Raw genomic sequence first — 56,671 nt, 5'->3', positions numbered from 1 at the left:
TGGCCGGCAATCCAGGGTGCACAAAAGACAAAGGCCGCGTTAGCGGCCTTGATCCTTGAAATGGCGCACCCGACTGGATTCGAACCAGTGACCCCTGCCTTCGGAGGGCAGTACTCTATCCAGCTGAGCTACGGGTGCAAATTTTTTCAGCTTCGTCAGCAAGCTGGATACTCGCCGACGACTCTAGCAGCGCTTCCGCGCTGCGCAGTACTCCCCTCGGCGTTGCCGAGGGCCCTGCCCTGTGCGTTGCATCGCACAGGGCGTTCCGGCGGCGGACGCGTCGCGTCCTTATTTCCGCCTGCACCCAGCTGAGCTACGGGTGCGGGGAGGGCAATGATAATGGCTCTGCCGCCGTGCGTCCATGGGCGGTGTGGGTGCGCTGGGTTGAAAACGCAGGGAAAGTGCCCATATCCCCCGCGGCAGCGTCTCTTTGCGGGTTTCCGGCGCGGCCCGTGTTTAACGAGCCCGATTTCACTGGTTTGGAGAGAGACAGAGTGTCGATTTACTGGGTCGTCCTTTTTATCGCCGTGTTCTTCGAGGTGTGCTGGGCACTGAGTCTCAAGTGGATACAGGTTTCGCCGGGTGCCTTGTCGTTCAGTGTTGTCGGCGTGCTCACCGTGGCCAATATTGTAATGCTGTCTTTTGCCATGCGGGGTATCCCGGTGGGCACAGCCTATGCGGTATGGACTGGGTTGGGCGCTGTGGGCATCACGGTGGCGAGTGTCTGGGTGTTCAATGATCCGGTGACGTTGCAGCGCTTTCTTTTTATCGCTCTCATTATTGGCGGCGTCGTGGGGCTCAAGGCAACCGCAACCGCCTGAAGTGTTCTTTCCTGGCAGTCAAAGGGCCAGATTGGGCGATGCATCTCTCGTCGAGTGGGAAATGCCGTTTCCTTTTACAAGCTTTGACGCACTTGCGCTGGTGCCTCCGTTATTTTAGCGGGTGGGGAGAACGGCGCGAGGCCATCGCGCTATGATGATGGTGGCGGGCTGTGCTATGGGTGGAAGGATAAAGAGGAGCGGGATCTTGCGTATTGCCTATCTTGAGGATGACGCCGCGCAGGCGGAAATGGTGCGTCATTGGCTGGCGGAAGCGGGCCACACTTGCATGCATTGCACCAACGGGCGCGAGTTCATGGTGCTGATGCGCCGTGAAACCTTCGATTTGCTGTTGCTGGATTGGGAAGTGCCGGACATGAGTGGCCGGGCTGTGCTGGATGAGCTGCGCGCTGCCGGCAACCCGGTACCGGTGCTGTTTGCTACTCAGCGTGACGATGAAGCATCCATTGTGGGGGCGCTCAGCAGCGGCGCCGATGATTATATGGTGAAGCCCATCCGGCAGGCGGAGCTGCTGGCGCGGATCACGGCCTTGGGCCGCCGTGCCGGGGTTGGCGAAGTGGTACCGCAGACGGTGCAGGAGCTGGGCCCTTGGGTGATTGACCGCGGCCGGCGCACCATCACGCTGGATGGCGAAGCCGTAAAGCTGACCGATAAAGATTTTGAGCTCGCCAGCTACCTGTTCCAGAATGTGGGCAAGCTGATGTCCCGCTCGCATTTGCTGGAGAAGGTCTGGGGAATCATGTCAGCGATCGAATCACGCACCGTGGATGTGCATATCAGCCGGATCCGCCGGAGCTTGCAGATACGTCCGGAGCGCGGCTATCGAATAAAGACCATCTACCAGCACGGCTATCGTCTGGAGCCGGTCGAGGAGCAGGGAGCTGCCTGATGGCCCACGCAGTCACGTACGCGCAACGAGCCACTTCGGTGGGGTTCGTGCACTACTCTTGCCAGGAGACGACGTTACCGCCATGCTGCGGCAGCTATCATGATGGCTGCTGAGTCTGGCGATGCGTGAGACGTCTCGGCGTTATTACATCGAACATCTGGCGGTGCTGCTGGCAGTCGCGGGCTTGTGTATTGTGCTGTTGCACACTGGCGCCTGGATGTCGCTCAGCCGGCACGCCTATGACCGTATGCTGGCGTTCCTGCCACCACCGGACGTTAGCGACATCACCATCGTCGCCATCGACGAAGCCAGCCTGCGCAAGATTGGCCGCTGGCCCTGGGATCGCAGCGTGCATGCCCGGCTCGTCGAACAGCTGGATCGCTACGGCGCCAGCGCCATCGTGCTTGATCTGATCTTTGCCGAGCCGGATCGCGTGCGCCCGGAATCCGACGCGGCGCTCGTGGATGCCATGGCGGCCCATGGCCATGTGTTTCTGCCGGTGCACGTCAGCGACGGTGGGCCGGACGGCGTATTGCTGGAAGTTATGCCGCACGCCTCGTTCGCCCGAGCGGCGGCAGGTATGGGGCACGTGGATGTGGAGCTGGATAACGATGGTGTCGTGCGCGGGCTGTATATGCGCAACGGCATTGGCCAGCCCTGGTGGCCACACCTGTCCCTTACTCTTCTGGAACATCTTGCCCCGCGAGGCATCCCCCGTTTCCCTGCCCAGCAGACACCCCGCGAGCCTGCGTTTGGCGCGGTGCGCCAGTATTACCGGCTGGTGCCTTTTACCGATCTCGCCGGCAACTTGCCACGGTTGTCTGCGGTGGATGTGCTCAACGGCGAGGTGGATGAGGCGCTATTGCGAGAACGCATTGTGTTTCTTGGTGCTACGGCACAGGGGCTGGGTGATCTGCTGCCCACGCCGCTGGCGGGCAGCAACGGGCTGCTGCCCGGCGTTGAAATGAATGCCACGGTATTTGGTGCGCTGCGTGAGGATCGGTTGCTTACGCCGATGTCCACCGGCTGGATCTGGGGCCTGACGCTGGCGCTGGCGTTGATCTCTCCCACTATCTTGCCGTTTGTCGGGCCGCGCTGGTCGATTCCGGTGCTGTTGGGTGTGTTGCTGGGCATCCTGCTGTTCAGTTACGCGCTGCTGTACTGGTATCAGCTCTGGTTCCCGGTGGGCCCGGCAATGCTCGGCGCCATGCTGGCGTATCCGTTATGGACCTGGCGGCGCCTGGAATACTCCTTGCGCTACATGCGGGCAGCGCTGCGCCGGCTCTCGGCGCACGACGATCTCAACCGACGTCTGCTACAGCCAGCGCCGCTCAAACGTGTGATCGAGCTGATCGAAGCGGCGCTGCCCGTGGCGGCGTGGCGGCTGGAAAAGCGCAGCGCTGGTGGCAAAGCGCTGGCGCAGCGTGAGTCTGGCGGTGCAGAAATTTCCGAGCGCACATGGCAGGGTAATCGCGCTCGCTATTACAATATTCTGGCCGGCAACCAGCGTTACGAGCTGGGGCTGGTGTGGGAAGAGGGCGGACCGGCGCCAGCGCACGAGCAGTGGGTGCGTGCAATGGTGGCTCGCTGTGAGGAAACACTGGCCACTGATGAGGGCCATTATGATGTGGTGGAAGACCATATCGAGCGGGTGCGGGCGCAGGAGCTGCGCCAGCAGGCGCTGACGCGCTTCTTCGAGGCTATTCTGGCGCAGCTGCGTGACGGGGTGGTGATTGCTGACGCTTGCGGCTGCCTGCTTTTCGTCAACGCTCAGGCCTCCGAGTGGTTGGCCTTGCCGAGCCGGGAGATGGATGACACCAGCCTGTTGCAGCTCGGCCGAGAGTTGCTGGTGGGCGAGGATGGCAGTGGCTGGGCGGCCGTGGTACGAGAGGCGCTGTCCACCGGCCGCAGCCAGCTGGAGTGTCGCAGCCGCCGCGGGCAGGATATGTATCTCGACATGCTGCGCATTCGTGCCGGCCGCCAGCCGGGTGAAGTGCTGATCCTGATGCTCAAGGATATCTCTGACGTGAAGCAGGCCATGCGAGCGCGCAGCGAGATGCTGGATTTCCTGTCTCATGATCTGCGCAGCCCGATGATCTCGCTGCTGGCGCTGGGCGAGCGCTACCGGCAGCAGCCTGGCACCATGTCCGATTTGCTGGAGCAGATGGAGCATTATGCACAGCGCAGCCTGGGCATCGCCGAGCAGTTCCTGCAACTGGCACGGGCGGAAGCCACGCAAGAGGCCGATATGACGCCGCTGGACATGTTGCCGGTGGTGGAGAGTGCCGTCGAGCAGGTCATGTTGCAGGCTCAGCAGCGTCGTGTACGGCTGCGGTTCGAGTATCTGCCGGAAGATGATGTCTGGGTCAGTGGCAACCATGAGTTGCTGGAGCGCGCCGTGGTGAACCTGCTGACCAACGCCATCAAGTACAGCCACCCGGACAGCCAGGTCGACGTGCGACTGCACTGTGAGGAAGGCTCGGTGCGTTGCGAAGTGGTGGATGCCGGGGTGGGGATCGAGCCGGAGTTTCTGGAGCATCTGTTCAAGCGCTTCCGGCGTGCCCAGAGCTCAGGCGGCGCCCGTACGCGTGGTGCCGGGCTGGGGCTGCGTTTCGTCAAGGTGGTGGCCGAGCGGCATAATGGCGATATTCTGGCCAGCAGCCGGCTTGACCACGGTAGCCGTTTCACCTTGTGCTTGCCCCGCATCGAGATCGAGTAAGTTATTTTGCCTGTCTCACCATAGCCTGGCGGGGAACATTTAACCTGAGCGGGCTAAGGGGTATAATCCCGCCGCCGGGTCAGTGGGGCATGTCCGCGCCGGCCTGAATCAGGCTAACCGCCACTTCACGCCGAGATGAGGTATTCACCGTGAACAAGTTTGTCGTCGCTGCACTGGCTGTCACTGCCACCCTGCTTGCAGGTGTGAGCCACGGAGCCCGCACTACCCAGGAAATCTCCCCCCATGGCCTGGGCGATCGCTCGGTTCTCAGTACGCGGGCCATCAGCGAGCGGCTGGCGCCCGTCGGCACCGTGTGCGTCGAAGGTGAGGCATGCGGCGACGAGATCGCGGATGCCGGCGGCGCGTCTGCGGCGGGTGGTGCTGCCGCGCCCAGCGGCCCGCGTGACGGGCAGACCGTCTACAACACCGCCTGCACCGCCTGCCACAGTACAGGTGCTGCGGGTGCGCCCGTGACCGGCGATAGCGCAGCCTGGGCGCCGCGTCTGGCAAAAGGTGTAGATGTGTTGTTCCAGCATACCTGGGATGGTTTTGGTGCCATGCCGCCGCGTGGCATGTGCATGGACTGCTCGGAAGAAGAAGTGCGTGCTGCGGTTGATTATCTGATCGAGCAGGCGCAGTAATCCATGCGGACATGGCCGGCGCTTTGTCTGCTGACCCTGCTCGTTGCGTGTACTGATGATGCTCCACCGGCTCCACCCGAGCCGGTGCTTGAAGGCGGCGCACGTCAGGAGGCGCCGCCAATGGTGGCTCCCGCCGATGCGCCACCGCCGCTGGAAGAGCCCGTAGAAGAAGAGCCTGTAGAAGAGTAAAGAAAATAAAGAGGCGTGAAGAGAGCAGGCCGCCAGCACACGCAGTCGGGGACCATGCCCCGGTCGGAGCGCTCTCTCTATCGCTCGGTGCTCTCTATCTTCTGGTGCTCTCTGTTACGCGGCTTCTCTGCCTCTCCGCGCGCTCTCTACTACCCGGCGCGTTTTATCCCCGATGATTTGCATCACTCCAGTAACGCACGCAGCCCGGCAATGCTGGCCTCGGCCATTTCATCGGCCCGCTCCGGATCGATTTTCACCCCTTCTCCGATGAATTCCAGATCTTCCTGTGGCAGCTCTTCGATGAAGCGGCTGGGCACGGTATCGACTTTTTCACCAAACTGCCTGCGTGTCATGGCATAACTCATGGTCAGATTACGCTTGGCGCGGGTGATGCCCACGTACATCAGGCGGCGCTCCTCGACGATGGTATCTTCCTCGATGCTGGTGCGGTGCGGTAACAGCTCTTCTTCCACGCCCATCATGTAAACATGCGGGTACTCCAGTCCCTTGGCGGCGTGCAGTGTCATCAGTTGCACGCGATCGGTATCGTCTTCGTCGTCCTGTTGTTCCAGCATGTCGATCAGCACCAGCTTGGCGATCACGGTTTCCAGATCGGCGTCGCCATCTTCGTCCTTGTCCAGCATGCGCTGGATGCTGGCGACCAGCGTCCAGATATTTTCGACGCGCTTTTCGCCAATGCGCGGGCTGGAGGATTGTTGATGGAGCCAACCTTCATAGTCCATATCGCTGATCAGCTCGCGAATGGCGCGGGTGCTGTTGTCGCGGAAACACAGCTCGCGCTTGGCATCCAGCCATTGTTTGAATTCGCGCAGTTTTTCCGCCGATTTGGCCGGCATGATTTCCGATAGCGCGAAATCGTCACAGACGTGGTACATGCCCTGATCGCGGCGCGCCGCCCAGCCGGCCAGTTTTTCCAGCGTGGCCGGGCCTATTTCCCGGCGCGGTGTATTGATGATGCGCAGGAAGGCGTTATCGTCATCAGGATTGACCAGCAGCCGGAAATAGCACATCAGATCCTTGATTTCCGCCCGCGAGAAAAAGCTTTTGCCACCGGAAACCTTGTATGGAATCTGCAATGATTGCAGCTTCGTTTCCATCAAGCGCGACTGGAAATTACCCCGATACAAAATGGCAAAATCTTTCCACTTCAGCCCGCGCTGCAGGCGCTGATGAAACAGGTCGCCGGCGATCCAGTCGGTTTCGGCATCTTCGTCGCGCATGGCCACAACCCTGATCGGATCGCCGTAGCCATAATCCGACCACAAGGTTTTCTCGAAGACATGCGGGTTGTTGCTGATGACAGCGTTGGCCGCCTTCAGAATACGGCCTGTGGAGCGGTAGTTCTGTTCCAGCTTCACCACGTTCAGATTCGGCCAATCGGTTTGTAGCTGGGCCAGATTTTCCGGCCGTGCGCCGCGCCAGGCGTAGATCGACTGGTCATCATCTCCCACCACCGTGAAGCGGCCCAGCGGTTCCACCAATTGCCGCACCAGCTCGTATTGCGCGCTGTTGGTGTCCTGATATTCGTCCACCAGCAGATAGCGAATCCGGTTGCGCCACTTTTCCATAATGCGCGGCTGTTCCCGAAACAGCGTCACCGGCAGCATGATCAGATCATCAAAATCCACCGCGTTACAGGCGCGCAGCATGCGGTTGTACTGGCCGTAGGCGACGGCGGCGCGCAACTCGTCATCATTGGCTGCGGTGGAAAGGGCCTGTTCCGGCAGCACCAGCTCGTTTTTCCATTTGGAAATGCGTGCATGGATAAAGTCGGTGGCCTCGATATCGCGCTCGCTGTCACCGCGATGCAACAGCTCCTTGAGCAGCTCTCGGCTGTCGGTCTGGTCGAGGATCGAAAAGCCACGGCGCAGCCCGCTGGCGGCTTGTTCCTGCTTGAGAATGCGCAAGCCCAGATTATGAAACGTGGAGACGATCAGGCCGCGGGTTTCGCTGCGGGGCACCAGCGCCGAGACACGCTCTTTCATCTCCCGCGCCGCTTTATTGGTGAACGTCACGGCGGCGATGTGGCGTGCGCTGATCTGTTGATGCTGGATCAGCCAGGCAATCTTGCGGGTGATCACACTGGTCTTGCCGGAGCCGGCGCCAGCAAGCACCAGCAGCGGGCCTTGGGTGTAACTGACGGCTTCTTGCTGACGGGAATTGAGCTGGCTCACTGTGCCTCCGGGTCGGGGAGCGCACATCATACCAGCCGATCGGGCGGACTCCAGCACCCCGCGCAGGTGCCGCGGCAGGCCGCAGTTGACCGGGCTGTGAGTGTTTTGGTCCTTGAGCAGCCTGACGGGACTCTCTAGTCTGCCTATGCTGCAAGGCTGTCAGTCAGGCTGCCAATGTGTTCCATATAAAGGGGGTGGCAATGAGTAATCTGTTTTCCATGGCCGGCAAGCGCGTATTGGTGACCGGCGCCTCCAGCGGGTTTGGCGCACATTTTGCCTCCGTGCTGGCCGATGCCGGTGCCGATCTGGTGCTGGCTGCCCGGCGGCTGGATCGTCTGGAGCAGACCGCCGCCAGCGTGCGTGAAAAAGGGCGCGAAGCAGTGGTGGTGGCAATGGACGTGGCCGACCCGGCCAGCGTCAAAGCCGCGTTTGCCGAGCTGCCAGAGCTGGATGTGGTAATCAACAATGCCGGCATCAGCCGCGTCGGGCGCACCGACAATTACACAGAAGATGACTGGGATGCGGTGCTTGATACCAATCTCAAGGGCGTCTGGGCCGTGACACAACAGGCGCTTGCTCGCTGGATGGAAGGCGGGCGGGGCGGCAATATCATCAATGTCGCCTCAATCCTGGGGCTGCGTGTCGGCCAGCAGTTGTCCGCCTATGCGGCATCCAAGGCGGCGGTGGTGCAGCTGACACGTTCGGTGGCACTGGATTACGCACGGTATGGGATTCGCTGTAATGCGTTATGCCCGGGATATTTCGAGACAGACATCAACCGCGACTGGTTACACAGCGAGCACGGTGAGCGCCAGATCAAGCGCATTCCGTTTCGTCGCGTCGGCAACATGCCGGAAATTTCCGGCCCGTTGCTGCTGCTTGCGTCGGATGCTTCAGCTTATATGAGCGGTGTCGCGCTGCCCGTCGATGGTGCGCACCTGTGCTCGGCTTTATAACGATAAGGACTGACCAACATGGATTTTTCTTTGCCGCCGCATATTGACGCGCTGCGTCTTGAAGTACGGGACTTCATCAATAGTGAAGTCATCCCGCTGGAGAGTGATCGCAGCAATTTCGATGCGCACGAAAACCTGCAGGAAGACGTGCTGGCTGCTGTGCGTGACAAGGCCCGAGCGAAAGGGTTGTGGTGTTTCCAGATGCCGCAAGCACGCGGTGGCCGCGATGTCGGTGTGATGGGCATGGCCGCATTATATGAAGAAGCAGGCCGCTCGCCGTTCGGGCCGGTGGTGTTCAATGCCGCCGCACCGGATGACGGCACTATGATCCTGCTGGAGAAGATACTGACCGAGCCGCAAAAGGAGCGCTGGTTGCAGCCTCTGGTAGATGGCCGGGTGCGCTCTGCATTTGCCATGACCGAACCGGATGGCGGCTGCGGCTCCGACCCGTCGCTGACGTATACCCGTGCCGAAAAGCAGGGTGACAAATGGGTCATCAATGGCCGCAAGTGGTTTATCACCGGCGCCGAAGGTGCGCAGCATTTCGTGCTTGTGGCACGCACCAGCGACGATGATCGCAAAGGGCTGACGGCATTCCTGTTCGATGCCGATCAGCCGGGCTGGGAGATAGTGCGGCGGATCGGCATTATGGGGCCGGAAGAACATGGCGGCCACTGCGAGTTGCGTTTCGACGGGCTCGAGATTCCCGATGAAAACCGGTTGCTGAATGTGGGCGACGGCCTGAAGGTGACACAGATTCGCCTGGGCACGGCGCGGCTCACGCATTGCATGCGCTGGCTCGGGCTGGCCCGGCGTTCAATGGAAATCGCCGCCGAGTATGTGGAGCGGAGGATGAGCTTCGGCAGCACCCTGGCCGAGCACGAAGGGGTACAGTGGATGCTGGGTGATGTGGCCAAGGATATCCAGATCGGTCGTTTGCTGGTCATGCACGCCGCCTGGAAACTGGATCAGGGCGATTTTGCCCGCAGCGACATCTCCATGGCGAAGATCCACGTGGCGGACACCCTGCACAAGGCGGTGGATACCGCAATCCAGCTCTGCGGTGCCCGAGGCTACTCCAAAGACACCATGCTGGAGTGGATCTACCGTTACGCCCGCCAGGCACGGCTGGTCGATGGCGCCAGCGAAGTGCACAAGATGGTGCTCTCAAGAAGTTATCTGGCAGAAAAGAACAGCTTTTTCCGGTGGGGGTTGTAAGCGCTCAGCGCTGATCGTGCCGGCGGGGCAGCCTGGGCAGCAGGCCGCCGGTGCGCTCCATGTATTCCAGATAGCGGTAGCCGTAGCGTTCCAGCAGGCGTTGTTCTCGCCGCGGCATGCGCAACACATAAACCAGCAGAAAAGTGACCGCTGCGGCGGGCCCGGCAAGCCAGTTTTGCAGCAGCAGGATTTGCGCCAGCGCCCACAACAGCATCGCCGTGTACATCGGGTGGCGCAGGTGGCGATAGATGCCGAAGGTGATCACCTGCTGGAGACTGGCCGAGCGGCGCACATCACCCTGAGCGCGCCAGAACAGCCACAGAGCGCTGGTGCCCAGCGCCAGCCCCACCCAGGCCGCTTCATCATGGAAACTCAGATCAGCAAACTCCAGCCACGGCACAACAGCGTCGAGCACAGGCACCACCAGCATGGTGACGGTAGTCAACGCCAGCAGCAGCCAGCCTTCCACGTCACCGGCGGCCATGCCCGAGGTGTGACGATGCGGCCAGCGCAGCCCGGCGCATAGCAGAATCATCATTATCAGGATCAGTTCAGCGGTGTCCTGGGTCATCGTGGTGGCTGTCAATCCGGGTCGCTTCGGTAGTGTTCTGGCCTTGCAGCCAGTGGGTGCTGTGTGAGACAGGGCTCCTGCACCGAGGTTCAGCTGGGCAGTATGCCATGTGCCATGAATGGGTAAAGGGGGCGCAGGAGCATTTGCGCCAGGCGTTCAGCCTGGCGGGCCAGACGGTTCTGCGGCCCGATAGGCGAGCGCCTCGCGCAGGGCAGTGTGGTCTACCTGCTCATTGCCAGCGAGATCAGCCAGCGTGCGCGCCACTTTGAGTAGCCGATAAAGCGCCCGCGCAGATAACCCGAGGCGTTCAACCGCCTGTTCCAGCCAGCGCCGGTGTTGCTGCAACACATCGCCCAGCGCGTTGCCCGGCAGCGCCTGGTTGAGCATGCCCTGGCGGGCGAATTGCCGGGCGCGTGCCGCGACCACGCGTTCACGCACCGCGTGGCTGGGCTCGCCGGCGGGTGCATTGATCAGCTCGGTAGGCGAGAGCGCGCTGACCTGCACGTGCAGATCAATCCGATCCAGCAGCGGCCCGGAAATTTTCTGTTGGTAGCGCCGCGCTTTCTCGCATACATAACCACAGCTGCGTCGTGGATCGCCGAGCCAGCCGCAGGGGCAGGGATTCATCGCGGCGATCAGTTGGAAGCGGGCCGGAAAACATGCGCTGCGAGCAGCTCGGGCGATATGAATTTCGCCGGCCTCCAGCGGTTCACGCAAGGATTCCAGCAGGCGGCGATCGAATTCCGGTAACTCGTCCAGAAACAGTACCCCGTGATGCGCCAGTGAAATCTCGCCGGGGCGCGGCTGTGCGCCACCTCCGGTCAGGGCAATGGCAGAGGCGGTGTGATGGGGCGCCCGGAACGGCGGCAGGCGGAATACGCTCAACGGCCGCGGTGTTTGCAGCGAATGAATGGCGGCAACCGTCAGCGCCTGCGTTTCATCAAGCGGAGGCAGCAAGCTTGGCAAGCGCTCCGCCAACATGCTCTTGCCGCTGCCCGGCGGCCCACACAGCAGCAGTGAGTGGCCGCCGGCGGCGGCCACCTCCAGCGCTCGCCGCCCCTGCACTTGCCCGCGTACATCAGCGAGGCACGGCCCGCTATCGAGTGCGGGCGGCGGTGTCGCCGCCGGTGTGGGCTGGAGGAGCGTGATGCGTTGCAGGTGGGCGCACACGTCAAGCAGTGTTGCCGCGCCATAGACAGTGCCACCTCCCAGCGCGGCTTCGGCGGCATTCTCGGCGGGCAGGATCAGGCAGCGGCCGGCACGCGCTGCGGCCAGCGCTGCTGGCAGCACGCCTTTGCCGGGGCGCAAGGCGCCATTCAGGGCCAACTCGCCCAATAGCTCAATCTCGCCGGGTGCCTGAAGCGTCAGCTGGCCGCTGGCGTGAAGAATGCCCAGCGCGATCGGCAGATCAAACAGCCCGCCGGCTTTGGGCAAGTCGGCCGGCGCGAGATTGACAGTGATTCGCCGCTGCGGAAATTCGAAGCGGCTGTTCAGCAGCGCCGAGCGCACCCGGTCGCGGCTTTCTTTCACCGCCGTTTCCGGCATCCCGACGATAGAAAATGCCGGCAACCCACCAGAGAGATGGGTTTCCACCTGCACGGCCACGGATTCCAGGCCGAGCTGTGCGCGTGTATGCAATAAGGAAGTGCTGGCCATCCTGGCTCCGTTAACCCCGCCTGCTTGCCGCCAGTCTAGCGAAACCGGCGCTCATCGCTGTACGTAATCCCCTTGGAAACAGGTAAGCGATTGCCCTCAAAAACTGTCAGCCATTGGCGACGCACAGAATATGCCCTGCGCGGTGTGCGGCACTGCGCCCCGCCGTGCCAGCCAGAACCGAGTGCCTTCTCTGATCCGGGCAGGCCGGCATGAATAAAGCAGTTGGGTTCTGGCGGCCCGCTGCCTACGCGCTCGCAGCCGGAACAGGAGCCTGGTTGCTTGCAAGAGCTATCAGTGATTGGCGATACGGCGTGCGGAACGTGGCCAGTGGGTCGAGCGAAGCGGCACCGGCTCATGCCTGCCCGAGCCGAGTGCCCTACTGAGCCGGGCAAGGCCGGTATGAACACAACAGCAGGGCGGTGACGGCCCGACGGCTACGCGCTCGTAGCTGAAGCCGGGAAGTCATTATGCGGCAGGCTGCCGGTTATCGGCGACGCAGCGCGTAGAGCATGGCCAGTGCGGCGAGCAGGGTAGTGGCGGCCAGCGTCAGCCAGAATTGTGCGTCTCCTTTGGCCAGGCAGGGCTGGCATTGATAGAACAGTGACGCGCTGGCAGCCAGCGCGACACCCAGCGCGGCCAGCAGCGCGATGGTCAGGCGCAGTAGCGGCTGGCGGCGGCGCAGCTGCCGGGCGGCGAGGGCAAAATAAAGTATCAGTGCGGCGCTGAATGCGAGCAGGAAAAATGCCGCTGGGGTGTGGTCCAGTTGTGGCAGCGAGGTGGCTGCTGGCGGGGGCGGGCGGTAATAGCAGCGCAGGTCGCAGCCGCTGTGGTTGACCAGGGTCGGGTCGGCACCGTGATCGAGCATCAGTTTTACCAGCGCATGATTGCCTTGATGGGCGGCGTGCAGTAGCGCTGTGTTGCCGTCGGCGTCGGCCGCATTGAGGTCGGTGCCGTCGAGAATCAGCCATTCCACCATGGCTGGCTGGGTGCCGCCGTACTGGATGTAATGGAGCAGCCAGGCGTGCTGCGGTGGTTGTTCCGGCAGGTGGCTGGCAACCAGCTGTACCAGTGGCAACCGGTCTGTCGCCAGGGCGGCGGCCATGGCGTCTTCGGGCTGGGTAACGGGGAGGCCGGCGTCGAACAGGCGGCGCGTGAGGCCGAGATCTCCGCTGCGGATGATGGCCAGCAGCAGGGCCTGGTGTTCGGGGCTGCTGTAGTGCCCAAGGCTGTCTCTTCGCTCAGCGCTGCTTCCCCGCTCAAGGCTGTTATTGAGCACAAGGTTGTCGTGAATCTCGCGGCGCTCAGTGGCGGCGAGGGCGTGTTCGAGCAGCCACTGGGCCTGAGCGGAAAAGCCTTGTTGTAACAGGGTGGGCATCAGTGTGGCCGCCTGTTGTGTCAGGCCCTGGGTGATCCGCTGCGGCGAGGCGCCGCTGTGGTAGAGCGTTTCCAGCTGCGAGACGGGCAGGCCGTCCGGCAGAGCCTGGAAAAGTTGCGCCAGCGCGTCGTCGGTGGGCAGCACCCAGCCCGGATCAGCGCGCAACAGTTGCGCTGTTTTTCTCGGCGAGCCGGCGGCCAGCACGCGACTGCGTAATGCGGGCAAGGTCGTGTCGGCACCCGCCTCAAGCAGCATTTCCCACGGGACCGTATTGTGGCGGCCGGCCGCCGCATACCAGAGCGGTGTGCGCCCGCTGGCATCGCGTGGGTCAACCTCTGCGCCGCTATCCAGTATCAGGGCGGTGATCTGGCCATCGCGCTCGGCAACGGACAAGTGCAGCGCCGTGATGCCGTGAGCGTCCGGCAACGCGGGATCGGCGCCCCGCGCAAGCATCAGTAGTGCGGCGTCGCGATAAAGATGGACTGCGCCGCTGCCATCACCCAGCTGCGCCAGGCTGTGATGCAGCGGAGTGCGGCCGTTGTTGTCTGCCTCGTCCGGTGACAGCCCGCTGTCGAGCAATATTTCCACCAGCCGGGCGGCATCGGCGTGCTGCGGCGGGTGTTGGCAGCGCATCAACCGGTGCAGTGCCTGGCCGCCTTGCGCATCGCGGTGCCCGGTGCCTGCGCCGGCGTCGAGCAACACCGGCACCAGAGCTGGCGCCGTGCATAACGCATGATCCAGCAAGGTGCGGCCTTGCGCATCTTGAGCGTCGATATCTGGCGCGGCGGTGAGCTGATGCTGTAGCTCGGTGATGGTGATGTTGGGCAACCAGGGCGCAAGCTCGCCGACCGTAAAGGCAGCCGCCTGCGGTGTTTGCCACAGTGCCAGACAAACAAGGAGGCACTTGAGAAAAGAGCCGGGCGGGAGAAAAAAGAGAGAAAAGGCGGGCATCAGTGGCCGGTGTCGCGCTCCATGGCGCCGAGCTCCCGCTCCAGTGCTTCCAGTTTCTGCCGGGTGCGTGCAAGCACCTGCGTTTGCAGATCGAATTCCTCGCGGCTGACAAGATCAAGGCGGCTGATTGCTTCGCGTAGCACTGCTTGCACGTTGCGCTCCACCTCGCCGCGCAGCTCGCCCAGCCCGGCCGGCAGGCGCTGGCTGATTTCAGCGACGATTCGATCGATCAGAGGCAAGTCATTCATGGATAAAGCCTGATACTGTGGGAGCTGCCATGTTAGCGCCGTTAGGCAGCAGGAGCCACCGGCAGTCTGGGCTGGCTCGTGCGACGCGTGCACCATTTTGGAGAGCGCAGAAAAACTGTGCGCTATAATGGCCCGGCCGCCTTGGGCAAATGCGCGGGGCGGTTGTTCAACCCTCTGATTTTGCGTGCGATTTCAAACAGGCATGGATCGTGCAAATCAAAGCAGGCGTAGCGGGTGTGAACCCGCCGCTGACTCAGGATCGAGGCATCACCTCGATTGGGGAACGGAAGGCGTCGTAATCAGCGGCGCAAGCCACAGGAGACAGACATGAAACTCGTCACAGCCATTATCAAGCCGTTCAAGCTTGACGACGTGCGTGAGGCGCTATCCGAAGTAGGGGTGCAGGGCATCACGGTTACCGAGGTCAAGGGTTTCGGTCGCCAGAAGGGCCACACCGAGTTGTATCGCGGCGCGGAATATGTGGTCGACTTCCTGCCGAAAGTAAAAATCGAAGTGGCGACACCGGACAGCTCGCTGGATCAGGTCGTCGAAGCCATCTCGAAGGCGGCCAACACCGGCAAGATCGGTGACGGCAAGATCTTCGTCACCGAGCTGTTGCAGGCGATCCGGATTCGCACCGGCGAAACCGGCGAAAACGCCGTCTGAACCACCGTCAATAACGATCCATGCCTGGAAAGTTGAGACTCATCGTCACGCGGAGGGTTACATTGTGGAAAACCATGTCCTTGAGCTGCAGTTCGGGCTCAATACTCTGTATCTGGTGCTGTGCGGCGCGCTGGTCATGTGGATGGCCGGCGGCTTCGCCATGCTGGAGGCGGGCCTGGTGCGGGCTCGCAATACCACTGAAATTCTGGCCAAGAATATCGGGCTGTTCTCCATCGCCTGCCTGATGTACCTGGTTTGCGGGTACGCGATCATGTACGGCGGTGATCTGTTTTTGAGCGGTATCGGGCTGTTCGATCACGGCGCCGAGCTGGCCGCGTCGCAGGCCGCCGGATTCGATGGCGATACCCGCTATGCGACACCGGCTGATTTCTTCTTTCAGGTGGTGTTTGTGGCCACCGCCTGCTCGATCATTTCCGGCGCTGTGGCCGAGCGCATGAAGCTGTGGCCGTTCCTGCTGTTTGTGGTGTTCATGACAGCGCTGATCTATCCCGTCGAGGGCGGCTGGACCTGGGGCGGCAAGGATGTATTGTTCGGGCTGTTCAATCTCGGTGACTTGGGCTTCAGTGATTTTGCCGGCGCCGGCATCGTACATCTGGCGGGTGCGTCGGCGGCGCTGGCCGGGGTGCTGCTGCTCGGCCCGCGGCAGGGCAAATATGGCCCGGATGGCAAGATCAATGCCATCCCCGGCGCGAACCTGCCGCTGGCAACACTGGGCACCTTGATCCTGTGGATGGGCTGGTTCGGTTTCAATGGCGGCTCGGTGCTGAAAGTGGCCGACATGGCCTCGGCCCATAGTGTGGCGATGGTGTTCCTCAACACCAACACCGCAGCGGCGGGTGGCGCGGTGGCAGCTATGATCACCGCACGGCTGCTGTTCGGCAAAGCGGATCTGACCATGATTCTCAATGGTGCGCTGGCGGGCCTGGTGACCATCACTGCCGAAGCTGCCACTCCTTCTGCGCTGCAAGCCACGTTGTTCGGGATGGCGGGCGGGGTGCTGGTGGTGTTCAGCATTCTGCTGCTGGATCGGCTGAAGATCGATGATCCCGTCGGTGCTATTTCGGTGCATGGCACCTGCGGTGTGCTCGGCCTGATGCTGGTGCCGCTGACCAACGTGGATGCCACCTGGGTCGGCCAGATTGTCGGAGCGCTGACCATCTTCGCCTGGGTGTTCGGCATCAGCTTGATCGTCTGGGGCGGGCTGAAATTCTGCTTCGGCCTGCGCGTTGACCCGGAGGAAGAACGCGCCGGCGTCGATGTGGCCGAGTGCGGCATGGAGGCGTACCCGGAGTTCGTGAACAAATAACACTGGCAGGGGTATTGGCAGCAGGGCGGTGGATAGCCACCGTTTGCCGAAGCCCGGCCATACAGGCCCCGGCCGGAGACATCCGCCGGGGTCTGTTTTTTCTGCCGGAATTTATCGGCGGCGTTGATGAGCCTCCGGCACGATGATGTCGGCAGTGCCGGGCAGCGTTGCCGGGAGCTCGCTCAGGGCGCTGATCTGGTAGGCCGTATTTTCCATCTGCGCCTTCATGCCGGTGAGTGTGGTCAGTGGCGCACGGGTGGCAACGAAGTTGGCCAGCCAGGCCGGAATCGCACCGCCCGGATCAACGAAGGTCTGGAAGGTGATGCGGCTCCAGCCATCAGCCAGCGGCTCGATCCGGAAAATATTGTTCAGCGCTGGCAGCCGCACATAGCCAGACTGTGGCGGTAGCACTGCGTCGGTTGCCTCGGAATGGATCGTCAGTGCGAATGTCTCCGGGTCTTGTTCAAGCCGGCTGCGCACGATCACGTCACGGTCGGACACCGGCCAGATGCCCTTGATCATCACACGCGAGTGCTCCGGCCCCCGGCTCTCATGCTGCTCGGCAGCGTGGCACTGGAAAACCCAGGCGGGGAAATTCGGCACATCGCTGAGCACGGCGAGCGCGGTCAACATCGAATGTGGCACTTCGACAACGCCACGAAATGCTTTGATGGCATTGCCCGGCACGGTGCGCACCCAGGTGCTCACCTCGCCACGTTCGCTGGCAGTGCGCATGGTCTCCCATTCTTCTTCTGCAACAGCCGGCAGCGTGAACGCGGCCAGCCATACCAGCAAAGCGAGGCTGAATCTGTAAATCATATTGCTTCCGTCCATGTCATGCGGGTGAGTGCGGGCGTGAGGCCGCTGCGGAAAAAGCGGAAGCATAACGGTGAGCGGCCGAGTGAGGTAATGACGGCCGCCGCGCAACGTGCTAATGACCCGGAATGACTTGCACTGTATTGGCCGCTAGGCCAGAGTAAAACGCCTTCTGTTACATTGAATAATGGCGCGGTTTGTAATGTAATCAAATTTACGCGCCAGCTTTGCCCAAGGCGCGCCTTGTAAAAAAGGCGTGCAGCGTGACGAAGGCACGCCACATGAAAAGCCACGCCACATGAAAAATGTCGCGTGAAAAAGAATTGAAAGGGCCGCACTGATAACTGAGGGAGGCTCTCATGCCTGACGGAGGCTCTCATGCACAGTAGTCGCTACCGCGTGCAATCTGGTGATATAGGGCTACAAGTTTACACTTGGGGCGATCCTGGCCACACCCCATTGGTGCTGGTTCACGGGTACCCTGACAACCACCGCGTCTGGGCGCCGGTGGCGGAGCGCCTGGCGGATGAATTTTATGTGGTGGCCTATGACGTGCGCGGTGCGGGCGAATCCGACCGGCCGCGAGGCCGCCGCGCCTACCGTATGCCAAAATTGGCACAGGATCTGGCCACTGTCGTGGACGCGGTGCTGCCAGGCCGTGATTTTCATCTGGCCGCGCACGATTGGGGCTCCATCCAGAGCTGGGAATCGGTGACCACGGCGCCGCTCAACGAGCGCATTCTCTCTTACACGACGATCTCCGGCCCGAGCCTGGATCACATGGGTTTCTGGATGCGCAAGCGGCTGCGCGGGCACACCCGTACGGCGCGGCGGGATCTGTTCCGGCAGACATTCAGCTCCTGGTACATCTGGTTTTTCCAGGCACCGTTCATGCCGGAGCTGGTATGGCGCACGGTTGCTGGTCGCTTCTGGCCGGTGTATCTGGAGAAGAGGGAAGGGGTGCAAGAACCTGAGCCCAATCCGACGCAAACCGACGATGGCAGCTATGGTGTATGGCTGTATCGCGCCAATTTCGTGAACAAGCTGTTGCGACCCGAGCCGCGCCACGCGCAATGCCCGGTACAGCTGATCGTGCCGACAGGTGACAACTACGTTGGCACCATGCTGTTTGATGATCTGCATGAGTGGGTGCCGGAGCTGTTTCGGCGTGATCTGGATGCCACCCATTGGGTGATGCTCAGCCATGCAGATGAGATCGCCGCTGCGCTGCGTGAATTTGCCCAGGCTGTCGATCAAGGTGCGCACCGTGAGCAGCTCGCACATTTGCGGGTACAGAATAATTCATCACAAGAACGAGCGATGGCCTCATGACAACGATTACAACGCATGAACTGAAGGCGCGGCGGGTAGAGTTTGATTTATCCGACTCGCCGTTGCACTGGATTCCGAATGACCCGGTATCCAGCCATCTGATCAACGGTGTCAATTTGTTGCTGCCCGCCGGGGAATTATGGTTTTGCCGTGTTTATAACAAGGCGCTGCCTTATGTGACCGACGACGACTTGCGCGCTCAGGTAGAGGGCTTTATCCGTCAGGAGGCGATTCACGCCAATGCCCACCGCAAGGGCGAGAAATGGTTGCAGGAGCATGGTCTGGAGACGGACCAGTTTCGCGAGCGCATCGATTACCTGTTCGGGCACGTACTGGGCGACGAACCGTTCGGGCTGTCGTGGCTCAACCGCCCGAGCCTGGCAAAGCGTTGGCTGGTGCTGCGCGTGGGATTGATCGCAGCGGTGGAGCACTTCACAGGGCTGCTCGGCGACTGGTGCATGAACAGTGACAGTTGGGACAGCGCTGATCCGGTGGTGGCCGATCTGTTCCGCTGGCATCTGGCGGAAGAGGTGGAGCATCGCACGGTGGCGTTTGATCTGTTCGAGCACCTGTGCCGCACCCAGCTTGGTTTCTATATCAGCCGGCAGGCGCTGATGGCGCTGGTATTCCCGTTGTTTTTCTATCTGCTGGCAGAGGGTGGTCGCAGCCTGGCGCGCCAGGATAGCGATCCTCGTGCGCGCAAACTGGCGCGCTCCACGCTGGTAAAAATACTGTGGGAATTACAGCGCACCGGGCGCAGCAGCGGCAATACGCCTACTTTCACCTATATGCTCGGCCGCACGGCTCGCTGGGTGGCGCCCTGGTTCCACCCGCGCACCGAAGGCGATACCCAGCAGGCGCTGGACTACATCGCACGTTCCGCTGCCGCACAGGCGGGCGCTGCCCTGCATTGATCCACCCTGGCCGGCTTCCCGCTGCGGGAGCCGGCCTGATCCCCTCGCTTTTTGCATAACCGGCCCGGCGCCCTGTCGTGTGCACCGGGTCTGGTTGTTGCAATCTTCTACTCCTGAAAAGCGCTGCTGACATACATGCGTACCATTTCTGCGGTAACGTAGGGTGTTGGTGTGCGCCGGAGCGGCTTTGCTGCTTTCAGGTGGCTCTCGCATATCGCGCATGTGTTGGCGCGTCTCTGTAGATTTGCGTACGTGGTTTGCATGGGTGGGCGTTTCTGCGTGTCTCACGACGGCTTTGTATGTATCGCTGCGGTGCCCGGTATAGCCCCGGCCAACGGTCGGACAAACACCGTCAGTTCCCGTATCTTGACGTAGATCAACGGCACCATGGTCCTTATCGGGACAATGAATCGGCCGCAACGGTAACCATCGGGTCAGGGAAAAAGCGTTATGGAAGGTACGTTACTCCCCATTGATTGGCTGCACTGGTCGCTGGCGGCCGCACCAATCGTCATTCTGGCATTGCTACTGGTGAAGCTGCGCTGGACGGCTCAACAGGCCGGCACGACCGGCATGTTCGTGGCGGCCGCAGTCGCCTTGTTCGTGTTTCGCACGCCGCTGGAGACGCTGGCCGTGGCCGGTGCCAAGGGCGTGTGGGATTCCGCATCGATCCTGTTCGTGATCTGGCCGGCGCTGCTGCTGTATCACATCATGAACAAGGCTGGTGGCTACGAGGCGCTGCGGCAGGGCATTGTCGGTTTCAGCCGCAATGAGTTGTTCGTGGTGGTGGCGCTGGGTTGGGTATTTACCTGCTTCCTGCAAGGTATCGACGGTTTCGGCACGCCGATTGTGGTGGTAGCACCGTTGCTGGTGGCGATCGGCATGAAGCCGGTTTATGCGGTTGCGATCCCGATCATTGCGCATATCTGGGCCAAGTTTTACGGCACCCTCGGTGTCGGCTGGCTGGCGACGTTGCAGGTGGTGGATCTGGATGCCGCCACCATTGCCGCCACGGCATACCAATCGGCATTGCTGCTGACGATCCAGGTGTTGCTGGGTGGCTTCACCGTGGTGTGGATGTATGGCCGCTGGGCGGCGGTACGCCACGCCTGGCCGCTGGTGCTGATCATTTCGGCGATCCAGGCCATCGGGCAGATCATCGTGGCATTGTACGAGCCAGTGCTGGCGGCCTTTATTCCGGCCGCGATTGCCCTGGTGGCACTGTACCCGCTGTCACGCTGGCGCCGCTACGCGGAGCCGTTGGAGGGTGTGCCCGATCGCCCCGCGATGGAAGGCAGCATGGTGCGCGATGTGGCCGATGCGCCGGCACCGATGGGCGTGCTGATGTCGTTCATGCCGTATGTGCTGTTGACGGTGCTGGCATTGGGCACGTCGCTGATTGACCCGATTGCCGACCTGCTGCGGCTGCTCACGTTCGGGCTGCCGTTCCCGGATGTGACAACCGGCTACGGTGTCACCAACGCTGCCGTGGAACGCTATTCCGTCATGGCACCGCTGACCAACCCCGGTACCAGCTTGCTGCTGACCTCTGCCATCGCCTGGTTTGTGTTTCGCTCACGCGGCTACTTCAAAGCCTGGGAGGCAACAGGGCCGGGTGGCCTGCCCAGCGTGGGCCGGGGCGTGCTGGCCAGCGCGGTGCCGGCATCCGTGCCGATCATCGCCTTTCTGGTGATGGCGCGGATCATGGATCACGCCGGCCTGAACGAGACCCTGGCATACGGCATTGCCGCCGTGGCACCGGCTTATGTGTTTGCGTTCCTGTCCAATGGCATCGGCATCATCGGGGCCTTTACCACGTCCAGCAGCACCTCCTCGAATACGCTGTTCTCGGATTTGCAGGTCACGCTGGCGAACCTCAAGGGCTTGTCGGTGGCCACTATTCTTGCTTCGCAAAGTGCTGGTGGCGCGATTGGCAATGCCATCGGCCCGGCTAACCTGGTGCTCGGCGCCAGTACCGCAGGTATCAGCGGGCGTGAAGGCGAGATTTTGCGCAAGACCCTGCCGTGGACGCTGGCCGCGTTCGTACTGACCGGCTTTGCCACCCTGTTGATGATCATGCTTGGCATGTAAGGAAGGGAGATCATGATGATCACATTGTTTCAGAACCGGCTTGCGTATCTGAGCCTGTCGCTGGTGCTGCTGGTCGCAGCGTTTCCGCTGATCAGCGCGGGCACCGTGCATGGGCCGGAATCACTCTGGTGGCTGGGTTTGCTGGCGCTGACATGCGGTGGCCTGATCCCGCCCGTGCAGCGGCTGGTGTGGGGGCCACCCAAACCGCCCGCTGCCAGCGCGCCGGCTACCGATGAATCAACACCCGTCAAAGGAGACAGACAATGAGCCACGCCAATGGACCGCGCACCGGGCGCCCCCCGGTTCTGGCTTCCCGGGGCATGGTATCGTCGCCGCACTATCTCGCTTCGGCCTCCGGGCTTGAGGCGCTGCGGCGCGGCGGCAGCGCGGTGGATGCCGCCATTGCCACCAATGCTACGCTGTGCGTGGTGTATCCGCACATGGCCGGGGTCGGTGGTGATGGTTTCTGGCTGATCGCCGGGCCGGACACCGACGGCGTGCAGGCACTGCATGCCTCCGGGCCGGCCGCACAAGGCGCGACACGTGAATATTTTCGTGAACAGGGCTGCACCGATCGCATCCCGGATCGCGGTCCGCTGGCGGCACTGACCATTCCCGGTGCTGTGGATGGCTGGCGGCTGGCGCACGAGCGCCATGGCCGTCTGCCATGGGCGGATCTGTTTGCCGACGCCATTCACTACGCCCGTGACGGAATGGCGGTGACCCGCTCGCTGGCCGACTGGCTGAAAACCGACGAGCCGATCTTGCAACAATTCCCCGAGACAGCGCGCATCTATCTGCCGGAAGGCCGGCTGCTGCGCGAAGGCGAGCGGCTGGTGCAGCCGGAGCTCGCGCACACGCTGGAGCAGATCGCCACACTCGGCGCCCGCGCCGGCTTTTACGAAGGCGAGACGGCACGCCGTATCTGTGCGGCAATGAGCGCTGCCGGTTCACCCCTGCGGGCGGAAGATTTCGCCGGCTATCAAGCGCAATGGACAACGCCGATTTCCACCACCTATCGCGGATACGACGTGGTGCAGCACGGCCCCAACACGCAGGGCTTTGCTGCGCTGATGATTCTGAATCTGCTGGAAGGCTTCGATGTATCCGCCTGGGGCGAAGGTTCGGCAGATTATTACCACCACCTGGCCGAAGCCATCAAAGTAGCGTTTGCCGATCGCGACGAATGGCTGACCGACCCGGCCTTCGTGAATATCCCGCTGGACACACTTTTGTCGAAGAAATATGCCGACGAGCGCCGTAAGCTGATCACGGCGGCACGCGCTTTGACGGACGTTGCACCGGGGCTGCGTTACGGAGAGGAATTCGACCATCAGACGCCCGGCGGCGACACCGTCTATTTCTGCGCCACCGATGCCGATGGGCTGGTAGTCTCCAACATCCAGTCGATCTACCACGACTTCGGCTCGGCCGTGGTCGCCGGCGATACCGGCGTGCTGATGCAAAACCGGGGCAGCTTCTTCTCGCTGGATGATCGGCACCCGAACCGGCTGGAGCCGGGCAAGCACACCTTCCACACCATCATCCCGGCGATGCTGCTCAAGGATGGCAAGCCGGTGCTGGCCTACGGCGCCATGGGCGGTGAAGGGCAGCCGCAGACCCAGGCGGCAATGATTACGCGCCTGATCGATTACGGCTTCGACGTGCAGCAAGCTATCGAAGCGCCGCGCTGGCTGATGGGCCGCACCTGGGGCACCGCGTCCAGCAACCTGTGGCTGGAATCGCGCATCAGCGACGAAACCGCACGCGAGCTGCGCTTGCGCGGCCAGCCGGTGCAGATGACAGCACAGTGGGAAAGCACCATGGGCCACGCGCAAGCCATCCGCATCGACCATGAAGGCGGTTTCTTCGAAGGCGGTGCCGATCCGCGAGGTGATGGCGCGGCTGTCGGCTATTGATGACTATTGATGGCTCTTGTTGAGTGTGCGCCGGCCGGGCATCTGCCCTGGCTGGCGCCACTGCCCTGCTTTCCCTCGCTCACGGTGCCGTGCCCGGCGCCGGGTGAATCCCCCCTCGCAAACCCCTATAATTCCTGCCCTTCAGTGAGTGTTTGAGCCATCCATGTCTGAAGCGCTCCAAATCTGTGCAGAGGAGCCGGCAGAATGAGCAAGATTCGTATTGGCATCGTCGGGTACGGCAACCTGGGGCGCGGCGTCGAGCTGGCGCTATCGCTGACTGATGACATGCAACTGATCGGCGTGTTCAGCCGTCGCGATCCGGCCACGGTGCAACTGGCCGACAGCAGCGTGCCCGTTCACCCCTACAGCGCCATCGACGATTTTCGCGATCAGATTGACGTGCTGATCCTGTGTGGCGGATCAAAAGACGATCTGCCGGAACAGGGGCCGGCACTGGCGGCGCATTTCAACACCGTGGACAGCTTCGATACCCACGCCAGGGTGCCGGAATATTTCGCCGCGATGGATGCCGCCGCCCGCAGCGGCGGCAATGTTGCAGTCATCTCGGTGGGTTGGGACCCCGGCCTGTTCTCCCTCAATCGCCTGTACGGTGAAGCCATCTTGCCCAAAGGCGAGACATATACCTTCTGGGGTAAGGGATTGAGCCAGGGCCACTCCGATGCCGTGCGCCGCGTGCCCGGCGTCAAGGCGGGCGTGCAATACACCTTGCCCTCGGAGCCGGCGATCGAGCGCGTGCGCAGTGGCAGCCGCCCGACATTGAGCACCCGCGAAAAGCACCGCCGTGAATGTTTCGTGGTGCTGGAAGAGGGCGCCGACGCGGCGCAAGTGGAGCAGGCGATTGTCACCATGCCGAACTATTTTGCCGATTTCGATACCACCGTCACCTTCCTGAGCGAGGCCGAGCTGCGCGAGCAGCACAGTGCCATGCCGCACGGCGGTTTCGTTATTCGCAGCGGCCTCACTGGTGCCGATCAGTCCACCAACCAGGTGGTGGAATTTGCCCTGAAACTCGACAGCAACCCCGAGTTTACCGCCAGCGTACTGGTGGCTTATGCGCGTGCCGCCAGCCGCCTGGCCGGGCAGGGGCAACAGGGAGCTTATTCGCCGCTGGAAATCGCACCAGCGCTCATCTCACCGAAATCACCCGAGCAACTGCGCAAAGAACTGCTCTAGCAAAACGACCTTGCGCCGGGCGGGCGCCTTCGCCCCGCCCAGCGCGGCGGCCGGGCTTCACCGCCCGCGCCTTCAGATTTTTTCTGTTCGGCTCTCTCGCTTAGCTCCCTCGCCTGACTATCATGCCCGGCACCTGGCGCGGGTATTGCCCCGCCCGGCGCGGCGGCCCGGCTTCACCACCCGCGCCTTCAAACTCTTTCTGTTCAGCTCTTGCGTCTGGCTTTCTCGCCAGGCTCTCTTGCCCGACACCGACACCGACACCGACACCGACACCGACACCGACACCGACACCGACACCGGCACCGGCACCGGCACCGGCACCGGCACCGGCACCGGCACCGGCACCGGCACCGGCAAGAGACGTCTTCAATGGCTATCCGCGTGACCGCCCGTGCCGCTCACCTGTGCGCCGCCCAGCTGTTCCATCCTCTGCGCCGGGCTCTACGCTGAGTTCTGCGCTGCGTTCCACACCGCCACCGGGGCGGCTCGTTTGGGGGATGGGTGAAAATCGCTCGTGCCATTACCCTGTCACGGTTTCCCGAGTTGAGAAATGCACCTGCCGTAACGAGCAGGCAGCTTTTCCGGTATCGTTGCGTGGGCGCAGCTCTCGCTCACCACTACAGGCAAGGAGCAAGCTTTGAAAAAAATTACGGGTTTGGGCGCCGGGCTCCTGTTGGCAGCCAGCTTGGCTGCTACGTCACAGGTAGCTCAGGCAGCAGAGATCAGCTACAGCAATGCCGAGGCAGGCTACCAGATGCTGACCGGCGACGGCGATTTCGACGGTTTCCTGGTGCGGGGTTCCTTCCAGCTGAACGATGATTTTTATCTGGCCGCAGGCTTTGATGAGCTGAAGGACGGCGGCATGAGCCAGGAAATCCTCAGCGTGCGTGGGGGCATGCGCTTTGCGTTGGAAAACAACCTTGATGTGTATGGCGAACTGGGCCTGGCACGCGCCAAGATCAAGGTGGAAGTGCACACGCCGTTTGGCACCATGGGCGGCAGCGATTCCGAAACCGGCATCCAGCTTGAGGGCGGTGCACGAATGATGCTGTCGGAAAAGCTCGAAGCCCGTGCTTTTCTGCGTCATATCAATGCCAGTGATTTTGATGAAACGTTTCTGGGTGCACAGGGCGTCTTTTACGTCGCCGACCAGATCGGCCTGTTCGCCGGCGTAAGCCGCTTGTTCGACGCCTCCGAGTTTGCCATCGAAGCTGGCGTCAGATTTTCATTCTAGGTTTTGTTGACCCTCCCCACCCCGGCACCTGCCGGGGTTTTTTTTGCCCCTATTCCCTTGCGAGCGAGGGTAGAAAAAAACTGATTCGCTCACCCTTCGGGCCAGCCTACGGCTGTTCTGCGCTTCGCTTGTCCCACCACGGAAGAGGGGAGAAAAAAGATCGGTATTCTTGACAAGCTATTGGTGCTTTCACGGATATCAGAAATGCCTCCACGGAAATCGACGATGAATTTTTTTAGCCCCTCTCCCCTGGTGGGAGAGGGGCTGGGGAGAGGGGGAGATTATGGCAAGAAATATATACTCGGTACTTGATCTGGAACGAAACTGGCTAACGCTTGGTATCTTTTGACTGTGTAATTTTTATGGAAACTTCTACTGAAGATAAGTGAAAATAGTGAAGCATGTAGTGGGTGTCGTGACAGCTGAAAGTTCGTCGCTCCCTCTCCCCCAACCCCTCTCCCACAAGGGGAGAGGGGAGTAAAAAAATCGGTGTTTTGGAGCATTCATTGGTGCTTTCACGGATTTCGGAAATGGCTCACCCGAAATCGACGATGAGTCTTTTTTACTGCCAATGCCGTGCCCGCTCAGCTCATTTTCTTGACGATGGAAAGCGGCAGGTTGCGCATCAGGACACCGATCAGCACCCACGGCCAAGTAGGTACGCAAGCGCTGGCGGGCTGTTTCTCGATAGCCTTGACCAGCGCACGGCAGCCTTCCTCGGTGCCGACCATAAACGGTGTGTTTTTTACTTTTTCGTTGATCTCCGAGCGGATATAACCGGGGAACAGCGTGGTTACCTTGATGGGCGTGCCCAGCAGCTCCGAGCGCAAGCCTTCTGCCAGCGTCGCCACGCCTGCTTTGGTTGCGGCATAGGTCGTCAGATTTTTCGGCATGCCGCGCATGGCGCTCATGGAGGAAATCATCACCAGATGACCGTTGCCCTGTGCACGAAAAATTTCCATGGCCGCTTCTGCTTGTGCCAGCGCCGCCACAAAGTTGGTTTCGGCTGTCTGCCGGTTTGCCCAGAAGAAGCCTGTGCCCAACGGCTGGCCCTTGCCCATGCCGGCGTTGATGATCACCCGATCAAGCTTGCCAAAATCGTCGCGAAACGCACGGAAGACCTCGAACACCTGCTCGTAATCCAGCACATCCAGAGAACGCGTTTCGATGCGGCGGCCAGGGTGCCGCTCAAGCAGTTCTTCTCGTAGCGCTGCCAGTCGCTCTACGCGGCGTGCACAGAGCGCAAGATCGTAACCGCGCGCGGCAAACTCTCGCGCCATGCCTTCGCCCAGCCCTGAGCTGGCGCCGGTAATCAGAATGATTTTTGCCATTTGGGATGCTCCTTGTCAGGCGGCGTGGTCGGTGTGATCGAGTTTGCGGCGCACGCTGCGCCCCATATTGCCCAGCGTTCGGTTATACACCAGCGGCGCGAATTTTTTCAGGCGCCAGAGCCAGCGGCCTTCGCGGTGCGGAAAAATGAGAAAATGTTTTCTGGCCGCTGCCCGGAAAATATAGTCGGCCACCTGAGCGGCATCGAGCTTGCCACTGGCCAGCAGCTTGCGCACGCTTTGTTCAAGGCCGGGCTCCGGCGAGCGCAGCGAGTCCGCGAGGTTGGTCTGGAAAAAACTCGGGCAGGCCACCGAGACGGCAATGCCGTAGGCGCCCAGCTCGTGCCGCAGTGTTTCCGAGAGCGATACCACGGCAGATTTGGTGACGTTGTAGGAGCTCATTACGGGCGCATTGGCGATCGCCGCCAGCGAGGCGATATTGATGATCTGGCCGTGGCCCTGCTGTTTCAGCAGAGGAACGAATTCGCGCAGGCCACGGATCATGCCCTTGAGATTGATCTCGATGATCCAGTCCCAGTCATCCATCGGCAGTTTTTCGATTCGCCCGCCCGCCGCCACGCCAGCGTTGTTGATCAGCACATCCAGCCCTTGCCAGCGTGCCTGGCACCAGGCGCGCAGCGCGTGCCAATCTTCATCACGGCATATATCGGCCAGGTGAAAGTGCACACTGCCGCCGTAGCGGCTGGCCAAGGGCTGCAATGCGTGGCAGGTTGCTTCGCCGCCTGTGGCATTGCGATCGGCAATGAGCACATGCGCGCCGCTGCGCAGGTAGCGTTCCGCCAAGGCCCGGCCAAGCCCGGAGGCGCCGCCGGTGATCAATACATGATGTGGCATAGGTTTTCTGTTCCCCCAATTGAGCGATTGTCACGATATTTCATCGGTGGCGCGGCGGCCAGCGCCGGCTAGCCAGCCGCAGCGATTGCCCTGCGCCCGCGTCTGTGAAAACCTTTGCCGATCAATGTCATGAATAGTGCGCGCACCAGCAAATGAGAAACCTGAATATCGGGTCCATCGACCTTAACCTGTTTGTGGTGTTCGAAGCGATCTATCGCGAGAGTTCGATTACCCGAGCGGCCAACCTGTTGAGCCTGAGCCAGCCGGCGGTCAGCCACGCGCTGGCCCGCTTGCGGGAGCGACTGGGTGATCCATTATTTATCCGGCGTGGCCGCGACATGGTGCCCACGCCCCGTGCACGCGAGCTGATCACGCCGGTGCGCGAGGCGCTGCATGGCCTGCAAGGCTGCCTGGCAGGCGTGGGCGGCTTCGAGCCGGGCCAGGCGCGCCGCACCTTTGTGCTGGCGCTGCGCAGTGGGCTGGAGGCGTGTGTGTTGCCGGCACTGATGCGCACACTGGTGGCGCAGGCGCCGGGCGTGGATGTGCAATCGCTGACTATTGGCCGCCGCGAATTGGCCTCGACGCTTGCTGCCGGGCGGCTGGATCTGGCCATCGACGTGCACTTGCCCGTGGATGCAGACATCAACCAGACGCACCTGATGGATGTGCCGTTGGTGGTGATGATGCGAGACAGTCATCCGCTGGCCGCCAGGCCGCTGACGCTGGAGCGCTATCTGGCCGCCCGCCATGTGCTGGTGTCATCCCGTCGGCGCGGGCCGGGGCTGGAGGATTTCGGGCTCGCACAGGCAGGCTACCACCGGCAGATTGCGCTGCGCTGCCAGCACCACCAGTCCGCCATGGCCACCGTCGCGTCCACCGATCTGCTGCTGACTTTGCCGAGCATGTTGGCCGAGCAGTTGCCACCGCCGAATGTCGTGGTGAAGGAGCTGCCGGTCAGATTGCCGCCGTTATCGCTGTACTTGTATTGGCATCGGGATCAGGAAGACGATCCGGCGCTACGCTGGTTGCGCCAGCAGGTGCTGGCAGGCTGATCTGGTTGCGGCGTGCCTGGCAGCGGCAGGCTGAAAAGCGGTGCCGGGCGTGCCGGCAGAGCGAGCGGGAAAGTGAGGAAAAACTGCCAGAAGCGATAAAGAAGAAAGCCGCCCGAGGGCGGCTTATTCATACAGAGCTATAACGGTTTGAGCTGCATTCAGAGCTGTCAGGCCGACGCTTGCGTCGCACCTTTGGCTTTTCCTGTGGTGCCCTTGGCGGCGGCATTCTTTTTCGCTGCCTTCGCTTTGGCCGGTGCTTTTTTGGCAGACGGCTTGGCAGATGCCTTGGCGGCCGGTTTGGCCACGGGTTTGGGGTTGGTGAATTCCACCGAGCCGTCATTGAGCTTGCTGTAACGCAGCATCGCCAGATCGAAGGCGTAGTTCTGCTTCAGCTTCCACGGCGCCCGGTCGCCCTGTTTCGGGAACTTGTGCTGGGCACGCTGCACATAGCCGGATTGCATATCAAGGAATGGCCGTTCGACAAGATCGCCGGGCGCTCGCGGAACGCAGATGCGCGTGCCGGTCTCGTCCATGTGCTTGAGCAGTCGGCAAATATACTCGCAGCTGATGTCCGCTTTCAGCGTCCAGGACGCATTGGTATAGCCGAAGATCATGGCGGCGTTGGGCAGGTCGCTCAGCATCAGCGCTTTGTAGGCAGTGGCCTGGCTGAGATCGAACGGCTTGTCGTCCACACGGATTTCCGCACCGCCCAACAATTCCAGCTCCAGCCCGGTGGCCGTGATGATGATATCGGCATCCAGTTGCTGGCCGGATTTCAGCTTGATACCGGTTTCGTTGAACGTCTCGATCTGATCCGTCACCACCGATGCCTTGCCCTTTTTCAGCACCTTGAACAGATCACCGTTGGGCACTGCGCACAGGCGCTCATCCCATGGGTTGTAACTGGGCGAAAAGTGCGACATGTCGTAATCCTTGCCCAGTTGCCACTGCACTTGTTTGAGCAGCAGGCGGCGCATCATGCCGGGGCGGGATTTGGACAAGCGGTAGACCAGCATCTGCAATGCGACGTTGCGCGTGCGAGCCAACCGGTAAACCAGTTTCTCCGGCAGGAAGCGGCGCAGCTGCACGGAGATGGGGTCTTCCAGCGGCACCGTGGCGACATAGCTGGGCGAGCGTTGCAGCATGGTGACGTGCGCTGCTTTGTCGGTCATCGACGGCACCAGCGTTACCGCTGTGGCCCCCGAGCCGATAATCACCACGCGCTTGCCGGTGTAATCCAGATCTTCCGGCCACAGCTGCGGGTGAATGATCTGGCCCTTGAACTGTTCGCGGCCGGGAAACTCCGGCGTGTAACCGTTCGCGTACTTGTAATAGCCGGTGCAGGCGATGACAAAACCGGCGCTGAATTCCACCAGCTCGTCGTCGCTGGTGCGGCGTGTCTGCACCGTCCAGCGTGCGGTTTCGCTGCACCAGTTGGCGCCGAGAATGTGATGGCCGAACCGGATGTTCGGGCGCACGTTGTACTCGTCGGCGGTTTCGTTGATGTAGTCGCGGATGGAGGGGCCATCGGCGATGACCTTGGGGTTCGTCCATGGTTTGAACGAATAACCCAGAGTATACATGTCCGAGTCGGAGCGAATGCCGGGATAACGGAACAGATCCCAGGTACCACCAATGGCATCGCGGCCTTCCAGAATGGCGTAGCTCTTGCCGGGGCATTCGCGTGTCAGGTGGCACGCCGCGCCGATACCGGAAAGGCCCGCGCCAAGGATCAGCACATCAAAATGTTCGGTGGACATAAGCTGCACTCTCTCAGTATTGATGCCGGCCAGCGAACAGCGGCTGGCACAGACAAATTGTAGACACACCGGCGACAGACAAGCGAGGCATTCGCCTGTGCGTTGCATCCGGCAAGGCGCCAGTTAAAGCGCCTGCCTGGCCAGATCGTACCCGAGGCGCGCCCTGTACCCTCGAGCCGCCATGCTATCACCGGGCTAACAACCGGGCTGGGCGTATCAGGCCAATTTAACTGTTACATTGGACAATGGCATGGCCGGCACGACCCCTTTCCGGTGCGATCAGGCCAAGCAAGCGAGCGTTGTCGAGAGTCATCGGGGGCAGGCGCAAGCCGCAAGCGTAGGCGGGAGAGAGAGCATCCGCTGGCTGGCAAGCAGCGGCACCAGGCGCGTCGCGCCGGGCACCCCGTGGCCGCGACGTCAGCGGTTCAAGGCTTGCCGGTTTGCCTTGAAAAACTGCCATCAGAGTGGTGGTCGGCTGTGCGTGGCGGGTGCAAGCGCAGGCCAGAGAGACGGAGCGAACATCTCCTTGGCGGCGAGAGCAGCGCTTGAAGGGCTGGCGATCTGCTTTGAAGAATTACCGCCAGCGGCCGTCGGCGCTTGGCTATCGTTGGCGGTTTTGTAACAGGAAGCAGTGCTGGCGTCAGGCCATGGTGGCGGCGCCAGCGGGTAAATCAGGCGAGGGCTTTTTTCATGAACGGCGGCAAAACGAGCGCGCCGCGATGGATATCCGCCGTGTAGTAAAGCGTTTCAAATGGCTTGGCCGCCGCATCTGCTTCACGGAAACCGGTGACGTCACGGCCTTTGCCCGCCATGGTGCAGCTCCACCAGCCGCTGGGATAGCAGGGCTGCGGAAAAGGCAGCGTCTGCGTGCTGGTGAAGCCGGCTTCCCGCATGTTCACATGCAGATCGCGGATGATGGTATCGCTGTGCAGCAGCGGCGATTCGCTTTGTTGCACAATGATGCCTCCCTCACGCAGCACCCGATGGCAATCGCGGAAAAAGTCCGCTTTGAACAGGCCCTCTGCCGGGCCGACCGGGTCGGTGGAATCGACGATAATCACATCAATGCTGCCCGGCTCGCATTCGCGCATCCATTTCACGCCGTCGATAAACAGCAGCTCGGCACGCGGGTCGCTGTTGGATTCGCACAGCTCGGGGAAATACTTTTCCGACATGCGCGTGACCATTTCATCAATATCAATCTGCGTCGCCTGCTCGACACCGGGATGGCGCAGCACTTCGCGCAGCGTGCCGCAATCGCCGCCGCCGATAATGACCACGCGCTTCGGGTCGGCATGGCTGAACAGCGCCGGGTGCGACATCATCTCGTGATAAAGAAAATTGTCGCGGCTGGTGACCATGGTGCAACCATCAATGGTCATCAGATAGCCGAAGGTGTCGGTTTCCCACATCTCGATATGCTGGTAAGGCGTTTGTACCTCCTCCAGCTTGTTTTTCAGGCGCAGGCCAAAGGCCGTGCCGGCACTGTCGAAATGTTCGATAAACCAGTTTCCTGAAGACATGAGGCACCTTATGCGTGGGGCGGGAAAGAGCCGCCATTCTAGGGCCAGGGCAGCGCTAATGCCATGGGTTCCCGCCGGTGTAAGCAGCCTGCTTTAACGCTGCTTGCCGCCACCCCGGCGTGCTGTTGCCGGCCGGGCGGACTGCCGCAGTGGCTGCCGGCTGGCAGCTCGTTCGTGGCAGGCCGGAAAGCCGGCTCAACCGCAGCGGCGGCGAGGCTGCGCCAGACTGTAAAAAACACGGCTTTCGCTGAAAGAGCTTGGGCCGGGCAGGGGGGTCTGGGATAATCGCCGGCGTGTGCAGGAGGGCCCATGACAGTTTCCCCGCAAAATCCAGTGGTAACGGCCGCAGCGATCTACAATGTAGAGCGTTGGGGAGAAGGTTATTTCGGTGTTGATGGCGATGGCCATGTGACGGTGAGCCCCAATGGCAGCGTTGCCGCCGGCACGGCACGGCTGGATGATGTGCTGCGCGCTTGCCGGGAGGCCGGGCTGCGTTCGCCGGTGCTGGTGCGGTTCGACGGCATCTTGCGCCATCGCGTGCAGATGCTGGCGGGCGCCTTTCGTGAGGCGATTGCCGCGCAGGGGTATCAGGGCGGGTATATTCCGGTTTACCCCATCAAGGTAAATCAGCAGCGTCGTGTGGTGCACGAGATCCTGCGTGCGCGAGAGCTGGGCGAGCGCGTCGGGCTGGAGGCCGGTTCCAAGCCCGAGCTGCTGGCGGTGCTGGCGCACTCGGGCGAGGCGGGCAATACCATTGTCTGCAATGGCTACAAGGATCGCGAGTATGTACGCCTGGCACTGATGGGCGAGAAGCTCGGTTTTCGTGTTCACATCGTGGTGGAAAAACTTTCCGAGCTGCCGCTGATCCTGGCGGAAGCCAAAGCGCTGGGCGTGACGCCACGGCTGGGGCTGCGGGTGCGGCTGATGTCGATCGGCAAGGGCAACTGGCAAAATACCGGTGGTGAAAAATCCAAATTCGGGCTGTCGGCCTCGCAGCTGGTGGAAGCGGTAGAGCGCTGTCGTGAAGCCGGCTATCTGGCAAGCGTGCGGATGCTGCATTTTCATCTCGGCTCGCAGGTTGCCAACCTGCAAGACATCAAAGCCGGTATGCGCGAAGCGGCGCGCTATTATCAAGAGCTGCGCGCATTGGGTGCGCCGGTGGATACGCTCGATGTGGGCGGCGGGCTGGGTGTCGATTACGAAGGCACGCGCTCGCGCTCGGCCTGCTCGATGAACTACGGGCTGGCGGATTATGCCTGGCATATCGTGCAAACCGTGCGTGAATTCTCCGATCGAGCCGAGCTGCCGCAACCGGATATCATCAGTGAATCAGGCCGCGCATTGACTGCGCACCATGCGGTATTGCTGGTCAATATCATCGACCGTGAGCAGCTGCGAGAAGTGAACGTAGCGCCACCGAGCGGTGATGCGGCAGAAGAAGTTGCCACCTTGTGGCAATTGCAGCAGACGCTGCGTGGCCCGCGCACTTATCTGCTGGAGACGCACCAGGATGTGCTGGCCGCCTGGCAGGATGTGCAACAGCGTTTTCTGCTGGGCGAAATGTCACTGACGGAGCGTGCAACGGCCGAAAAGCTCTATATCAATTGCTTGCTTGCCATTCGTGCGCAGCTTGATCCGCAACGCAAGCATCAGCGAGCACTGCGTGACGAGCTGAGCGAAATTCTGGCCGATAAGCTGTTCGTGAATTTTTCGGTATTCCAGTCGGTGCCGGATGTGTGGGGCATCGGGCAGATTTTCCCGATCCTGCCGTTGTCGGGCTTGCAGAATCCGCTCACCGCACGAGCCGTGGTGCAGGACATCACCTGTGATTCCGATGGCCGTATCGATCAGTATGTGGATGGCGAGGGGCTGGAAAATACATTGCCGTTGCCGGAAAACGCCGGCGATGAGCTGGGCATTTTCATGGTCGGTGCTTATCAGGAAATCCTCGGCGACATGCACAACCTTTTCGGCGATACCGATGCGGTGGATGTGGATATCGATGCCGATGGCAATATTCACCTTGATGAAGCGATTCAGGGCGATACCGTCAGCTCCGTATTGCGTTACGTCAACTACGAACCGGAAGCGTTGCTGGAAACACTGGCGGCCCACTGCCAGCGGGCTGCGCTCAGTGATGCGGAACGGCAGACCTTCATGACGGATATTCGCGAAGGGCTGGCCGGCTACACCTACCTGGAAGAATGAACTACTTCGCGCACCTCGTATTGGCACAACCGACGGTGGCCTCGAAAGTGGGCAACCTGATGGGCGATTTCATGCGCGGGGTGCGCGAGGAACAGTTGCCGCCTGCGGTGCGGCAGGGATTGCTGAATCACCGGCTAGTGGATCGTGTTACCGATGAGCACCCGCTGGTGATCGAAAGCCGGCGGCTGTTCTCACCCGAGCGGCGACGCTTCGCCGGGGTGGCATTGGATGTGGTATTCGATCATTTTCTGGTCCGCCATTGGGATCGGATTTATGCAACGCCGCTCTCGGCGGAAATTCACCGTGATTATCGCTGGCTGCGTGAGGGCGCGATATTGATGCCCGCCCCGATGCGTCTGATAACCCGGCGCATGGCACAGCACGACTGGTTCAGCCAGTACGGTGATCTGGGCAATATCGGGTTGGCGCTGGATCGCATTGCCGCCCGTATCCGTTTTGCCAATCGCTTTACCGGCATCATCGAGGAAGTGGATCAGCATTACGCCGAACTGGAAGAGGTATTCCTGACGCTGTATCCGGTATTGCAGCAGGCGGTGGCGGAACACGCGCTGGAAATCATCCCCTCAGCCGAGTGAGATAATCAGCCAGCGGCAGGCGCACCGTCGCCGGCCAGGCATCGATGTGCGCCAGTGCATCGTCAAGCCAGGTGCCGTTGCCCCAACGCTTGTGCTGGCGGTAGCAATATACTTTCAGCACAAAGCCTTCCACATCGGCCGCCCGCGCCAGTTGCGTTTCGCTGATCATCGGCAGCAGCGGCAGCCGTTCACGCAGGCGATGGGCGAAGGCGCCGGAGGCCAGCGCAGTGCGCGTTGCCGATGTCGATGCCGATGCGGGTGTTATCGGCGTATCGCCGACACCACAGCTCGGTGAACGGGCCTTCAATACCGCGCCGCAGATGGAATCGGGCACTGTGTCGGCAAAACCCCGCAGCGCATGGGTATAATCCTTGCTGACGTCGGTGGTGCCGAGCACACGCAGGCCATCCGCAGTATCCGTCAACTGAATTGGCGGCCGGGGCACGCCCAGGCCAATGGCAACCTCGGGGCAGTATTCCTGCAAACGCACCCAGCGCCGGAGCACCCGTGCCACGGTGCCGTGAAAACGATCACCGCCGTCGTAACGTACTGCCTGCCCGGTGAGGCAAGCACTCACAGCAATCCGTGGCATATCATCCGCCTGGCCCAGATGCAGTTCGTTCAACCAGGCATCAAGACGAGACGGCGGCACAAATCTGAATTCGGAGTAGCTCATGCAAGGCGTGTTCCTGGATACCGGCACCATGCGGCCGGAGGAGCTGGATTTTACCAGTCTGGAGGGCAGCTTGCCCGAGTGGCAACTGTTTGCGCAGACGCAGCCGGAAGAGGTGGCGGCGCGTATCGCTGGCGCAGCGGTGGTGGTGAGCAACAAGGTGGTGCTGGATGCCGCCACCATTCGCGAAGCGAAGGCGCTGAAACTGATCTGCGTGTGCGCAACCGGCACAAATAATGTTGATCTGGCGGCGGCGCGGGAGCGGGGCATTCCCGTGTGCAACGTGGGTGACTACGCCGGCCCGAGCGTGGCCCAGCACACCCTGGCGCTGATCCTGGGCCTCGCCACCCGCTGGCACGAGTACGATCAGGATGTCAAAGCGGGCGAATGGAGCCGTTCGCCGATGTTCTGCCTGATGCATCGCCCGGTGATGGAGCTGGCAGGCAAGAAACTGGGCATTATCGGCTACGGCACCTTGGGGCAGGATGTGGCACGGCTGGCGGAAGCGTTCGGCATGTCGCTGCTGATCGCGGAAGGCCGGCGTGGCGCCGAGCCGGGCCGAGTACCGATGACACAACTGCTGGCGGAAGCCGATGTGGTTTCGCTGCATTGCCCGCTTACGGAAGAAACGCGAGGCATGATTGGCCGCGACGCACTGCGGGCCATGAAACCCAATGCCTTGCTGGTGAACACCGCCCGCGGCGGGCTGGTGGATGAAGACGCACTGCGCGAAGCACTGCTTCAGGGTGAGATCGCAGGTGCTGCGCTGGATGTGCTGTCGGTGGAGCCGCCGCCGCTGGATCATCCGCTGCTGGCCGGAGACGTGCCGAACCTGATCATCACGCCGCACAACGCCTGGATCAGCGTGGATGCGCGGCAGCGTCTGCTGAACGGGGTGGTTGCCAATATTCACGCCTGGCAGGCCGGTGCGCCGACCAATCAGGTGAATTGAGGCAGGAGCGCGCACATGGCCTGGGTGCAGCGAACGATACGGCTTACGCCACGTTCCCGTGGGTTCCATCTGATCACTGGCGAGGTGCTGGCGGCATTGCCAGCGCTGGCCGGGTGCCGTATCGGGTTGTTGCATGTGTTCATCCGACACACGTCGGCGTCGCTGGCGATCAACGAAAACGCCGACCCGGATGTGCGCGGTGATCTTGAGCGGCACTTCAACATAATGGTGCCGCAGGGCGTGCCACATTATGTGCACACCGACGAAGGGCCGGATGATATGCCGGCCCATATCAAGAGCGTGCTGATCGGTGCTTCGGTAACGGTGCCCGTCACGGATGGCCGGTTGGCGCTGGGCACCTGGCAGGGCCTTTATCTGTGCGAGCATCGCGATCACGGCGGCCCGCGCGAGCTGGTGCTGACCTTGCAGGGCGAGATGCCGCCCGCGGCCGGTGGTGGGTGAAACTGGCCGAGAGCGTCGTGCTCCGGTCACCGTTTTGTGCCGAGACGGCCCGCACAGCCGGCCATTTACAGCGCCCGCGGCGCGGGAACGATCACTCGCCAGCCACCCTGCTTGGCGCTGGCGGCGCCTGCTCCGGGTTCTGTTCGAGCGCATGGCTACCGGGCATCGCCTGTTACTCCGCGATCCAGCGCAAAAATGCGCGCCGTTCGTCGCTATTCGCCTGCGACCAGTAGGCTTTCAGCATATCCAGATAGCCGCTTTCAGCACCGCTTTCATTGTCGCTCACGGCAACGGGCGCACGGGGCGGCGTGCTGCTGCCAGCGGGCGCGATGGCGGTCGCTGGTGCCGGTGAGGGCGTTGCCGAGCCGCTGGTCAGAGTGCCCAGCAGGGTCGGGCGTTGCAGATTGCTGCCCGTGGTAGCGCGGCGCTCGCCGGTAGCGATGTTTTCCGACCAGCCGGAAAAATCTTCAGCAAGACGCTCCGCTTCCGCTGCGTTGGCAGGTGTTTCATAGGCCAGCAGATAAATCTCGCCAGCCTCGCCATCCACGGTGAAGGTCACCGGGTCGGAGCGGTAGGTGTAATGGGAGTCCACGTTCGTGGTCCACAGCTCCTTGTAATACGCCTCGATCCGGTATTCGCCCGGTGTGAGTTTGAGTTCCTGGCCGGAGGAAAACAAGGTGCTGCCTTGGCTCAAGTGCTGGCCGTTGATGGCAAGGAGTTCAAGTTGCTCCGGGGCGCGTACCGTCAGCAGTGCCGAGTCAGGAAGCTCGGGGCCTTCGTAAAGGCGCAATACAGAATCGCTCTGGCATGCAGCGAGCAGCCAGCCGAGAGAAGTGATGAAGGCGAGGCGAACGAGGATTTTCATGCGGGGACTCCAAGGCAACCGGGCCTCATGATGACGCCCGGATGTGACAGATTTGTGGCAGCCCTGGCCGGCAGGGCTGCGCATCCTACCAGAGCCAGGTAGTGGGGTTGGCGACGGGCTGGCCATTACTGATCGCCATCAGCCCTTTGGCACAGCGCACGATCATCCAGACGGCCAGCGCCAGCATCAGCAAAAAGCCGATGCCGATGAACGCCAGCAGCAAGCAGATGAGCGCATAAACCAGGCCGATCCAGAATGTGCGGTACTGGTACTGAAAATGGCTACGTTGCAGGGTGGCGGCGTTACCATGATAGACGTGGGCGAGAATGACGCCGACGATCGAGGTGATGCCGACCACCAGCGATACCAGATAAAGCACATAGACGATCTTGACCATATTGTTCTGGTCTTTGAGGGCACTATCGTTTGCTTGCTGCATGGGCCTTGCTCCCTGGGTCACCGTTGGATTCAGAACGAAAGGCTTTGCTGGAAGGGGGCCACCGGCGCGGCATCCGACGCCGGCGCATTGCAGGCTTGCTGGCAGTCCTGCATGGTTTCGAACGGCACACTGCCGCCGCAGCCACCCCAGATAAAGCTGCGGCAGCTGCCGCTGGCTTCATCGAAATAGTAGCGGGTAAAGGCGGCGCGGCACATGCCGGCATCCGGCTGCATCAGGCAGGCTGGCGCCTGGCCGCCGGCGCTGTCTTGCGGGGCTGCGCCATTGCTGGTGCAAGCTGCAAGGCCGAGGCACAGCAGCGTAAGCAGCGTGAGGGGGATCAGCGAACGTGTTTTCTGTCGCATGGAAGCTCCTTGGTGGGGGCAAGCCGGATAACGGTGCGCTGTAGTAGCACGTTGTTGGGCAGCGTGTACTGATGATCATCGCCATCCTCCAGCGTGAGATGAATGAGCCCGATGTGACGCACGCGGCCTGTCACGGTGTTATCGCCATCGAGCACGCGAATGCGATCACCGACACGAAACGGCGCGCTGAAGAACAGAATGAAAGCGGCGGTAACGTTGCTGAGGATCGACCACACCGCAAACAGCGCGATGCCCACCACAGCGAACAGTGATGAAGCCACCACCAGAAAACCTTGCCCGGTAAAGCCCCAGATAGCGCCGAGTACCAGCAGGCCGAACAGGGTGGCAATAATGTTGATCACCACCACTACCTGAAAAATCCGCCCCGGCCCGTAATTCTGCCGGCGGCCAAAGCGGCGCGCGAGGCGGCGCATCACACTGGCGGCCATCAGAATCACGGCAATGCTGATAATGGTCATCAGCAGCCGCAAAAAGTTGTGCTGCGGAATATAGTCGTTGAAGAACGTGTACAGTGCGTCAGCCACGGTGATCGCTCACGAAGGGGTTGGTGCGGCGCTCCGTGCCAAAGTCCGACATCGGGCCATGGCCGGGAATGAACGCGATGCCGTCGCCCAGCGGGAACAGGCGCTCGCGGATCGAGCTGACCAGTGCAGCATGGTCACCCCGAGGAAAATCCGTACGGCCGATGGAGCCGGCAAACAGCACATCACCCACCACGGCAAGTTGTGCCTCGGGCTGATAGAACACCACATGGCCGGGTGTGTGGCCGGGGCAGTGCAACACTTGCAGCGTCGTATTGCCCACCGTCACGGTATCGCCATGGGCCAGCCAGCGATCCGGCGCAAAGCTGCGCGCCGGCGGAAAGCCGAACATCTGCGATTGCTGCGGTAGCATATCGAGCCAGAAACTGTCGTCCTCGTGCGGGCCTTCGATGGGGATAGCCAGCTTCTCGGCCAGCTCGGCCACGGCACCGGCATGGTCGATATGCCCGTGGGTAACAAGAATTTTCTCCGGCTCGCCGCCCAGCTCGGCGAGTGCGCTTTCGATACGGGCAATATCGCCGCCCGGATCACAGATCGCCAGCTTGCCTGTGTCTTCACAGATCAGGAAAGAACAGTTCTGCTGGAACTGCGTCACCGGCAGGATTGCATACTTCATCGGAAACGAGGCCCTGTTGCACGGGTTGAACGGAAATAATGCCGGCAGTATAGCAGGGCCGATGACGGCCGCCCCAGCCTTGCGCGGGACGGCCTGCCCGGGCAGGTAAAAAGAACGTAAAACGCCTTACAGAGCGCGGAGCGTGACCGGCAGCCCGTCACCCGGCATGGCAAGCGGCACTTGCAGGGCCGGCATCCGGTAGCCAGCCGGCACGCTCACCTCGAAGCGGCGCAGGAAGTGGAACAGGAAGGTGGTGCTTTGCAGTGCCGCAAAGTGCAGGCCGATGCACTTGTGGTGACCGCCGCCGAACGGCACCCACAGGAATGGGTGCTGTTTGTCCTCGGCGCGCTCGGGGCTGAACCGCTCCGGGTCAAAGCGGTGCGGCTCGCTCCAGTATTCCGGCATATAGTGCGTGTGCAGCGGCACTATATGCACATGCGTGTTGGCCGGCAGCCGGTAGCCCTGCCACGAGGTTTCGGCCACGGTGCGCCGGGGGATGGTGGGCAGCGGCGGGTGCATGCGCAGCGCCTCGCGAAATACCCAGGAGGCTTGTGGCAGGCGCTCCAGATCCGCGTGGGTAATGGTGTCCGTGCCCAGGCTCTGGAATTCGGCCCGCAGGCGTGCTTGCCATTGGGGGTGCTGGGCCAGTGCATAAATGATCGAGCACAGGGTGCTGGTGGTGGTGTCGTGCGCGGCGAACAGCAGGAAAATGATGTGATTCATCACATCTGTGTCGGTCAGTTGCGCATCGGCATCCTCGGCCGCAGCGCGGCACAGCTCGGAGAAAAAATCCGTGCCGCCCTTGCGCCGGGTGGCGATCAGCTCGGTAATGAAGCGCTCAAGATAACGGCGCGCCCGCAGGCCCCGGTGCCATTTGGTGCCGGGGATGGGCAAGCGCAGCAGCGCCAGCGAGGCATCTACCTCATCGACGAATGCCTGATTGACCCGCGCTGTCTCCGGCCCCATCTCCAGGCCCAGAAATATCTCGGCGCCCACATCCAGCAGCAACGCCTTGACCTGATCCAGGAAACGGAACGAGCGCCCCGTGGGCCAGTTGGGCAGCGCCTGAGCGATATGCGGGTTCATGCGCTCCATATAACCGGCCAGCGCTGGCTTCTTGAACGCCTGCTGCATGATGCGCCGATGGAACTTGTGATCGGCAAAATCTCGCAGCATCAGGCCATCGGTGAACAGCCGATCCAGCACTGGGCTCCAGGCGGCACGGCTGGAAAGCATATGTTCGGTGTCGCGCAGCAGGAACTCGTTGGCCTCCGGCCCTAGCAAGGTAACAGTACGCTGAAACAGGATATTGCTGCGAAAAACAGGCCCGTATTGCGCAGCGCGGCGTGTCATCAGGCCGCCGAAATCTCGCAAGAAGGCCAGTGTGTGGCCGATCACAGGGGCGCCGTAATCGCCAGGGATATGAGCCAGTCGACGTTGGGGCCACCGGGCCAGCCGGGCTGCCTGGGCCTGCGCCCGGTGCATGGATGTGGTCATGGAGCCTCCGCAGTAAGGGGATATACGCAATGTATCCTTTCGCGGTCGGGATAGGCTAGTGCGATGATCTGAAAATGGATGTAAGGGGCGGATTCTGGCGCTCAGGGTACCATTATTCATGCGCTGAATAGCGAACATAAAGTATATTAATTTCTTTTATGTGCGCGCGGGCCGTAGAATGCGCAGCACTGCCACTGGCCAGCGTGGGATATCGCGCCGCCAGTGGCCTCGTCGGCGTCATCTCAGGGCCGCCGTTATCCGCCCATGAACGTGTCAACGTAAAGGACCCGACCCCATGTCTCAATACTCCAAGGAGATCGATGCCGTTGCTTCCGCGGTGAAAGGTTTTTCGACCTGGAATGCCATCAACCCGGAATCCGCAGCGCGTATGCGTCTCCAGAATCGTTTCACGACGCACCTGGACATCGCCAAGTACAACGCGAAGATCATGCGCGAAGACATGGCGGCGTACGACAAAGATACTTCCCAGTACACGCAGTCGCTGGGTTGCTGGCACGGTTTCATCGGCCAGCAGAAGATGATCTCCATCAAGAAGCACTTCGGCAGTACCAAGCGCCGCTACCTGTACCTGTCCGGCTGGATGGTCGCCGCTCTGCGTTCCGAGTTCGGCCCGCTGCCGGATCAGTCCATGCACGAGAAAACAGTCGTTGCCGACCTGATTCGCGAGCTGTACACCTTCCTCAAGCAGGCTGATGCGTGGGAGCTGAACCACCTGTTCCGCGACCTCGACGAAGCGCGCGCCAAGGGCGACAGCAAGGCAGAAGCCGAGATCATCAACAAGATCGACAACTTCGAAACCCACGTGGTGCCGATCATTGCCGACATCGACGCCGGTTTCGGTAACGTGGAAGCCACCTACCTGCTGGCCAAGAAAATGATCGAAGCGGGTGCGTGCTGTATCCAGATCGAGAACCAGGTTGCCGACGAGAAGCAGTGTGGCCACCAGGACGGTAAAGTGACCGTTCCGCACGACGACTTCATTGCCAAGATCAACGCTGTTCGCTACGCGTTCCTGGAGCTGGGCGTGGACGACGGCGTCATCGTTGCCCGTACCGACTCCCTGGGTGCTGGCCTGACCAAGCAAATCGCCGTGACCAATGAGCCGGGCGATATTGGCGACAAGTACAACAGCTTCCTGGATGGCGAGTACATCGACAGCGCCGACCAGATCGCCAACGGTGACGTGGTCATCAAGGCAGATGGCAAGCTGAAGAAAGTGAAGCGTCTGGCATCCGGCCTGTTCTGCTTCAAGGAAAATACTGGCGTTGACCGTGTTGTGCTGGACTGCATCACCAGCCTGCAAAACGGTGCTGACCTGCTGTGGATCGAAACCGAGAAGCCGCACATTGGCCAGATCAAAGGCATGGTTGATCGCATCCGTGAAGTAGTGCCGAACGCCAAGCTGGTGTACAACAACAGCCCGTCCTTCAACTGGACGCTGAACTTCCGCCAGCAGGTATTCGACGCATGGCAGCAGGAAGGCAAGGACGTTTCGGCGTACGATCGTGACCGCCTGATGAGCGCGGATTACGACGACAGCGAACTGGCCAAAGTGGCTGACGAGTGGACCGCAAACTTCCAGCGTGAAGCCTCTGCTCAGGCAGGTATCTTCCACCACCTGATCACGCTGCCGACCTACCACACCGCTGCGCTGTCTACCGACAACCTGGCGAAAGGCTACTTCGGCGACGAGGGTATGCTGGCATACGTTGCTGGTGTTCAGCGCCGCGAAATCCGCGAGGGTATCGCGACCGTGAAGCACCAGGACATGGCCGGCTCCAACATCGGCGACGATCACAAAGAGTACTTCGCTGGTGATGCCGCGCTGAAAGCCGGTGGTAAAGACAACACCATGGGCCAGTTCGAGAATATCTGAGCGAACACAGCACTGGTGTAATGAAAGAGGCGGGAGCAATCCCGCCTCTTTTTTTATGCATGGCTGCCCTGAAGAGAATTGCCAGTTAAGCCATGCAGGCATGGCGAACGAAGCGGCATAGCGAGACGGGAAACTGAAGCGGGTGCAGCCGCGCCGCCTTGCGGCATACCCGCAAATCCAGCTGATCGGCGCCGACCCAGGGCCCTTCGGGTTCGCCACGTCGCGTCACACTCGGGCGACATAGGAGGCACACGCCGCAGCGCCACTTTCATGATGAAATACCGCTGCGCCTTCCAGCCGCCAGCCGTACCAGGCGGCAAGTATCGTGGCCGGGGCCATCAAGACGACGCCACAGAATCCTTTCCACGTCCATCGACATCCTCCGTGCTGGCCCGCAACAGATGGTGTTCGATTGCAAACACATGCTCGTCTTCCGCACCCAGCTCGCGTAACGCTTCGGCAAGCCGCAGCAGATATTCGCTGTTCGGCCCCGAGGGCCCGGCGGCACTGGCGATATGACGCGCGATGGCAGCTTCCGGTGCCGGGCCGAGAAAGGCTGCATTATCCTCAGTGGCGATATACACCAGCCCCTCGCAGGTATCGCCGTCGTCGAATGTCAGAGGTGTGCGAAAGCGCAGATAGCCGTTTTTTTCGCGAAAATCCAGATGCGCAAAAACTTCCGGCGTCACCAGAAATGCCATGCCCAGGCAGCGAGTGCCCGCCTGGGGCACCAGCGTGACCACACGGCCTGGCCGTTCAAGAGTGCCGCGATGATCGTGCGAGCCTTGCCAGAAACGCCGGGCCCAGCCAGTGATGCAGGCCGGCCGGCGCGCCAGAAAAGGAAAGTCCGGGCGAAAAATAAGTGATCCATAACCGAACAGCCAGACTTCCTGATGCTGATCGAAATGGGTCATGCTTTTATTCTGGGCGGTGGTATCCGGGCTCATTGGTTTGACACAGCCAGCGCAACGAACTGGCCAGTCTACCAGACGAGCCGGCGGCCGGGTGGCCGCCGGCGATCATCAGGCGGCGTCGAGCTGCAATTGCCCCGGCCGAAAGCCATGCGCCACCAGGCAGGAAAACAGGCCGTGATCGGTATCATCAACGCGGATACGGCTGCGTGATGCATACGGCACCTGCACGTTGGCGACACTGCGCGCTGCGGAAATACCGAGGATCTCGGCCATCACCATACGAATTACCCCCGAGTGACAAACCAGCAGGATGCGCTGGCCTTGCAGGCGGTCGATCCAATAGGCCCAGGCGCTGGCGACACGCTGTTGAAAGCTGGCGAGGGTTTCGCCGCCGGGTGCGGGATAATCCTCGTCGCCTGCCCAGAATTCGGCCAGGCGTTTGCCATCGCGCACTTTGATCTGCTCGGCGGTGCAGCCTTCCCAATCACCGAAATTCAGCTCGCGCAAATCGGCGTCCTGATACAGTGGCCAGCCGCGCTCGCTGGCAAGTGCTTCGGCAAAAGCGTGGCAACGCAGCAACGGAGACGTCAGTACGGCGTCCCACTCTTCGTCGGCGCCGATTGCATCGTGCATCTGTCGCCAGCCGCGCTCGGTCAGCGGATCATCGCGATGCCCGCGATAGATAACGCCGCCCTCCGGCTCACCGTGGCGAAGTAGATCGACCCAGGTGGAAGGCGCCTGGGGTGTGGGGTCAAGAAGCATAGCGGGCACCTACGGATTCAAAAAAGCTCATGGATACGTATTGCCGGCAACTCACCTTGCGCTCGCTGGCGTGCATCCGATGCAGTGCTGCAACCCGCTCTGCGGCAGGTGCCGGCAGGGCCTGACGAGGGGGTTGGCATATCAATATGATATAGCTCCAGAGTGGTGGCGCCAGGCGCCAAATAGCAGCTTGGCTCAAGTTTACGTCCGGTGTAATGGCAAAGTGTGTGCGCAGGATGGTCTGCCCCTGCGCTGCGCCTGTCAAGTGGGGCTACATATGTAAACACTGTGGTGTGCCTTGAGAGCGGCAGATCACTTGGTGCATTCAGCAGGAAAGGAATGCCGGGCTTTGCGCGGCTATCGCGCAGCACCGCTGGCCGAGGCCAATTGTAGACAATGTTCGGCGTGCGCTGGCGTAACGCGGTAAGCGCTGGTGGCGCGGAGTGAACGATGAGGCTTGGCGCTTTCGCCATTCATGGCTTCGGCATGCTGTCGCCTACCGCGGCAGAGCGGTGGCAGGCTGAGAGACTGAGAGGGAGAGAGAATAGGCGGCGCAGCAGCGGGGGGTGTTTAAGCCGCACGAGAAAGGGTGGCTGGCGGAAAGGGCAGCGCACTGCTGCACAAGCGCGCTTTGGCCCCGCTGCCCATTGACTGAATTGGCAGCGGGGTATCGAACTACCGAAATCAGTCTTCGGTCACAAAGGCGATATCGGTAGGCAGTAGCTGGGTTTGAACAAAGGCTATTTGCTGATCGGTGCGCGGATCAATCACGCGCAGGCCGGGCGGATCATCAGGGGTGCTATCGCCCGCATCACCAATCCACAGACGGCCGAGAGGATCGGCGGCAAGAGCACGAATGTCCCGCCCGGCGGCGGCGTCCACTTCGCCCAGCAGCGCGCCGCTGCGCGGATCGATGCGGTGCACATGCGCCTGTCCGTAAAGCTGATGGGCGCTGATGTACGCGGTCGTTTCGTCGATGAGAGCCAGATGTTCGATACGGCCGAAAGTGCTGTCACCGATCAGGATTTGCGTGACAGAAAAATTGTCAGGGTTTATGCGATCAATGCCGCCGGATAAATCCCAGCCCATCCACTCCCCGGTGCCTTGCACAAGCAGGCCGACAGCGGGCTGGTAGGCGATGCTGGCCGGATTGCGGCTGACAAGCGGGATGCCCTTGAGACCGTCTTTATTGTGGCCGGTGTCGATTTCTTCGTCCGTATCAGTATCAAACACCGCGACGTAACTGGCAGCGGTCGGGAGCCAGTTGCTATCCAGGCGCTGCAAGGTGATGAACAGACGATCACCGACGAGAATGGCGGCGGACATGTGCGGGTGGCGGCCGCCGGCATTGTAAGCAGAGAGATCCAGCTCACCGAGGAAGAAATCCGCCGCCGATGTTGCGGAGGGATCGACGATCCAGGCGGTGTTCGATTCGTAGCGAAGCAAATAGGCTTTTTCGTCACTCACGAACACCAGATCGTAAAGATTGGGTGTGGCGGTGTCGGTGGCCCGGTAACCGTGATGCCGCCACTCGAACACACCAGGGTTGGTGATATCTACCTTGCTTATGCGATCCAGGCTGCGGCTTTCGATCAGATAATAATGCTGGCCGTAGCTGTTGACGGAAATATCGGAAATCGTGCTGTGAAAGCTTCCGGAGGATTGCATGGGGCCATCCCGTAAGGCAATCAGCTCGACGGCGCCTGCCGTGTAACCAGGGTCAACAGTGGCGACCACGGCAGTGATGCCGGTGGCATGATCAAAGGCTGGCCGGGAACTGCTGCTGCCGCCGCATCCGCTGAGGACGACGAGCGTCAGTAGCGCGGCGCTGATTGTGCGCCAGGAACCGGCGGCCGGGGTTGAGATGGAAATCGTCATGAGTATCCTCGCAGGAGATGGCTAAAGCGTATGTTGAAGCGTCAGGAACCAGGCGCGCCCGGTGCCCGGAAAGCGGTTGAAATCCTGGTAGTGGTGGTCGGCAAGGTTGCGCACGGAAATGGCCAGGCGGGTTTCATGCCCGAGCTGCCAGGAATGTGTCCACGACAAGGTGGCATCGGCGGTGCGGCGCGGTTCGGCAGGAAGAATATTGGCAGCGTCATAAAACATTTCGTCGTCTATATGCCACGACAGATCAAACTGCCAATGCTGCCCGTGCCAGGCGCTGCGCAACATCGCCGTGCGGTGGTAAATGCCGGGAACCTGCTTGCCGATATAGGTGTAAATCGTGCGCGAAACATTCTCGGAATGCTGCCAGGTGGCATTGCCTGCCAGCGACCAGCGCGGCGTTAGCGCGTAATGGACCGCAAGCTCAGCGCCTTCGAATTCCGCTGCCACATTGACGTGTCGGCCGACACCACGAGCGTCGAAGACGGTGATGATGGCGGGGTCGAGATCACGGCGAAATGCGGTGGCTTCCAGGTAGCCCCCGGCCAACGCCAGGCGGGCGCCGATCTCGGTATTGAAGGCTTGCTCCGCACGCAGGTTGCGATTGCCCACAAACAGCCCTTGCTGGCCAAATTGCTCAAGCAACGACGGAATGCGCACCTGCCGAGATACGTTGGCATACAGCTCAAGGGGCGTGAAAAGCTGATACCGCAGGCCCAGTTGCCAACCGCTGAAAGAATCATGCTGGCGTGTGCCGGCAGCACTGCCATCAGGCAGTGCTTCGTCGGCTTCATCGATCAGGTCGGTGCGGCGCAATACTGCTTGCGTGCGCCACCGGGTGCTGCTGGCCCATTCATGGCTCAGCGCTGACGCAAGCAGCCAGCGCTCGCGTTGCACCGCCCGTTGGTGGCTGAGACGGTTGCGCTGCTGCTGATCGTAGTAGGACAGCTCAAGCGTGCCGGTCATTACGTGGTGCTGATGAATCCAGCTGGCGGTATTGCTGAAGCTGAGTTGTGCGGTATCGGTACCTGTGTCGTAGCGGCCCAGGCCCACCAGCCCGGCACGATCATGGTAACGTTCTTCAAGATGCGCCACGCTCAAGCGATGGCTGCGATGCAAGCGGCCGGCGAAGCTGCTCATGTCGCGAAGATGGATTTGTGCTCGGTGCGTCCGCGTTTTCAGCCGGGCACGATTGCTGGGCCAGTTCTGTATTGATGGGACGCCTTGCTCGCGGGTGGTTGTTTGCACCAGCGCTGACAACTGCCGCGCCGGGCTGAGCTCGTAACCCATGCTGGCGCTTGCATCGTACTGTTCGGTATCTGCATTGCGGCGCCGCGTCTGGCGGCCATCGGTCGGGTTGTACCAGTCGGAATGATTGGGGTAGCGAAAATCATTGTCCGCCGCCTGTCGATTGGCCGACAACCAATAATGCAAACGCCCGTGGGCACCACTGTTGAACAGCCCTTGCCGCTGCGTACCGAAACTGCCGGCGCCAAGATTGAGACGCGTCTGCGGGCGCGTTTCCGTGCCCAGCGACTCCATCATGATAACGCCACCCGGCCCGGCTTGTGCGATGCGCGCAGGGGGGTTGCCGGGATAGATCTGGATTCGGCTGACATCGTGCAAGGAAAAAAGACTCAGATCCACACTGCCGTAGAGTGGGTCGTTGAGCAACATGCCATCCAGAAATACTTGCACCTGCTTACCGGATGAGCCGCGCATGGAAACGGTGGCGGTACTGCCCAGGCCACCGCTTTGGCGGATCTGTACACCAGTCTGGTCACCGAGGGTATCGGCGAGCGTGGTGACGCGGTGTTCGAACGTATCGCGCTCGATCACGCGCACCGGGCTGGTGCTGTCTTGCGGGTCGATATCGGCCGCGGCATTGAGCGGGCGCACAATGACCTGCACAGGCGCAAGAGTTTTTTCCTGAACCGGCGCTTTTTTTGCGGCAGGCGTAGTACTTTCAGCCGCCACTGCACCGCTGCCAAGCAAGCCAATAGCGATAAAAACCAACCCGCGAAAGGGCATCATTTTTCCATTTTCCCGTGATAGCAGACACAGCTCCGCCGCACGTTATTCCCATCGGAAAACGCGAGCATTTGCAGCTATCAAAGGGCCTGGAAACGCCGGTATGATGCACCGGCCGAGGCAGAATCCCCGCACGAACGCCCACCGCGATCGCGACGATAGCCGGTGGCAGGCCGGTCTCCGGGCTGACGGTCGGATGCGCAGCATCCCGGTATATACGCCTTCCCGCGCATCGCGCAGTGGCTGGCTGCTTGCAGCCTGTAGATACCTGAACCGATCACCGTTGCGGGGGCAGCGCTGGTGTTGCACCAGCTTCCCAGTTTCATCCAGCGGCGCAGACATCAAGCCTTGCGCTGCCGGACACCTGCCACGGACAGATTGTCAGGCGCGCCATTCATCATCGGCGCGCAATGGCGGGCATGTTAGGGCGTGCGAGGGCCGTTGTCATCCCGGAGCGGCAGGAGGGCGGGTAGCGTGACAAATCAAAAAGAGCAGCGCGATGCCGTGCGCCAGCGGTTGTTACGGTGCATGGCAATGGCGGCATTGCTCACTGGCGCGACGATTGCGCAGGCGCAACCGCGTTGCGTGATCGATGATACGGAGCAAGAGCTATGCCTGGCTGCACCCGCGCAGCGCATTGTGTCGTTGTCGCCGGGTGCGACGGAACTGCTGTTTGATGCCGGTGCGGGCGCGCAGATTGTCGGCACGGTGAGCTTTAGTGATTATCCCGAGGCGGCGCAGGATATCCCGCGCATTGGCAGCTATAACCGCATTGATCTGGAATCCTTGCTGGCGCTGCGGCCGGATCTGATCATCGCCTGGCACAGCGGCAATCCACGCGGTCAGGTTGAGCGCCTGCAACGCATGGGCCTGCCGGTTTATTACACCGAGCCGCGCAGTTTTGCGCAGATTGCCAGCACCTTGTTGCGGCTGGGCCGCCTTGCCGGCCGTGAAGAAACGGCAGAAACAGCAGCGGCCGCGCTTGAGCGTGATGTGGCCGCGCTCGCGGAAAGGTATGCAGAAGCTGAACCGGTGCGGGTGTTTTATCAGATTTGGGACGAGCCGCTGATGACCATCAACGACACGCATTTCATCAGCGAAGCGATCAGGCTGTGTGGCGGCGTGAATATTTTCGGCACCTTGCCACGGCTGACCCCCACGCTGGATCCTGAAACAGTGCTGGAGGCAGATCCACAGGCGATCATTGCCGGCGGGATGGGTGAAGCCGAGCAGGCCTGGGCGCTGGGGTGGCGCCGCTACGATGCCTTGCAGGCGGTGCAGCAAGGGCATCTGTTTTTTGTGCCGCCGTCGTTGCTGCAACGGCCGACGGTGCGATTGTTGAGCGGCACCCGCGCCCTGTGCACGCATTTGCAGGCGGTGCGGGATGGTGATTGAGCGGCGCTTTTGCTGGGCATTGGCCGCGCTGCTGCTGTTGTCAGTGTCGGCATTGTTGATCGCGGTGACGGTCGGCAGCGTAACGCTGTCGGCGGCGGAGTTATGGGCGGTGCTGCAAGGCGGCGGTGATCCGCTGCACCGCACCCTGTTGCTGGATTTGCGAGCGCCGCGAGCGGGGGCGGCCTTTGCGACCGGTGCGCTGCTGGCGCTGTCCGGCGCGTTGATGCAGGTGCTGCTGCGCAACCCGTTGGCTGATCCGTATGTGCTCGGGCTGTCTGGCGGGGCGGCGGTGGGTGCCTTGAGTGCGATGTTGCTCGGGTTTGGCGCCGCCATGATTTCCGGCTCGGCGTTTATTGGTGCGTTGTGTTCGGCATTGCTGGTTTTCGGATTGGCCCAAGGCGCCGGCAGCTGGTCGCCGGCGCGGTTGTTGCTCACCGGGGTGGTGGTTGCGGCTGGCTGGGGCGCGCTGATCAGTTTTCTGCTTTCCGTGGGGCCGGCGGAGCGGTTGCCGGGGATGCTGTATTGGCTGATGGGAGATCTCAGTTATGCGCGCAGCCCTTGGCCGGCGGCGATGTTGCTGGTGGCCGTGATGGTGCTCGCGTTACCCGCCGGGCGCAGCCTGAATGTGCTGGCACGCGGCCCGTTGCAAGCCGCATCGCTGGGCGTGCCGGTGGTGTGGCTGGAGCGAGGTGTTTATGTGCTCGCCAGCTTGCTGACCGCCGTGGCGGTGACGACGGCCGGATCGGTCGGCTTTGTCGGGCTGATCGTGCCGCACATGCTGCGGCTGGTGCTCGGCAATGATCAGCGCGTGATCCTGCCGGCCTCCGCCCTCGCGGGTGGCTCGTTGCTGACATTGGCAGATACATTTTCGCGGGTGCTGATCGCGCCGGAACAATTGCCGGTCGGGGTGATTACGGCGCTGATCGGTGTGCCGACCTTTCTCTGGCTGCTTTACCGGAGCCGGTAATGACACCGCTGCTGCAAGTAAAGAATCTGGTTATCGATATTCCCCAACGTGCAGGCGGCGAGCCGCTGGAGTTCGCTGTGTTGCCGGGGCAGGTATGGGGCGTGCTCGGCCCCAATGGCGTGGGCAAGACGACGCTGCTGCATACGCTGGCCGGCTTGCGGCCGGCACGCGCCGGAGAAGTGCGGGTGAAAGGCAGGCCGCTACAAGCCTGGCGCCGGCGGGCGCTGGCGAGGATGCTGGCAGTGTTGTTTCAGGAGCGGCACGAAAGTTTTCCGGCGACCGTCATGGAAACCGTGCTGATCGGCCGTCATCCGTGGCTGCCGCCGTGGCAGCTGGAGCGGCCGGAAGACATCGCACTGGCTCGGCAAGCGCTGGAGCGGCTGGCGGTGGCCGAGCTGGCGCCCCGGCTGCTGAGCACGCTCTCCGGCGGCGAGCGGCAGCGGGTGGCGATTGCCACGGTGCTGGCGCAGGCGCCGCAGCTGTGGCTGGCGGACGAGCCCACCAACCATCTTGATCTGCATCATCAGGTGGGCGTGATGGCGCTGCTGGCGCAGCAGGCGGCGGCGGGCTGCGGGGTGCTGATGTGCATGCACGATCTCAATCTCGCAGCGCGCTGGTGTGATCATGTGCTGCTGTTGTATCCCGATGGCGCAGTGCGGGCGGGCACGGCGCAGCAGATGCTGAAGCCGGAGCTGTTATCAGAGCTTTATCGTCAGCCGCTGGTGGCGGCCGAGGTGGATGGCGCGCGGGTATTTGTGCCGGTGAAATAACCGCGTGTTGCCCGCTCGCGAGTTCAGGGCGTGCCGTCCGCCCCGCTGTCCGGCACCGAAAGCGGCGTGACCAGCAGTTTGTCCACGCGGCTGCCATCCATATCCAGCACCTCGAATTGCAGGCCAGCACACTGAAAGGTGTCCGCCGCCGCCGGCACCTTGCCAAGCTGGTGCATGGTGAAGCCGCCCATGGTGTAGTAATCGTCCTCCGCTTCATCATCCAGGCGGCTGAGGTGAAACGCGTCCTTGAAGCGCTGGATGGTCATGCTGCCGTCCAGCAGCCAGCTGCCATCGCTGCGTTGCACCAGCTCGGGCGGGTCGGCGTCGTTGCCATCCGGCAGCTCGCCGACGATTGCCTCCAGCACATCTGTCACGGTCACCACGCCCGTCAGATCGCCATATTCATCGACGATGCAGGCCAGTTGCGTGCGTGTCTGGCGAAATTGTTCGAACAGATTGGTGATGGTGGAAGAGTCGGGAATATAAGCCGGCTGGCGCATCACCGCCCGGATATCCGGCCGATTGCCGGCGAGCACGCTTTTCACCAGATCGTTGGTGCGCAGCACGCCGGCAATCTGCTCCAGGCCGCCCTCGCACACCAGGATGTGAGCATGGGGATTGCTGAGAATGCGCTGGCGGATTTCTTCCGCCGAGCCATGCAGATCAACATAGGTCACATCCTTGCGCGGTGTCATGATTTCATTGATGTGCTGCTCGTCCAGGCGCAGCACGTTGGCCACCAGCGCCTGTTCGCTGGCATGAAACACACCTGCTTCCGCGCCTTGTTCCATCAGCACGCGGATTTCCTCGTCCGATACAGGCGGCTCCTCGCGAGCATGGGCGCCAAGCAGGCGCACCAGCAGATCGCTGGAACGTGACAACAGCCATACCAGCGGGCGTGCTGCGGCGGCGAGCCAGGTCATCGGCCGGGCAACGAGGCCAGCGATGCTCTCCGGGGCCAGCAGCGCCAGGCGCTTGGGCACCAGCTCGCCCACGACCACCGAAAAATAGGTGATCAGAATGACCACCAGCGCGAGCGCCAGGCCGCTGCTATAGGGCGCCAGCAGCGGCACGCCTGCCAGCGTCTCGGCAATCGGTTGCGCCAGTGCGTTCTCGCCGATGGCGCCACTGAGAATCCCGATCGAGGTGATGCCCACCTGAATGGTGGATAAAAAGCCGGCCGGGCGCTCCTGCAACGCCAGTGCCACGTCTGCACTTTGCTGGCCGGCATCGGCGCGGACTTTCAGTCTCGCCTTGCGCGCCGATACCACCGCGATTTCGGACATCGCGAACAACCCGTTGAGCACAATCAGAAACAGTAGCAGTAACAGTTCCATGACACGGCCTTGCCGCAAGAAAGGCGCGGCGGGGAAATGAAGGGAGCCTTGATGGTGCAATAGCAGGCTCGCCGTGCCAAGGCATGGCCGCTGGCGCGGCCAGATGGTTCAGGCAGGCTGGGGATCAGCGGGGCGATAGGGCAGCAACGCCAACAGGGCGTTGAGGCGCTCGTGCAAACCTTCCACCTGCGCCGCGCCAGCCACCAGCTCGCTGATGCTCTGCACCCATTCGCCCGGTGCCAGATCATCGCGGCAGTGGCCACACAGCCCGGCCACCGTGGCTGCATCACTTTCCAGATGACATTGCAGGCCGAGCACGCGGTCGCCGATCAGAAATGCCTGATTGGCGCAGGCTTCGCTGGCCAGCAGGTGGCAGGCGCCGTCGGGCAGGGTAAAGGTATCGCTGTGCCAGTGCAGCACCTTCGGCATATCACGAAACAGCAGCGCGATATCGGGCGGGCAATCAATGGTCGGCTGCACCGGGAACCAGCCGATCTCGCGGCAGGCGCCCGGCACAAGCAGGCCGCCGAGCGCGGTGGCAATCAGCTGCGCACCAAGGCAGATGCCGACCACCGTGCAGCCGTGCTGAACCGCATCGCGAATCAGTGTTTTTTCGGCGGCGAGCCAGGGATAGGTGGCGTGGTCGGCGGCGCTCATCGGGCCGCCCAGTATCAGCAGCCAGTCGAAGGTGCCCACGGCCGGCAGGGGCTGGGCGTCGTACAGCGCGACGATCTCGATATCGAAGCCCTGTTGCTGCAGCCAGGGCAGCAGGGCCGCGGGGCCTTCAAAAGCAACGTGTTGCAGGATCACGGCACGTGCCATGCCAAGAACTCCTCTCGCCCTGGTCAGTACAGGTAGATCGCTTGTAGTTGCGCCAGGGTCTTGCCGTTCGCATCCAGCAGATAAAGGGTTTCGCCGTCGATGCGCGTTGAGCGAGTGGCGACCAGCGCGGCGCTGAAATCACCTTCGGTATCCATGCCGCCGAGGCAGGCCATTTTTGTCGAGGCCAGATGGCCGAAGCGGAGTGCGCCCTGCTCTTCGCGCTCGTGTACGGGGCCGCGCTCATAACTGCCGGTAAAGCTGTTGCAGCCAAGATTGCCGCGTGCCTGGCTCTCTGCGCTATGCAGTACCATATGGGCCTCGCGCTGGTGAGTGGGGCTGCTGATGCGGCGGCTGCCCAGGTGGGTCAGTTTCCAGTAGGTGTTTTCAAGCTCGGCAGTGCCGCGAGTAGCGCAGTTGGCGCCGGGAATAGTGCGCTCCAGCGTCTGCACGAACAGCTGTTCGACGATCGAGCCCTCTTCGGCACCGGGGCCATCCTGAAGGGTGCCGGTGACCGTCATCAGCACCGGCGTGGGCATGCCGTCTCCGCCGATTTCCCGCTGTGCCAGATAGGCGCGTTCAAGCTCAACACCGCCTTCGCTGTATGCCACCGGGTAGCGGCGGCCGGTGGCACACTCGGTGAACAGCGCCGCATCCGCAAAATAGACATATTCGCCGTGCAGTGTGCGCACCGCTGCGGTGGCGCCGCGCGTGGCGCCCGATAACGCTTTCAGCGTGATCGGCTGCGGCTGCTCGGGAGCCAGCTCCGCCAGCGCGGCGCTGTGGCCGTGATACTGTTGCGCGCCGTCAACCAGCACGCGCACGGTCAGGCGTGCCTGCGGATGTGCGGCCACTTCAGGGGGCGGTATATAAAAACGGTAGCTCAGTGCCTCGGCGCCGGCAGGTGGGCGGCTCAGCTGTCGGCGCACGATTTTTGCCGGCAAGCCGTCGGCGTCCTGTTCTTCCAGCGTGATCGCCAGCACGGCGTCGGCAGGCATACCGAAATCCTCCGGCAGCCGGATGTCGCCGGCGATGCGCACCGCTGCGGTGGCGTCGCGTTGCCAGCTGCCGGTGAAAGCGCCGTCTTCGTCATTCAGGGTGAGGAGGCCATCGTCTGTCAGCGTATAAGGAATCTGCTGGTAGCGCGGCAGGCCGGTGCTGCGGGTCACACTTTCCAGCTTCAGCGTATCGCTGTTGGCGTGCCAGCGATGGCCCTGCTGGTCTTCAAAGCCGAGCAGGTGCAACTGCTGGCTCTCATCCAGCACCAGCACCCGCTCCGCGCCATCACCCTCGACCCAGAGGCCACTGAGCGACTGCTCCTGCTGTGAGGGCGGCGGTGGTGGTGCTTCCGCTGCGGGCGCGGGGGGCTCGTCTCCACAGGCGGCGAGTAACGCGGCCAATGCCAGCAGTGCAGCCAGCCGGTGACGAAGGGAAAGCAAGCGAGCCATTCTAGGGTGTCCTTTAAACGGGAAGCGGGTAGCCTTTGAGCGATATCGCCGGCAGCGGTTCCATAACAGGCGTCAGGGTACCTGAACCTGGTGCATGCGTGCCTGAATGATTTGGCTGTACTGGCGCAGCCAGGGTGTCGGCCCGTGCTGGTGGTAATGGCGTGGGCGCGGCAGTCGGGCGGCAAGTTCCGCCGCTTCCGCCGGCCCTAGCGCCGCCGCAGGCTTGCCATACAAGCGCCATGCAGCGGCCTCGGCGCCGAAGATGCCCTCGCCCCATTCCGCCACATTCAGATACAGCTCCAGAATGCGCCGTTTGTCGAGCAACTGCTCTTGCATCAGAGTGATGGCCAGCTCCTGGCCCTTGCGAATATAAGAGCGCCGGCCGGAGAGAAACAGGTTTTTGGCCAGTTGCTGGCTCACAGTGGAGCCGCCGGCCACCGGCTCGCCGGCCTCACGGTTGCGCTCCAGCGCATGCCGGATACCGTCCCAATCGACACCGCCATGCTCCATGAAGCGGGCATCCTCGGCGGCCAATACAGCACGCTTGAGATGAATCGAAATCCGCTCGTAATCCACCCAGCGATAGTCCAGCTGCGCGTCAGGGTTCTGTTGTTGAAGGCGGCCAAGCTCGCGGGACATGAACGCCGTTGTCAGCGGCGGCTGGTTGCGATACCAGACCAGCCAGGCGGCAAACCACAGCTGCACCAGCAGCAGCGCCACCAGTAGCAGCGCGAGCAATTGCCACAGGCGCCGCCA

Annotated in this window: 51 protein-coding genes, 1 tRNA gene and 1 riboswitch (1 of these 53 only partly in view); of the genes, 26 read left to right on the top strand and 26 right to left on the bottom strand. The window is 61.9% G+C overall.

From position 1 onward, the window contains the following. Nucleotides 1–61 precede the first annotated feature (61 nt). A tRNA-Arg gene (locus tag MU846_RS10580) sits at nt 62–138 on the bottom strand. 356 nt (nt 139–494) lie between these two features. On the opposite strand from MU846_RS10580, the gene MU846_RS10575 reads away from it, so the two are divergent. The 5 genes from MU846_RS10575 (at nt 495) to MU846_RS10555 (ending at nt 5,277) form a co-directional block, all read left to right on the top strand. After that, complete coding sequence (locus MU846_RS10575) at nt 495–821, top strand: DMT family transporter (RefSeq protein ID WP_246952498.1); 327 nt, start codon at nt 495–497, stop codon at nt 819–821. Nucleotides 822–1,026: 205 nt separating this feature from the next. After that, entirely contained in the window at nt 1,027–1,728 is a 702-nt protein-coding gene (locus MU846_RS10570; RefSeq protein ID WP_246952496.1) for a response regulator transcription factor, read from the top strand. 121 nt (nt 1,729–1,849) lie between these two features. Next, complete coding sequence (locus MU846_RS10565; protein WP_246952494.1) at nt 1,850–4,447, top strand: CHASE2 domain-containing protein; 2,598 nt, start codon at nt 1,850–1,852, stop codon at nt 4,445–4,447. Nucleotides 4,448–4,596: 149 nt separating this feature from the next. Beyond that, on the top strand, nt 4,597–5,088 hold the full coding sequence (locus tag MU846_RS10560; protein WP_246952492.1) for a c-type cytochrome: 492 nt from the start codon (nt 4,597–4,599) through the stop codon (nt 5,086–5,088). A 3-nt stretch (nt 5,089–5,091) separates the two neighbouring features. Continuing rightward, the gene (locus MU846_RS10555) at nt 5,092–5,277 is read left to right on the top strand and encodes a hypothetical protein (RefSeq protein ID WP_246952490.1); all 186 of its coding nucleotides are present in this window, start codon (nt 5,092–5,094) and stop codon (nt 5,275–5,277) included. A gap of 182 nt (nt 5,278–5,459) precedes the next feature. On the opposite strand, the gene rep is transcribed toward MU846_RS10555, so the two are convergent. After that, on the bottom strand, nt 5,460–7,472 hold the full coding sequence (gene rep / locus MU846_RS10550; protein WP_246952488.1) for a DNA helicase Rep: 2,013 nt from the start codon (nt 7,470–7,472) through the stop codon (nt 5,460–5,462). A 200-nt stretch (nt 7,473–7,672) separates the two neighbouring features. Between rep and MU846_RS10545 the strand changes: the two genes are divergently transcribed. Then, nucleotides 7,673–8,428 carry an SDR family NAD(P)-dependent oxidoreductase gene (locus MU846_RS10545; protein ID WP_246952486.1) on the top strand — a complete coding sequence of 252 codons (756 nt, stop codon included), beginning with the start codon at nt 7,673–7,675 and terminating at the stop codon, nt 8,426–8,428. 18 nt (nt 8,429–8,446) lie between these two features. Then, the gene (locus MU846_RS10540; protein WP_246952484.1) at nt 8,447–9,646 is read left to right on the top strand and encodes an acyl-CoA dehydrogenase family protein; all 1,200 of its coding nucleotides are present in this window, start codon (nt 8,447–8,449) and stop codon (nt 9,644–9,646) included. A 4-nt stretch (nt 9,647–9,650) separates the two neighbouring features. Here the strand turns inward: MU846_RS10540 and MU846_RS10535 are convergent, their stop codons facing one another. From MU846_RS10535 to MU846_RS10520, 4 genes are all read right to left on the bottom strand, one after another. Then, complete coding sequence (locus MU846_RS10535) at nt 9,651–10,217, bottom strand: methyltransferase family protein (protein WP_246952482.1); 567 nt, start codon at nt 10,215–10,217, stop codon at nt 9,651–9,653. Between the two features lie 156 nt (nt 10,218–10,373). Next, entirely contained in the window at nt 10,374–11,873 is a 1,500-nt protein-coding gene (locus MU846_RS10530) for a YifB family Mg chelatase-like AAA ATPase (protein WP_246952480.1), read from the bottom strand. Between the two features lie 484 nt (nt 11,874–12,357). Beyond that, nucleotides 12,358–14,199, bottom strand: coding sequence for an ankyrin repeat domain-containing protein (locus MU846_RS10525; protein ID WP_246952478.1), 1,842 nt, complete (start codon nt 14,197–14,199; stop codon nt 12,358–12,360). Then, nucleotides 14,199–14,447: an accessory factor UbiK family protein gene (locus MU846_RS10520; protein ID WP_246952476.1), complete on the bottom strand. Its 249-nt coding sequence runs from the start codon at nt 14,445–14,447 to the stop codon at nt 14,199–14,201. The genes MU846_RS10525 and MU846_RS10520 overlap by 1 nt, the downstream gene beginning before the upstream one ends. A gap of 327 nt (nt 14,448–14,774) precedes the next feature. On the opposite strand from MU846_RS10520, the gene glnK reads away from it, so the two are divergent. Further along, complete coding sequence (gene glnK, locus MU846_RS10515; RefSeq protein ID WP_246952474.1) at nt 14,775–15,113, top strand: P-II family nitrogen regulator; 339 nt, start codon at nt 14,775–14,777, stop codon at nt 15,111–15,113. Between the two features lie 64 nt (nt 15,114–15,177). Beyond that, a complete protein-coding gene (locus MU846_RS10510) occupies nt 15,178–16,440 on the top strand; it encodes an ammonium transporter AmtB (protein ID WP_246952472.1) in 1,263 nt (420 codons plus the stop codon). A gap of 111 nt (nt 16,441–16,551) precedes the next feature. Here MU846_RS10510 and MU846_RS10505 read toward each other — a convergent pair whose 3' ends face one another. Further along, nucleotides 16,552–17,259 (bottom strand): START domain-containing protein, encoded by a 708-nt coding sequence (locus tag MU846_RS10505; protein WP_246952470.1) that lies wholly within the window; start codon nt 17,257–17,259, stop codon nt 16,552–16,554. A gap of 375 nt (nt 17,260–17,634) precedes the next feature. Here MU846_RS10505 and MU846_RS10500 point away from each other — a divergent pair, with 375 nt between their 5' ends. The 8 genes from MU846_RS10500 to MU846_RS10465 all read left to right on the top strand — a co-directional run bounded on the left by MU846_RS10500 (nt 17,635) and on the right by MU846_RS10465 (nt 25,940). Further along, a complete protein-coding gene (locus MU846_RS10500) occupies nt 17,635–18,588 on the top strand; it encodes an alpha/beta fold hydrolase (RefSeq protein ID WP_246952467.1) in 954 nt (317 codons plus the stop codon). Further along, a complete protein-coding gene (locus MU846_RS10495; protein ID WP_246952465.1) occupies nt 18,585–19,502 on the top strand; it encodes a metal-dependent hydrolase in 918 nt (305 codons plus the stop codon). Before MU846_RS10500 ends, MU846_RS10495 begins: the two co-directional genes overlap by 4 nt. Nucleotides 19,503–19,952: 450 nt before the next feature. Then, nucleotides 19,953–21,593, top strand: coding sequence for an L-lactate permease (locus MU846_RS10490; protein WP_246952463.1), 1,641 nt, complete (start codon nt 19,953–19,955; stop codon nt 21,591–21,593). Nucleotides 21,594–21,605: 12 nt separating this feature from the next. Beyond that, nucleotides 21,606–21,860, top strand: a complete 255-nt coding sequence (locus tag MU846_RS10485; protein WP_246952461.1) for a hypothetical protein — start codon at nt 21,606–21,608, stop codon at nt 21,858–21,860. Then, on the top strand, nt 21,857–23,512 hold the full coding sequence (gene ggt / locus MU846_RS10480) for a gamma-glutamyltransferase (RefSeq protein WP_246952459.1): 1,656 nt from the start codon (nt 21,857–21,859) through the stop codon (nt 23,510–23,512). The genes MU846_RS10485 and ggt overlap by 4 nt, the downstream gene beginning before the upstream one ends. A gap of 204 nt (nt 23,513–23,716) precedes the next feature. After that, nucleotides 23,717–24,706 carry a diaminopimelate dehydrogenase gene (locus MU846_RS10475; protein WP_246952457.1) on the top strand — a complete coding sequence of 330 codons (990 nt, stop codon included), beginning with the start codon at nt 23,717–23,719 and terminating at the stop codon, nt 24,704–24,706. A gap of 145 nt (nt 24,707–24,851) precedes the next feature. Beyond that, complete coding sequence (locus tag MU846_RS10470) at nt 24,852–25,091, top strand: hypothetical protein (protein WP_246952455.1); 240 nt, start codon at nt 24,852–24,854, stop codon at nt 25,089–25,091. 252 nt (nt 25,092–25,343) lie between these two features. Beyond that, entirely contained in the window at nt 25,344–25,940 is a 597-nt protein-coding gene (locus MU846_RS10465) for an outer membrane protein (protein WP_246952453.1), read from the top strand. A gap of 584 nt (nt 25,941–26,524) precedes the next feature. On the opposite strand, the gene MU846_RS10460 is transcribed toward MU846_RS10465, so the two are convergent. Next, nucleotides 26,525–27,271 (bottom strand): SDR family oxidoreductase, encoded by a 747-nt coding sequence (locus MU846_RS10460; RefSeq protein ID WP_246952451.1) that lies wholly within the window; start codon nt 27,269–27,271, stop codon nt 26,525–26,527. A gap of 15 nt (nt 27,272–27,286) precedes the next feature. Next, on the bottom strand, nt 27,287–28,123 hold the full coding sequence (locus tag MU846_RS10455) for an SDR family oxidoreductase (protein ID WP_246952448.1): 837 nt from the start codon (nt 28,121–28,123) through the stop codon (nt 27,287–27,289). Nucleotides 28,124–28,275: 152 nt separating this feature from the next. Here MU846_RS10455 and MU846_RS10450 point away from each other — a divergent pair, with 152 nt between their 5' ends. Next, entirely contained in the window at nt 28,276–29,175 is a 900-nt protein-coding gene (locus tag MU846_RS10450) for a LysR family transcriptional regulator (protein WP_246952446.1), read from the top strand. A 167-nt stretch (nt 29,176–29,342) separates the two neighbouring features. On the opposite strand, the gene MU846_RS10445 is transcribed toward MU846_RS10450, so the two are convergent. Further along, nucleotides 29,343–30,935, bottom strand: a complete 1,593-nt coding sequence (locus MU846_RS10445) for a flavin-containing monooxygenase (RefSeq protein WP_246952444.1) — start codon at nt 30,933–30,935, stop codon at nt 29,343–29,345. 671 nt (nt 30,936–31,606) lie between these two features. After that, on the bottom strand, nt 31,607–32,458 hold the full coding sequence (gene speE / locus MU846_RS10440) for a polyamine aminopropyltransferase (RefSeq protein ID WP_246952442.1): 852 nt from the start codon (nt 32,456–32,458) through the stop codon (nt 31,607–31,609). Nucleotides 32,459–32,767: 309 nt separating this feature from the next. On the opposite strand from speE, the gene speA reads away from it, so the two are divergent. Beyond that, complete coding sequence (gene speA / locus MU846_RS10435) at nt 32,768–34,666, top strand: biosynthetic arginine decarboxylase (RefSeq protein ID WP_246952441.1); 1,899 nt, start codon at nt 32,768–32,770, stop codon at nt 34,664–34,666. Beyond that, the gene (locus tag MU846_RS10430; protein ID WP_246952439.1) at nt 34,663–35,262 is read left to right on the top strand and encodes an acyl carrier protein phosphodiesterase; all 600 of its coding nucleotides are present in this window, start codon (nt 34,663–34,665) and stop codon (nt 35,260–35,262) included. The genes speA and MU846_RS10430 overlap by 4 nt, the downstream gene beginning before the upstream one ends. Here MU846_RS10430 and MU846_RS10425 read toward each other — a convergent pair. Further along, entirely contained in the window at nt 35,243–35,938 is a 696-nt protein-coding gene (locus tag MU846_RS10425; RefSeq protein ID WP_246952437.1) for a 2-thiouracil desulfurase family protein, read from the bottom strand. The two genes, MU846_RS10430 and MU846_RS10425, sit on opposite strands and share 20 nt — an antisense overlap. Between MU846_RS10425 and MU846_RS10420 the strand changes: the two genes are divergently transcribed. Continuing rightward, nucleotides 35,937–36,887 carry a 2-hydroxyacid dehydrogenase gene (locus MU846_RS10420; RefSeq protein WP_246952435.1) on the top strand — a complete coding sequence of 317 codons (951 nt, stop codon included), beginning with the start codon at nt 35,937–35,939 and terminating at the stop codon, nt 36,885–36,887. The genes MU846_RS10425 and MU846_RS10420 overlap by 2 nt on opposite strands. A gap of 15 nt (nt 36,888–36,902) precedes the next feature. After that, nucleotides 36,903–37,349 carry a secondary thiamine-phosphate synthase enzyme YjbQ gene (locus MU846_RS10415; protein WP_246952433.1) on the top strand — a complete coding sequence of 149 codons (447 nt, stop codon included), beginning with the start codon at nt 36,903–36,905 and terminating at the stop codon, nt 37,347–37,349. A gap of 172 nt (nt 37,350–37,521) precedes the next feature. Here the strand turns inward: MU846_RS10415 and MU846_RS10410 are convergent, their stop codons facing one another. The 6 genes from MU846_RS10410 to MU846_RS10385 form a co-directional block, all read right to left on the bottom strand. Then, complete coding sequence (locus MU846_RS10410) at nt 37,522–38,214, bottom strand: DUF2057 family protein (RefSeq protein ID WP_246952430.1); 693 nt, start codon at nt 38,212–38,214, stop codon at nt 37,522–37,524. Nucleotides 38,215–38,299: 85 nt separating this feature from the next. Further along, on the bottom strand, nt 38,300–38,653 hold the full coding sequence (locus tag MU846_RS10405; RefSeq protein WP_246952428.1) for a DUF4870 family protein: 354 nt from the start codon (nt 38,651–38,653) through the stop codon (nt 38,300–38,302). Nucleotides 38,654–38,682: 29 nt separating this feature from the next. Then, on the bottom strand, nt 38,683–39,015 hold the full coding sequence (locus MU846_RS10400; RefSeq protein WP_246952427.1) for a BPTI/Kunitz domain-containing protein: 333 nt from the start codon (nt 39,013–39,015) through the stop codon (nt 38,683–38,685). After that, nucleotides 38,991–39,560, bottom strand: a complete 570-nt coding sequence (locus tag MU846_RS10395; protein WP_246952424.1) for a mechanosensitive ion channel domain-containing protein — start codon at nt 39,558–39,560, stop codon at nt 38,991–38,993. The genes MU846_RS10400 and MU846_RS10395 overlap by 25 nt, the downstream gene beginning before the upstream one ends. Beyond that, the gene (locus MU846_RS10390) at nt 39,553–40,194 is read right to left on the bottom strand and encodes an MBL fold metallo-hydrolase (protein ID WP_246952422.1); all 642 of its coding nucleotides are present in this window, start codon (nt 40,192–40,194) and stop codon (nt 39,553–39,555) included. The genes MU846_RS10395 and MU846_RS10390 overlap by 8 nt, the downstream gene beginning before the upstream one ends. 126 nt (nt 40,195–40,320) lie before the next feature. Next, nucleotides 40,321–41,691: a cytochrome P450 gene (locus MU846_RS10385; protein ID WP_246952420.1), complete on the bottom strand. Its 1,371-nt coding sequence runs from the start codon at nt 41,689–41,691 to the stop codon at nt 40,321–40,323. A gap of 295 nt (nt 41,692–41,986) precedes the next feature. On the opposite strand from MU846_RS10385, the gene MU846_RS10380 reads away from it, so the two are divergent. After that, nucleotides 41,987–43,588, top strand: coding sequence for an isocitrate lyase (locus tag MU846_RS10380; RefSeq protein ID WP_246952418.1), 1,602 nt, complete (start codon nt 41,987–41,989; stop codon nt 43,586–43,588). Nucleotides 43,589–43,926: 338 nt separating this feature from the next. On the opposite strand, the gene MU846_RS10375 is transcribed toward MU846_RS10380, so the two are convergent. The 4 genes from MU846_RS10375 to MU846_RS10360 all read right to left on the bottom strand — a co-directional run bounded on the left by MU846_RS10375 (nt 43,927) and on the right by MU846_RS10360 (nt 49,182). Continuing rightward, entirely contained in the window at nt 43,927–44,535 is a 609-nt protein-coding gene (locus MU846_RS10375) for a gamma-glutamylcyclotransferase (protein ID WP_246952416.1), read from the bottom strand. A gap of 75 nt (nt 44,536–44,610) precedes the next feature. Next, complete coding sequence (locus MU846_RS10370) at nt 44,611–45,264, bottom strand: histidine phosphatase family protein (protein WP_246952413.1); 654 nt, start codon at nt 45,262–45,264, stop codon at nt 44,611–44,613. Nucleotides 45,265–45,948: 684 nt separating this feature from the next. Beyond that, nucleotides 45,949–47,142 carry an NHL repeat-containing protein gene (locus MU846_RS10365; protein ID WP_246952411.1) on the bottom strand — a complete coding sequence of 398 codons (1,194 nt, stop codon included), beginning with the start codon at nt 47,140–47,142 and terminating at the stop codon, nt 45,949–45,951. Between the two features lie 21 nt (nt 47,143–47,163). Next, a complete protein-coding gene (locus tag MU846_RS10360) occupies nt 47,164–49,182 on the bottom strand; it encodes a TonB-dependent receptor (protein ID WP_246952410.1) in 2,019 nt (672 codons plus the stop codon). 151 nt (nt 49,183–49,333) lie between these two features. Beyond that, nucleotides 49,334–49,562, bottom strand: a riboswitch (cobalamin riboswitch). A gap of 91 nt (nt 49,563–49,653) precedes the next feature. On the opposite strand from MU846_RS10360, the gene MU846_RS10355 reads away from it, so the two are divergent. Genes MU846_RS10355 through MU846_RS10345 form a run of 3 tightly spaced genes read left to right on the top strand, consistent with a single transcriptional unit; the run spans nt 49,654 to nt 52,311 of the window. Further along, on the top strand, nt 49,654–50,574 hold the full coding sequence (locus MU846_RS10355; RefSeq protein WP_246952408.1) for a cobalamin-binding protein: 921 nt from the start codon (nt 49,654–49,656) through the stop codon (nt 50,572–50,574). After that, nucleotides 50,564–51,541 (top strand): FecCD family ABC transporter permease, encoded by a 978-nt coding sequence (locus MU846_RS10350; protein WP_246952406.1) that lies wholly within the window; start codon nt 50,564–50,566, stop codon nt 51,539–51,541. The genes MU846_RS10355 and MU846_RS10350 overlap by 11 nt, the downstream gene beginning before the upstream one ends. After that, nucleotides 51,541–52,311, top strand: a complete 771-nt coding sequence (locus MU846_RS10345) for an ABC transporter ATP-binding protein (RefSeq protein ID WP_246952404.1) — start codon at nt 51,541–51,543, stop codon at nt 52,309–52,311. The genes MU846_RS10350 and MU846_RS10345 overlap by 1 nt, the downstream gene beginning before the upstream one ends. Nucleotides 52,312–52,334: 23 nt before the next feature. On the opposite strand, the gene MU846_RS10340 is transcribed toward MU846_RS10345, so the two are convergent. The 4 genes from MU846_RS10340 to mtgA all read right to left on the bottom strand — a co-directional run. Then, nucleotides 52,335–53,648 carry a hemolysin family protein gene (locus MU846_RS10340; RefSeq protein WP_246952401.1) on the bottom strand — a complete coding sequence of 438 codons (1,314 nt, stop codon included), beginning with the start codon at nt 53,646–53,648 and terminating at the stop codon, nt 52,335–52,337. A gap of 108 nt (nt 53,649–53,756) precedes the next feature. Next, complete coding sequence (locus tag MU846_RS10335) at nt 53,757–54,470, bottom strand: type 1 glutamine amidotransferase (RefSeq protein ID WP_246952399.1); 714 nt, start codon at nt 54,468–54,470, stop codon at nt 53,757–53,759. A gap of 23 nt (nt 54,471–54,493) precedes the next feature. Beyond that, on the bottom strand, nt 54,494–55,915 hold the full coding sequence (locus MU846_RS10330) for an META domain-containing protein (protein WP_246952397.1): 1,422 nt from the start codon (nt 55,913–55,915) through the stop codon (nt 54,494–54,496). Between the two features lie 72 nt (nt 55,916–55,987). Then, on the bottom strand, nt 55,988–56,671 hold the 3' portion of the coding sequence (gene mtgA / locus MU846_RS10325; RefSeq protein WP_246952395.1) for a monofunctional biosynthetic peptidoglycan transglycosylase. 24 nt of this gene lie beyond the right edge of the window; the window shows 684 of its 708 coding nt (coding positions 25–708); its start codon lies off the right edge, out of view — the gene reads right to left on this strand; it ends in the stop codon at nt 55,988–55,990.

Source organism: Alcanivorax quisquiliarum (assembly GCF_023051175.1).
GTDB classification, from domain to species: domain Bacteria; phylum Pseudomonadota; class Gammaproteobacteria; order Pseudomonadales; family Alcanivoracaceae; genus Isoalcanivorax; species Isoalcanivorax quisquiliarum.
The sequence above is the reverse complement of the archived record's forward strand: the minus strand, read 5'-3'. Positions and strand labels throughout refer to the sequence as shown.

Excerpts from the sequence above, each read along its gene's own strand:
- MU846_RS10400 (WP_246952427.1), bottom strand. The coding sequence starts at position 39,015 with ATGCGACAGAAAACACGTTCGCTGATCCCCCTCACGCTGCTTACGCTG.
- MU846_RS10365 (WP_246952411.1), bottom strand. The coding sequence starts at position 47,142 with ATGACGATTTCCATCTCAACCCCGGCCGCCGGTTCCTGGCGCACAATC.
- MU846_RS10350 (WP_246952406.1), top strand. The coding sequence starts at position 50,564 with ATGGTGATTGAGCGGCGCTTTTGCTGGGCATTGGCCGCGCTGCTGCTG.
- speA (WP_246952441.1), top strand. The coding sequence starts at position 32,768 with ATGACAGTTTCCCCGCAAAATCCAGTGGTAACGGCCGCAGCGATCTAC.
- MU846_RS10505 (WP_246952470.1), bottom strand. The coding sequence starts at position 17,259 with ATGATTTACAGATTCAGCCTCGCTTTGCTGGTATGGCTGGCCGCGTTC.
- MU846_RS10405 (WP_246952428.1), bottom strand. The coding sequence starts at position 38,653 with ATGCAGCAAGCAAACGATAGTGCCCTCAAAGACCAGAACAATATGGTC.
- MU846_RS10535 (WP_246952482.1), bottom strand. The coding sequence starts at position 10,217 with ATGACCCAGGACACCGCTGAACTGATCCTGATAATGATGATTCTGCTA.
- MU846_RS10555 (WP_246952490.1), top strand. The coding sequence starts at position 5,092 with ATGCGGACATGGCCGGCGCTTTGTCTGCTGACCCTGCTCGTTGCGTGT.
- MU846_RS10335 (WP_246952399.1), bottom strand. The coding sequence starts at position 54,470 with ATGGCACGTGCCGTGATCCTGCAACACGTTGCTTTTGAAGGCCCCGCG.
- MU846_RS10370 (WP_246952413.1), bottom strand. The coding sequence starts at position 45,264 with ATGCTTCTTGACCCCACACCCCAGGCGCCTTCCACCTGGGTCGATCTA.
- MU846_RS10490 (WP_246952463.1), top strand. The coding sequence starts at position 19,953 with ATGGAAGGTACGTTACTCCCCATTGATTGGCTGCACTGGTCGCTGGCG.
- MU846_RS10330 (WP_246952397.1), bottom strand. The coding sequence starts at position 55,915 with ATGGCTCGCTTGCTTTCCCTTCGTCACCGGCTGGCTGCACTGCTGGCA.
- MU846_RS10485 (WP_246952461.1), top strand. The coding sequence starts at position 21,606 with ATGATGATCACATTGTTTCAGAACCGGCTTGCGTATCTGAGCCTGTCG.
- MU846_RS10430 (WP_246952439.1), top strand. The coding sequence starts at position 34,663 with ATGAACTACTTCGCGCACCTCGTATTGGCACAACCGACGGTGGCCTCG.
- MU846_RS10495 (WP_246952465.1), top strand. The coding sequence starts at position 18,585 with ATGACAACGATTACAACGCATGAACTGAAGGCGCGGCGGGTAGAGTTT.
- MU846_RS10545 (WP_246952486.1), top strand. The coding sequence starts at position 7,673 with ATGAGTAATCTGTTTTCCATGGCCGGCAAGCGCGTATTGGTGACCGGC.
- MU846_RS10375 (WP_246952416.1), bottom strand. The coding sequence starts at position 44,535 with ATGAGCCCGGATACCACCGCCCAGAATAAAAGCATGACCCATTTCGAT.
- MU846_RS10565 (WP_246952494.1), top strand. The coding sequence starts at position 1,850 with ATGCGTGAGACGTCTCGGCGTTATTACATCGAACATCTGGCGGTGCTG.
- MU846_RS10425 (WP_246952437.1), bottom strand. The coding sequence starts at position 35,938 with ATGAGCTACTCCGAATTCAGATTTGTGCCGCCGTCTCGTCTTGATGCC.
- MU846_RS10540 (WP_246952484.1), top strand. The coding sequence starts at position 8,447 with ATGGATTTTTCTTTGCCGCCGCATATTGACGCGCTGCGTCTTGAAGTA.
- MU846_RS10475 (WP_246952457.1), top strand. The coding sequence starts at position 23,717 with ATGAGCAAGATTCGTATTGGCATCGTCGGGTACGGCAACCTGGGGCGC.
- MU846_RS10360 (WP_246952410.1), bottom strand. The coding sequence starts at position 49,182 with ATGATGCCCTTTCGCGGGTTGGTTTTTATCGCTATTGGCTTGCTTGGC.
- MU846_RS10390 (WP_246952422.1), bottom strand. The coding sequence starts at position 40,194 with ATGAAGTATGCAATCCTGCCGGTGACGCAGTTCCAGCAGAACTGTTCT.
- MU846_RS10525 (WP_246952478.1), bottom strand. The coding sequence starts at position 14,199 with ATGCCCGCCTTTTCTCTCTTTTTTCTCCCGCCCGGCTCTTTTCTCAAG.
- MU846_RS10450 (WP_246952446.1), top strand. The coding sequence starts at position 28,276 with ATGAGAAACCTGAATATCGGGTCCATCGACCTTAACCTGTTTGTGGTG.
- ggt (WP_246952459.1), top strand. The coding sequence starts at position 21,857 with ATGAGCCACGCCAATGGACCGCGCACCGGGCGCCCCCCGGTTCTGGCT.
- MU846_RS10420 (WP_246952435.1), top strand. The coding sequence starts at position 35,937 with ATGCAAGGCGTGTTCCTGGATACCGGCACCATGCGGCCGGAGGAGCTG.
- MU846_RS10415 (WP_246952433.1), top strand. The coding sequence starts at position 36,903 with ATGGCCTGGGTGCAGCGAACGATACGGCTTACGCCACGTTCCCGTGGG.
- MU846_RS10340 (WP_246952401.1), bottom strand. The coding sequence starts at position 53,648 with ATGGAACTGTTACTGCTACTGTTTCTGATTGTGCTCAACGGGTTGTTC.
- MU846_RS10530 (WP_246952480.1), bottom strand. The coding sequence starts at position 11,873 with ATGGCCAGCACTTCCTTATTGCATACACGCGCACAGCTCGGCCTGGAA.
- MU846_RS10380 (WP_246952418.1), top strand. The coding sequence starts at position 41,987 with ATGTCTCAATACTCCAAGGAGATCGATGCCGTTGCTTCCGCGGTGAAA.
- MU846_RS10410 (WP_246952430.1), bottom strand. The coding sequence starts at position 38,214 with ATGAAAATCCTCGTTCGCCTCGCCTTCATCACTTCTCTCGGCTGGCTG.
- MU846_RS10455 (WP_246952448.1), bottom strand. The coding sequence starts at position 28,123 with ATGCCACATCATGTATTGATCACCGGCGGCGCCTCCGGGCTTGGCCGG.
- MU846_RS10500 (WP_246952467.1), top strand. The coding sequence starts at position 17,635 with ATGCACAGTAGTCGCTACCGCGTGCAATCTGGTGATATAGGGCTACAA.
- MU846_RS10520 (WP_246952476.1), bottom strand. The coding sequence starts at position 14,447 with ATGAATGACTTGCCTCTGATCGATCGAATCGTCGCTGAAATCAGCCAG.
- speE (WP_246952442.1), bottom strand. The coding sequence starts at position 32,458 with ATGTCTTCAGGAAACTGGTTTATCGAACATTTCGACAGTGCCGGCACG.
- MU846_RS10385 (WP_246952420.1), bottom strand. The coding sequence starts at position 41,691 with ATGACCACATCCATGCACCGGGCGCAGGCCCAGGCAGCCCGGCTGGCC.
- MU846_RS10460 (WP_246952451.1), bottom strand. The coding sequence starts at position 27,271 with ATGGCAAAAATCATTCTGATTACCGGCGCCAGCTCAGGGCTGGGCGAA.
- glnK (WP_246952474.1), top strand. The coding sequence starts at position 14,775 with ATGAAACTCGTCACAGCCATTATCAAGCCGTTCAAGCTTGACGACGTG.
- MU846_RS10445 (WP_246952444.1), bottom strand. The coding sequence starts at position 30,935 with ATGTCCACCGAACATTTTGATGTGCTGATCCTTGGCGCGGGCCTTTCC.
- MU846_RS10345 (WP_246952404.1), top strand. The coding sequence starts at position 51,541 with ATGACACCGCTGCTGCAAGTAAAGAATCTGGTTATCGATATTCCCCAA.